Annotated in this window: 59 protein-coding genes and 1 tRNA gene (2 of these 60 running past the window's edge); 29 read left to right on the top strand and 31 right to left on the bottom strand. The window is 58.2% G+C overall.

What is annotated here, in order from left to right; genetic code table 11:
* The 3 genes from GS611_RS01720 to GS611_RS01710 all read left to right on the top strand — a co-directional run.
* Positions 1–175: the final stretch of a glutamine synthetase family protein gene (locus GS611_RS01720; RefSeq protein WP_171631301.1), read on the top strand. Its footprint begins 1,184 nt before the window's first position; only the last 175 of its 1,359 coding nucleotides appear in the window; the start codon falls outside the window, past its left edge; the stop codon is at positions 173–175.
* An 8-nt stretch (positions 176–183) separates the two neighbouring features.
* Positions 184–1,488 (top strand): FAD-dependent oxidoreductase, encoded by a 1,305-nt coding sequence (locus tag GS611_RS01715; RefSeq protein ID WP_171631299.1) that lies wholly within the window; start codon positions 184–186, stop codon positions 1,486–1,488.
* A 113-nt stretch (positions 1,489–1,601) separates the two neighbouring features.
* Positions 1,602–2,816, top strand: a complete 1,215-nt coding sequence (locus GS611_RS01710) for a DegT/DnrJ/EryC1/StrS aminotransferase family protein (protein WP_171631296.1) — start codon at positions 1,602–1,604, stop codon at positions 2,814–2,816.
* Positions 2,817–2,880: 64 nt separating this feature from the next.
* Here GS611_RS01710 and phaR read toward each other — a convergent pair whose 3' ends face one another.
* From phaR to GS611_RS01695, 3 genes are all read right to left on the bottom strand, one after another.
* Positions 2,881–3,432, bottom strand: a complete 552-nt coding sequence (gene phaR, locus GS611_RS01705) for a polyhydroxyalkanoate synthesis repressor PhaR (protein ID WP_171631294.1) — start codon at positions 3,430–3,432, stop codon at positions 2,881–2,883.
* 135 nt (positions 3,433–3,567) lie between these two features.
* Complete coding sequence (locus GS611_RS01700) at positions 3,568–4,014, bottom strand: phasin family protein (protein WP_171228035.1); 447 nt, start codon at positions 4,012–4,014, stop codon at positions 3,568–3,570.
* Between the two features lie 130 nt (positions 4,015–4,144).
* Positions 4,145–5,947 (bottom strand): alpha/beta hydrolase, encoded by a 1,803-nt coding sequence (locus tag GS611_RS01695; protein WP_171631291.1) that lies wholly within the window; start codon positions 5,945–5,947, stop codon positions 4,145–4,147.
* Between the two features lie 111 nt (positions 5,948–6,058).
* Here GS611_RS01695 and phaZ point away from each other — a divergent pair, with 111 nt between their 5' ends.
* Both phaZ and GS611_RS01685 read left to right on the top strand, forming a co-directional pair.
* Positions 6,059–7,330 (top strand): polyhydroxyalkanoate depolymerase, encoded by a 1,272-nt coding sequence (gene phaZ / locus GS611_RS01690; RefSeq protein ID WP_171631288.1) that lies wholly within the window; start codon positions 6,059–6,061, stop codon positions 7,328–7,330.
* 5 nt (positions 7,331–7,335) lie between these two features.
* Positions 7,336–7,923 (top strand): DUF6151 family protein, encoded by a 588-nt coding sequence (locus GS611_RS01685; RefSeq protein WP_171631286.1) that lies wholly within the window; start codon positions 7,336–7,338, stop codon positions 7,921–7,923.
* Here the strand turns inward: GS611_RS01685 and GS611_RS01680 are convergent.
* The 4 genes from GS611_RS01680 to GS611_RS01665 all read right to left on the bottom strand — a co-directional run bounded on the left by GS611_RS01680 (position 7,920) and on the right by GS611_RS01665 (position 11,116).
* On the bottom strand, positions 7,920–8,630 hold the full coding sequence (locus tag GS611_RS01680; protein WP_171631284.1) for an alpha/beta fold hydrolase: 711 nt from the start codon (positions 8,628–8,630) through the stop codon (positions 7,920–7,922). The two genes, GS611_RS01685 and GS611_RS01680, sit on opposite strands and share 4 nt — an antisense overlap.
* Positions 8,631–8,715: 85 nt before the next feature.
* Positions 8,716–9,330, bottom strand: coding sequence for a hypothetical protein (locus tag GS611_RS01675; RefSeq protein ID WP_171633777.1), 615 nt, complete (start codon positions 9,328–9,330; stop codon positions 8,716–8,718).
* 44 nt (positions 9,331–9,374) lie between these two features.
* Complete coding sequence (locus GS611_RS01670) at positions 9,375–10,367, bottom strand: carboxylesterase (protein ID WP_171631282.1); 993 nt, start codon at positions 10,365–10,367, stop codon at positions 9,375–9,377.
* Positions 10,367–11,116, bottom strand: a complete 750-nt coding sequence (locus GS611_RS01665) for an alpha/beta fold hydrolase (protein ID WP_171631279.1) — start codon at positions 11,114–11,116, stop codon at positions 10,367–10,369. The genes GS611_RS01670 and GS611_RS01665 overlap by 1 nt, the downstream gene beginning before the upstream one ends.
* A gap of 210 nt (positions 11,117–11,326) precedes the next feature.
* Between GS611_RS01665 and thrS the strand changes: the two genes are divergently transcribed.
* The 5 genes from thrS (at position 11,327) to GS611_RS01640 (ending at position 16,011) form a co-directional block, all read left to right on the top strand.
* Positions 11,327–13,285, top strand: a complete 1,959-nt coding sequence (thrS, locus tag GS611_RS01660; RefSeq protein WP_171631277.1) for a threonine--tRNA ligase — start codon at positions 11,327–11,329, stop codon at positions 13,283–13,285.
* A gap of 221 nt (positions 13,286–13,506) precedes the next feature.
* Complete coding sequence (locus GS611_RS01655; protein WP_171631275.1) at positions 13,507–13,809, top strand: DUF2282 domain-containing protein; 303 nt, start codon at positions 13,507–13,509, stop codon at positions 13,807–13,809.
* A gap of 71 nt (positions 13,810–13,880) precedes the next feature.
* Positions 13,881–14,738, top strand: coding sequence for a DUF692 family multinuclear iron-containing protein (locus GS611_RS01650; RefSeq protein ID WP_171631273.1), 858 nt, complete (start codon positions 13,881–13,883; stop codon positions 14,736–14,738).
* Positions 14,735–15,496, top strand: a complete 762-nt coding sequence (locus tag GS611_RS01645) for a DNA-binding domain-containing protein (protein ID WP_171631271.1) — start codon at positions 14,735–14,737, stop codon at positions 15,494–15,496. Before GS611_RS01650 ends, GS611_RS01645 begins: the two co-directional genes overlap by 4 nt.
* The gene (locus GS611_RS01640; protein ID WP_171631268.1) at positions 15,493–16,011 is read left to right on the top strand and encodes a DoxX family protein; all 519 of its coding nucleotides are present in this window, start codon (positions 15,493–15,495) and stop codon (positions 16,009–16,011) included. Before GS611_RS01645 ends, GS611_RS01640 begins: the two co-directional genes overlap by 4 nt.
* Position 16,012: 1 nt before the next feature.
* On the opposite strand, the gene GS611_RS01635 is transcribed toward GS611_RS01640, so the two are convergent.
* Both GS611_RS01635 and GS611_RS01630 read right to left on the bottom strand, forming a co-directional pair.
* Positions 16,013–16,381: a hypothetical protein gene (locus GS611_RS01635; RefSeq protein WP_171631266.1), complete on the bottom strand. Its 369-nt coding sequence runs from the start codon at positions 16,379–16,381 to the stop codon at positions 16,013–16,015.
* Positions 16,382–16,421: 40 nt separating this feature from the next.
* Entirely contained in the window at positions 16,422–16,739 is a 318-nt protein-coding gene (locus tag GS611_RS01630; protein ID WP_171631264.1) for an ArsC/Spx/MgsR family protein, read from the bottom strand.
* Between the two features lie 215 nt (positions 16,740–16,954).
* Here GS611_RS01630 and GS611_RS01625 point away from each other — a divergent pair, with 215 nt between their 5' ends.
* Positions 16,955–17,161: a cold-shock protein gene (locus GS611_RS01625; protein ID WP_152458488.1), complete on the top strand. Its 207-nt coding sequence runs from the start codon at positions 16,955–16,957 to the stop codon at positions 17,159–17,161.
* A gap of 365 nt (positions 17,162–17,526) precedes the next feature.
* Here GS611_RS01625 and thyX read toward each other — a convergent pair whose 3' ends face one another.
* Complete coding sequence (thyX, locus tag GS611_RS01620; protein WP_152458489.1) at positions 17,527–18,435, bottom strand: FAD-dependent thymidylate synthase; 909 nt, start codon at positions 18,433–18,435, stop codon at positions 17,527–17,529.
* Between the two features lie 175 nt (positions 18,436–18,610).
* Between thyX and GS611_RS01615 the strand changes: the two genes are divergently transcribed.
* Entirely contained in the window at positions 18,611–19,039 is a 429-nt protein-coding gene (locus tag GS611_RS01615) for a VOC family protein (RefSeq protein WP_171631261.1), read from the top strand.
* Positions 19,036–19,737, top strand: a complete 702-nt coding sequence (locus GS611_RS01610) for a DUF1194 domain-containing protein (RefSeq protein ID WP_171631259.1) — start codon at positions 19,036–19,038, stop codon at positions 19,735–19,737. Before GS611_RS01615 ends, GS611_RS01610 begins: the two co-directional genes overlap by 4 nt.
* Positions 19,738–19,854: 117 nt before the next feature.
* Here GS611_RS01610 and GS611_RS01605 read toward each other — a convergent pair whose 3' ends face one another.
* The 3 genes from GS611_RS01605 to GS611_RS01595 form a co-directional block, all read right to left on the bottom strand.
* Entirely contained in the window at positions 19,855–20,352 is a 498-nt protein-coding gene (locus GS611_RS01605) for a MarR family winged helix-turn-helix transcriptional regulator (RefSeq protein ID WP_171231368.1), read from the bottom strand.
* A 77-nt stretch (positions 20,353–20,429) separates the two neighbouring features.
* Complete coding sequence (locus GS611_RS01600; protein ID WP_170344713.1) at positions 20,430–20,654, bottom strand: succinate dehydrogenase assembly factor 2; 225 nt, start codon at positions 20,652–20,654, stop codon at positions 20,430–20,432.
* Positions 20,655–20,683: 29 nt separating this feature from the next.
* Positions 20,684–21,076, bottom strand: coding sequence for a helix-turn-helix domain-containing protein (locus GS611_RS01595; protein ID WP_171631257.1), 393 nt, complete (start codon positions 21,074–21,076; stop codon positions 20,684–20,686).
* A gap of 92 nt (positions 21,077–21,168) precedes the next feature.
* On the opposite strand from GS611_RS01595, the gene GS611_RS01590 reads away from it, so the two are divergent.
* Both GS611_RS01590 and GS611_RS01585 read left to right on the top strand, forming a co-directional pair.
* A complete protein-coding gene (locus tag GS611_RS01590) occupies positions 21,169–22,371 on the top strand; it encodes a pyridoxal phosphate-dependent aminotransferase (RefSeq protein WP_171631255.1) in 1,203 nt (400 codons plus the stop codon).
* Positions 22,372–22,373: 2 nt separating this feature from the next.
* A complete protein-coding gene (locus GS611_RS01585; RefSeq protein ID WP_171631253.1) occupies positions 22,374–22,775 on the top strand; it encodes a hypothetical protein in 402 nt (133 codons plus the stop codon).
* Here GS611_RS01585 and GS611_RS01580 read toward each other — a convergent pair.
* From GS611_RS01580 to GS611_RS01560, 5 genes are all read right to left on the bottom strand, one after another.
* Complete coding sequence (locus GS611_RS01580) at positions 22,772–24,130, bottom strand: MATE family efflux transporter (protein ID WP_371732210.1); 1,359 nt, start codon at positions 24,128–24,130, stop codon at positions 22,772–22,774. The two genes, GS611_RS01585 and GS611_RS01580, sit on opposite strands and share 4 nt — an antisense overlap.
* 119 nt (positions 24,131–24,249) lie before the next feature.
* Positions 24,250–25,173: a polyphosphate kinase 2 gene (ppk2, locus tag GS611_RS01575; RefSeq protein WP_171631251.1), complete on the bottom strand. Its 924-nt coding sequence runs from the start codon at positions 25,171–25,173 to the stop codon at positions 24,250–24,252.
* 261 nt (positions 25,174–25,434) lie between these two features.
* Positions 25,435–26,043 (bottom strand): carboxymuconolactone decarboxylase family protein, encoded by a 609-nt coding sequence (locus GS611_RS01570; RefSeq protein ID WP_171631249.1) that lies wholly within the window; start codon positions 26,041–26,043, stop codon positions 25,435–25,437.
* Positions 26,044–26,265: 222 nt separating this feature from the next.
* A complete protein-coding gene (locus GS611_RS01565; RefSeq protein WP_171631246.1) occupies positions 26,266–27,237 on the bottom strand; it encodes a LysR family transcriptional regulator in 972 nt (323 codons plus the stop codon).
* Between the two features lie 90 nt (positions 27,238–27,327).
* Positions 27,328–29,763 (bottom strand): FAD-dependent oxidoreductase, encoded by a 2,436-nt coding sequence (locus GS611_RS01560; RefSeq protein ID WP_171631244.1) that lies wholly within the window; start codon positions 29,761–29,763, stop codon positions 27,328–27,330.
* A gap of 181 nt (positions 29,764–29,944) precedes the next feature.
* On the opposite strand from GS611_RS01560, the gene GS611_RS01555 reads away from it, so the two are divergent.
* Together GS611_RS01555 and GS611_RS01550 are read left to right on the top strand one after the other, a co-directional pair.
* Positions 29,945–31,465: a trimethylamine methyltransferase family protein gene (locus GS611_RS01555; RefSeq protein WP_171631242.1), complete on the top strand. Its 1,521-nt coding sequence runs from the start codon at positions 29,945–29,947 to the stop codon at positions 31,463–31,465.
* Positions 31,466–31,538: 73 nt separating this feature from the next.
* The gene (locus GS611_RS01550; RefSeq protein WP_171631240.1) at positions 31,539–32,507 is read left to right on the top strand and encodes an agmatinase; all 969 of its coding nucleotides are present in this window, start codon (positions 31,539–31,541) and stop codon (positions 32,505–32,507) included.
* Here the strand turns inward: GS611_RS01550 and GS611_RS01545 are convergent.
* From GS611_RS01545 to GS611_RS01530, 4 genes are all read right to left on the bottom strand, one after another.
* Positions 32,504–33,484 carry an arginase family protein gene (locus tag GS611_RS01545; protein WP_171631238.1) on the bottom strand — a complete coding sequence of 327 codons (981 nt, stop codon included), beginning with the start codon at positions 33,482–33,484 and terminating at the stop codon, positions 32,504–32,506. The genes GS611_RS01550 and GS611_RS01545 overlap by 4 nt on opposite strands.
* Before the next feature lie 54 nt (positions 33,485–33,538).
* Positions 33,539–35,128: a proline/glycine betaine ABC transporter permease gene (locus GS611_RS01540; RefSeq protein ID WP_171631236.1), complete on the bottom strand. Its 1,590-nt coding sequence runs from the start codon at positions 35,126–35,128 to the stop codon at positions 33,539–33,541.
* Positions 35,121–36,158, bottom strand: a complete 1,038-nt coding sequence (locus GS611_RS01535) for a glycine betaine/L-proline ABC transporter ATP-binding protein (RefSeq protein ID WP_171631234.1) — start codon at positions 36,156–36,158, stop codon at positions 35,121–35,123. The genes GS611_RS01540 and GS611_RS01535 overlap by 8 nt, the downstream gene beginning before the upstream one ends.
* A gap of 78 nt (positions 36,159–36,236) precedes the next feature.
* Complete coding sequence (locus tag GS611_RS01530) at positions 36,237–37,187, bottom strand: glycine betaine ABC transporter substrate-binding protein (protein ID WP_253283232.1); 951 nt, start codon at positions 37,185–37,187, stop codon at positions 36,237–36,239.
* Positions 37,188–37,787: 600 nt separating this feature from the next.
* Between GS611_RS01530 and GS611_RS01525 the strand changes: the two genes are divergently transcribed.
* The 3 genes from GS611_RS01525 (at position 37,788) to GS611_RS01515 (ending at position 40,181) form a co-directional block, all read left to right on the top strand.
* The gene (locus tag GS611_RS01525) at positions 37,788–38,456 is read left to right on the top strand and encodes a cupin domain-containing protein (RefSeq protein WP_171631232.1); all 669 of its coding nucleotides are present in this window, start codon (positions 37,788–37,790) and stop codon (positions 38,454–38,456) included.
* A 91-nt stretch (positions 38,457–38,547) separates the two neighbouring features.
* Positions 38,548–39,624, top strand: a complete 1,077-nt coding sequence (locus tag GS611_RS01520) for an NAD(P)/FAD-dependent oxidoreductase (RefSeq protein ID WP_171631230.1) — start codon at positions 38,548–38,550, stop codon at positions 39,622–39,624.
* Positions 39,615–40,181, top strand: a complete 567-nt coding sequence (locus GS611_RS01515) for a TetR/AcrR family transcriptional regulator (RefSeq protein WP_171631227.1) — start codon at positions 39,615–39,617, stop codon at positions 40,179–40,181. Before GS611_RS01520 ends, GS611_RS01515 begins: the two co-directional genes overlap by 10 nt.
* Before the next feature lie 375 nt (positions 40,182–40,556).
* Here the strand turns inward: GS611_RS01515 and GS611_RS01510 are convergent.
* A tRNA-Ser gene (locus GS611_RS01510) sits at positions 40,557–40,646 on the bottom strand.
* Positions 40,647–40,848: 202 nt separating this feature from the next.
* On the opposite strand from GS611_RS01510, the gene GS611_RS21280 reads away from it, so the two are divergent.
* The 8 genes from GS611_RS21280 (at position 40,849) to GS611_RS01470 (ending at position 48,422) form a co-directional block, all read left to right on the top strand.
* The gene (locus GS611_RS21280) at positions 40,849–42,147 is read left to right on the top strand and encodes an SPOR domain-containing protein (protein WP_171631224.1); all 1,299 of its coding nucleotides are present in this window, start codon (positions 40,849–40,851) and stop codon (positions 42,145–42,147) included.
* 16 nt (positions 42,148–42,163) lie between these two features.
* Positions 42,164–43,330 (top strand): D-alanyl-D-alanine carboxypeptidase family protein, encoded by a 1,167-nt coding sequence (locus GS611_RS01500; protein WP_171631222.1) that lies wholly within the window; start codon positions 42,164–42,166, stop codon positions 43,328–43,330.
* Positions 43,327–43,953 carry a dTMP kinase gene (gene tmk, locus GS611_RS01495; protein WP_171631219.1) on the top strand — a complete coding sequence of 209 codons (627 nt, stop codon included), beginning with the start codon at positions 43,327–43,329 and terminating at the stop codon, positions 43,951–43,953. The genes GS611_RS01500 and tmk overlap by 4 nt, the downstream gene beginning before the upstream one ends.
* 3 nt (positions 43,954–43,956) lie before the next feature.
* Positions 43,957–45,078, top strand: a complete 1,122-nt coding sequence (locus GS611_RS01490; protein ID WP_171631217.1) for a DNA polymerase III subunit delta' — start codon at positions 43,957–43,959, stop codon at positions 45,076–45,078.
* Positions 45,075–45,881, top strand: coding sequence for a TatD family hydrolase (locus GS611_RS01485; RefSeq protein ID WP_171631215.1), 807 nt, complete (start codon positions 45,075–45,077; stop codon positions 45,879–45,881). Before GS611_RS01490 ends, GS611_RS01485 begins: the two co-directional genes overlap by 4 nt.
* On the top strand, positions 45,878–46,675 hold the full coding sequence (locus GS611_RS01480; RefSeq protein ID WP_171631213.1) for an MBL fold metallo-hydrolase: 798 nt from the start codon (positions 45,878–45,880) through the stop codon (positions 46,673–46,675). Before GS611_RS01485 ends, GS611_RS01480 begins: the two co-directional genes overlap by 4 nt.
* Before the next feature lie 54 nt (positions 46,676–46,729).
* On the top strand, positions 46,730–47,662 hold the full coding sequence (locus GS611_RS01475) for an AEC family transporter (RefSeq protein WP_171631211.1): 933 nt from the start codon (positions 46,730–46,732) through the stop codon (positions 47,660–47,662).
* A gap of 61 nt (positions 47,663–47,723) precedes the next feature.
* Complete coding sequence (locus tag GS611_RS01470) at positions 47,724–48,422, top strand: CbiX/SirB N-terminal domain-containing protein (protein ID WP_171631209.1); 699 nt, start codon at positions 47,724–47,726, stop codon at positions 48,420–48,422.
* Between the two features lie 37 nt (positions 48,423–48,459).
* On the opposite strand, the gene GS611_RS01465 is transcribed toward GS611_RS01470, so the two are convergent.
* From GS611_RS01465 to GS611_RS01445, 5 genes are all read right to left on the bottom strand, one after another.
* Positions 48,460–49,452 (bottom strand): GGDEF domain-containing protein, encoded by a 993-nt coding sequence (locus GS611_RS01465; protein WP_171631206.1) that lies wholly within the window; start codon positions 49,450–49,452, stop codon positions 48,460–48,462.
* Positions 49,449–50,036, bottom strand: coding sequence for a heme NO-binding domain-containing protein (locus GS611_RS01460; RefSeq protein WP_171631195.1), 588 nt, complete (start codon positions 50,034–50,036; stop codon positions 49,449–49,451). Before GS611_RS01460 ends, GS611_RS01465 begins: the two co-directional genes overlap by 4 nt.
* A gap of 118 nt (positions 50,037–50,154) precedes the next feature.
* On the bottom strand, positions 50,155–51,714 hold the full coding sequence (locus tag GS611_RS01455) for a trimethylamine methyltransferase family protein (RefSeq protein ID WP_171631193.1): 1,560 nt from the start codon (positions 51,712–51,714) through the stop codon (positions 50,155–50,157).
* Between the two features lie 118 nt (positions 51,715–51,832).
* Complete coding sequence (locus tag GS611_RS01450) at positions 51,833–52,525, bottom strand: HAD family hydrolase (protein ID WP_171631191.1); 693 nt, start codon at positions 52,523–52,525, stop codon at positions 51,833–51,835.
* Positions 52,526–52,549: 24 nt separating this feature from the next.
* Entirely contained in the window at positions 52,550–52,834 is a 285-nt protein-coding gene (locus GS611_RS01445) for a DUF3572 domain-containing protein (protein WP_171631188.1), read from the bottom strand.
* An 88-nt stretch (positions 52,835–52,922) separates the two neighbouring features.
* On the opposite strand from GS611_RS01445, the gene GS611_RS01440 reads away from it, so the two are divergent.
* On the top strand, positions 52,923–54,323 hold the full coding sequence (locus GS611_RS01440) for a diguanylate cyclase (protein ID WP_171631186.1): 1,401 nt from the start codon (positions 52,923–52,925) through the stop codon (positions 54,321–54,323).
* A 5-nt stretch (positions 54,324–54,328) separates the two neighbouring features.
* On the opposite strand, the gene GS611_RS01435 is transcribed toward GS611_RS01440, so the two are convergent.
* The 3 genes in view from GS611_RS01435 to GS611_RS01425 are tightly spaced (each overlapping or abutting the next) and all read right to left on the bottom strand, a layout consistent with a single transcriptional unit that may run on beyond the window.
* Positions 54,329–54,802 carry a periplasmic heavy metal sensor gene (locus tag GS611_RS01435; RefSeq protein ID WP_171631184.1) on the bottom strand — a complete coding sequence of 158 codons (474 nt, stop codon included), beginning with the start codon at positions 54,800–54,802 and terminating at the stop codon, positions 54,329–54,331.
* Positions 54,799–55,152, bottom strand: coding sequence for a hypothetical protein (locus GS611_RS01430; RefSeq protein WP_171631181.1), 354 nt, complete (start codon positions 55,150–55,152; stop codon positions 54,799–54,801). The genes GS611_RS01435 and GS611_RS01430 overlap by 4 nt, the downstream gene beginning before the upstream one ends.
* On the bottom strand, positions 55,142–55,664 hold the 3' portion of the coding sequence (locus tag GS611_RS01425; protein ID WP_171631179.1) for an RNA polymerase sigma factor. It continues 95 nt past the right edge of the window; 523 of the gene's 618 nt are visible here — the last part of the coding sequence; the start codon falls outside the window, past its right edge; it ends in the stop codon at positions 55,142–55,144. Before GS611_RS01425 ends, GS611_RS01430 begins: the two co-directional genes overlap by 11 nt.

Below are 55,664 nucleotides of genomic sequence, written 5' to 3'. Positions count from 1 at the left end.
TATCCCGCAGGTCATGGGCGAAGCGCTGGATCTGTTCGACGAAGCCACCGCCCTGCACGAGGTTCTGGGCCCCGAATTCGCCCGCGTTTACGGCATCGTCAAACGGGCCGAGTATGAGGAGTTCCTACAGGTCATCTCTCCGTGGGAACGTGAACATCTGCTGATCAACGTCTGAGACCTTCCGTGAACCTGCTCTATTCCAATGACCGCAAGGGCGAGTACCCTGACAGCTGGTATGCCGCGACGGCACATCCGATGGATCGCTTTCCCGCGTTGTCAGAAGACACCAGGGCGGATGTATGCGTTGTCGGTGGCGGCTATACGGGGCTGTCCGCGGCCCTTCATCTGGCCGAAGCCGGGTTCGACGTCGTGCTGCTTGAAGCGCACCGCGTCGGCTTTGGCGCGTCGGGCCGAAACGGCGGGCAGTTGGGCAGCGCGCAGCGGGTGGACCAGGAAGACCTCGAGCGTCTTGTAGGCGATGCCGACGCCGCCAGGCTTTGGGAACTGGCTGAAGACGCCAAGGATCTGGTCAAATCCCTGATTGCAAAACACCAGATCGCCTGTGACCTGAAACCCGGTGTCGCCGTTCTGGGCCTGAGCAAATCCGAGCAAAAAGAACTGCATGACCACGCCGGTTATCTTTCCGAGCGGTACGGATACGACCAGATCGAGCTGTTGGACGAAAACGCGGGTCATTCGCTGTGCCCGTCACCAGCCTATCAAGGGGGGTATCTGGATATGGGTGCGGCGCATCTGCACCCTCTGAACTTTGCGTTGGGATTGGCGCAAGCCGCGGCCAAAGCGGGCGTTCGCGTCCATGAAAGCACCGAAGTGACCGGGATTGACGAGGGCCAGACGGCTGTGATCCGAACTGCACACGGCAACGTTCGGGCCAAGCACGTCATTCTGGCCTGCAACGGGTATCTGGGCGATCTCAATCGTTCCGTCGCCGCCAGGGTCATGCCCATCAACAATTTCATTGCGGCCACCGAACCCCTTGGAGAGGACACCGCCCAGGTTTTGACCCGGGATGTTGCGGTGGCGGACACGAAATTCGTGGTGAACTATTTTCGCCTCAGCGCCGATGGTCGCCTCTTGTTCGGAGGCGGCGAAAGCTATGGCTATCGCTTTCCATCAGATGTCGCCGCCAAGGTCCGCAAACCCATGACCGAGATTTTCCCGCATTTGCGGGATGTGAAGATCGACTATGCCTGGGGCGGAACGCTGGCCATCACCATGCGGCGGATGCCGTATCTGGCCCGTGTCGCACCCAATATTCTTTCGGCTTCGGGATATTCCGGTCACGGTGTCGGCACTGCGACCCATGCCGGACAACTCATGGCGATGGCGATTCAGGGTCAGGCCGAAGGGTTTGACACGATGGCACGGGTGCCCGCGCTGTCTTTTCCAGGCGGCCCTGCCCTGCGCAGCCCGCTTCTGATGCTGGCCATGACATGGTTCGCACTGCGCGACCGGCTTGGGGTCTGATCCACGTAAATTGCGACAGATTGGTGAATTTTCGCCTGCCCGGCGATTGGGGGCTTGGATTGCCTCCCGATTATCTTTATCTTTCCCAAAGATAGAATTCGGGAATTCCAAATATGACGCTGCCCCCCAACGTTCACGACGCCGAACCCATCCCTGCCGCCGCCAAGGACGCGATCGAGGCCCTGATGCAATCAGGTGACCTGTTCCGCTATACCGCACCGCAGGATGCCCCGGTGGCCCTGCTGGAAGTCGAGTTCGCGGAACTGTTGGGCACGAAATACGCTTTGGCGGTGTCGTCCTGCTCGGCCGCGCTGTTTCTGTCGCTCAAAGCACTGGGCCTGCCCCGCGATGCGCGTGTTCTGATCCCCGGCTTCACCTTCGCGGCCGTGCCGTCATCGGTCGTCCACGCCGACTGCATTCCGGTTCTGTGCGAAGTGGGTGAAAACTATCGCATCGACATGGCCGATTTCGAGGCCAAGCTGGACAACGTTCAGGCAGTCATCATCAGCCACATGCGCGGGCATACATCCGACATGGATGCGATCATGGCCTTGTGCGACGCACGTAACATTCCGGTGATCGAGGATGCCGCGCATTCGCTGGGCACCACATGGCATGGCCGCAATATCGGTACGATCGGAAAGGTCGGATGTTTCTCGTTCCAATCCTACAAGATGATCAATGCCGGCGAAGGTGGCATCCTGATCACGAATGATGCAGATCTTGTCGCGCGTGCCGTCATCATGTCGGGCGCGTATGAACACAATTGGAAGAAGCACAAAGGTCCGCAGGGCGACAACTCACCCGAACTGGAAGAGGCCTTTGCCCGCTGGCAGAACAAGCTGCCGCTGTACAACCTTCGCCTAAGCAACCTCAGCGCCGCCGTGATCCGCCCTCAACTTCCGGAACTGGCACGCCGTGTCCGCGATGGCCTGGCAAACCACGATTACGTGGCCGGTCGCCTGAACACCTCGTCTCATATCGAGGTCCCCGCCCCGCTGCCCCCCGAGCAGCGTGCGCCGGATTCGATCCAGTTCAATCTTGTCGGAATGCAGGAACATGAGATCCGCGCCTTTGCCGCAGCGTCCGAAGCACGCGGCGTCAAGGTTCAGGTTTTTGGTCTGAGCGAAGACAACGCCCGCGCTTTCTGGAACTGGCAATTCCTTCCGGAAACTTTCGACCTGCCCAAGACGCGCGACATGCTGATGAAGGCCTGCGACGTGCGCCTGCCAGTCCGCCTGACCCGCGAAGAGCTGGACGTGATTGCAGACATCCTGCTGGCATCGGTTGGCGAAGTGACAGGCCCGATGCCGGTTTATGGCACTTAAGACAGCGGCACTTTGAACAAGAAAGGCCCGCACGATGCGGGCCTGATTCTTTGTTCGGAACGGATCAGTTCAGCTTGGACAGTTTTTGCTGCAACTCGGCCAGCTGTTTCTTGATGTCGTCCAGATCCTCTTTCGGTTCGGACTTGTCCTCTTCCTTTTCCGGGCTGGACCATCCGCTGGACAGCCCGCTGGTCATCGCCTTCAGGAAAGCCTGTTGCTGCGCCTGCAACGCGTCAAAACCCGGCATCTGAGACATCGGATTCATCGCGCTCATGTTTTCCATCATCTTGTTTTGGCTTTCGCGCAGCATCTCGAACGAGCTTTGCAGAAACTGGGGCATCACCCCCCCGCCCGGCAGCATGTAACTGCGCACCAGATCATTCAGTACATTCACCGGCAGCACATTTTCACCCCGGCTTTCATGTTCGGCAATGATTTGCAGAAGATACTGGCGAGTCAGGTCATCGCCGGTTTTCAGATCAATGATCTGCACTTCTCGCCCGTCGCGGATGAAGCCCGCGATATCTTCGAGCGTCACGTAATCGCTGGTCTCGGTATTGTATAGTCGACGGCTGGCATAGCGCTTGATAAGCAGCGGTTTTTCTTGGTCCGACACCGGGTTCCCTCCCCAAGGATGATGCGTTGCAGCACAGGTTATGCGAGTGCAGCACAAAAAGAAAGGGCAGGTCAATGGACCTGCCCAACGCGATTGCACCTAATGGGAGGGTTGGGTGCGCTTCGCGGACGTTTCTTACTTTGCAGTTGCAGCTTTCTTGGCTGCGGTGGTGACCTCGTTGGTCGCCTTTTTGACGGCAGCGGTTGCTTCTTCCGCGGCGTCTTTGCCGGCAGCCATCAGCAGCTCGACGGTTTCGGTCTGAACTTTTTTCGCGATTTCAGCGAAAGCGGCCAGGTTTTCGGCTGCAACTTCAGCCGACGCGCTTGCGAAGTCGGTTGCGGCTTTTGCGTAGTCAGCAGGCTCTGCCTTGGCTTTCGACATCTCGCTCAGCTTGGCCAGGGTGTCCTTGGTCCATTTGTTCGAGATCTCGGCCGATTTCTCAGCAGCGTCCAGAGCAACGCCCGACAGCTTCTCGTTCAGCGAAGCGGTCGATTTGAATGCGCCTTCCATCGCGGTGGTGTCCACCGGAAATGCACCCATCATGTCTTTCATGATCGCGGTAAAGTCTTGGGTCTTTGCCATTGTCCTAATCCTTTTAGCCGGTCCGGGCCCACCCCGGGTTTCATCAGCTTGAGGACAATATGATTGCTGCACCGCAGCATTGCAAGTTTTTTCTTGCTGCGGCGCAGAATTTTTAAGTTTCAAAATGAAATCAGTCGTTTGGTTTCGCCACAACGTAAGTCCCGGGTGCGGATGCAAGGCTCGGGTGCTTCGAATCACCCGGCTCACGGGCCGGAACCTGCTTGCCAGACCGCTTCTTCAACCACGCGTCCCACATGGGCCACCAGGATCCTTCGTGAAAATCAGCTTCTTTCAGCCAGGTGCTGGCATCCGACTTCATATCCGGGTTGGTGTAGTGGCCATATTTCTTCTTGCTGGGCGGGTTCACGATACCCGCAATATGACCCGATTCTGAAACCACGAAGGTTTTGGACCGCGAGCCCATTTTCTGCACGCCGCGGTAACAGTCTTTCCATGCCGCGATGTGATCGGTTTCGCAGGTTATGGCCATCAGCGGCACATCCACGTCTTCGAGTTTCAACTTGTGCCCCATCAACTCGAAACCGTCGGTCGCGAACTCGTTGCGCTGGCAGAGGCCTCGCAGATATTCCACGGCCATTTTTGCTGGCAGGTTTGCACCATCGCCGTTCCAGTAGAGCAGATCAAAGGCCGGAGGCACTTCCCCCATCATATAGCTGCGAATGGCCGGACCATAAATCAGGTCGCGTGATCGCAGAAACGACATGGTGCGCGCCATGATCCACGATCGCAGAACGCCTTCCTTTTTTACTTCCTCTTCGATTCCGTCGATGAAGTCGTTTTGCAGGAATGGCGTAAACTCACCCTGATCGGAAAAATCCGTCAGTGCCGTGAACAGCGTTGCGGATTTGACCGATTTGTCGCCACGCTGTTTCAGCAAGGACAGGGTCAGGCTCAGCGTCGTGCCCGCGATGCAATAACCCACAGCGTTGACCTGTTTGACCTTGCAGATCTTCTTGGCCGTTTCGATTGCGGTCAGGAAACCGTCCTGAATATAGTCTTCCATGCCGGTTTCGGCATAGCTTTCATCCGGGTTCACCCAGCTTACGACAAACAGGGTATAGCCCTGTTCGGTGATCCATTTGATCATGCTGTTCTGGGCTTTCAGATCCAGAATATAGAACTTGTTGATCCAGGGCGGGAACAGAACGATGGGCGTCTCATAAACCGTTTCAGTCACCGGCTTGTATTGGATCAGCTCCATCATCCGGTTGCGATATATGACCTCGCCCGGCGTTGTCGCCAGGTTTCCACCAACCTCGAACGCGCTTTCATCCGCCAGTTTGACGACCAACTCGCCATCATTGGCTTCGAGGTCTGAAACAAGGTTCTCCAACCCTTTTATCAGCGACTGACCTTCGGTCTCGACCGCCTTTTGCAGGGCATCCGGGTTAGTCGCCAGAAAATTCGTGGGCGCCATCATGTCGATGATCTGCTGCGAGAAATACTGTAGGCGTCGTTTGTCTTTGGCATCCAGATCATCAACCGACGAGACAGCCTGCGCAATCGCTTCCGCGTTCGTCAGGTATTGCTGCCGGATCAGTCGGAAATAAGGGTTTGTCTCCCAAAGGGGATTGGAAAAACGCTTGTCACCGGGCTTGGTGTCCTCGGTTTCCACCTCTCCGGTCGTCAGCGCTTTCTGCGCTTCGGCAAAGTTGAGAACCGACTTGCCCCAGAATTCTATCTGTTGCTCCAACAACTTGGCGGGATTTTGCCATGCCTCGGCCCAATAGGCTGTTGCTGCTCGTGCAAAAAGCTCTTGATTCGGGCCGTCCAGCGCGGGCGTGTGCGACTTTTTTGACGCCATGATCTCGACCAGGCGCTTCGCGAGCTGCTCGACCCTTTCCATATTTTCTTTAATGCGTTCAATATGTTCTTCGGACACGTCCGGCATTTGGTCTTCACTTGTTGTCATTTTAACAATTCCACCCTAACCTCGCTGCCATGCAGAATAACGTCGTGGGTGCTGGGGGGCAAAGCGGCGAATGGTCCGAACTCTCAGGCTGACACTCAGGAGGCCCCATTTATGCGCTACATGATGACCTACGACCTTATGGAGTCCATGCGTAACACCAACCAATGGCTTGGTGCAACCGCAAGCGCGATGGCGTCCTACCCCCTGTTTTCCATGACACCTAACCCGGCGTTCAGCTGGATGGCCGCATGGGGTGAAGTCACCGAACGGACCTTCCAGCGAATGGTCGTCAAACCTGACTGGGGCATTCGAACCTTCACCTGCGAGGACGGCAAAGACCATCTGGTCGAGATTACGACCGTTCTGGAACGCCCCTTCGGCGATCTGGTTCATTTCCGTGTCAACGGCCGGGAAGAACAACCGCGCAAGGTCCTGCTGGTTGCGCCCATGTCCGGCCATTACGCCACGCTGCTGCGTTCGACTGTCAAAAGCCTGCTGGTCAATTGCGAAGTTTACATCACCGATTGGCATAATGCGCGCGATATTCCTGTGTCTGCCGGCAAGTTCGATGTCGAAGACTACACGCTCTACCTTGTAGATTTCATGAAGGAACTGGGGCCCGACACGCACGTCGTGGCGGTTTGTCAGCCTGCCCCGCTGACATTGGCAGCGACCGCCTATCTGGCCGAAGTCGAACCCAAGGCTCAACCCAGCACTCTGACACTGATTGGCGGGCCGGTGGACCCGGACGCGACTCCGACCGACGTCACCGACTTTGGACGACGTGTTACGATGGGTCAGCTGGAAGAAACCATGATTCAACGGGTCGGATTCAAGTACAAAGGTGTCGGGCGTATGGTCTATCCCGGCCTGCTGCAACTGGCGTCGTTCATGTCGATGAACGCCGATCGCCACTCCAAGGCGTTTTCCGATCAGATTCAGCGTGTTATCCGCAACGAAGCCTCGGACCTGGATGCCCATAACCGTTTCTATGACGAATATCTTGCGGTGATGGACATGACGGCCGAGTTCTATCTGTCGACGGTCGAACGCGTGTTCAAGAACCGCGAGATCGCACGCAACGAATTTGTTGTCGCCGGCCACAAGGTGGATATCGGCAAAATCACCGATGTTGCCGTGAAATCGGTCGAAGGTGCGAATGACGATATCTCGGCGCCCGGACAATGTATTGCTGCACTGGACCTGTGCACCGGTTTGCCAGACAGCAAAAAGGCCAGCCACGTAGAACCCGGCGCGGGCCACTATGGCATTTTCGCGGGCCGCAGCTGGCGCGATAACATTCGCCCGCTTGTGATTGATTTCATGAACGAAAACAGCCGCAAGAAACGTCGCCGCGCTGCGAACACCAACAAGGTAGCCTGATAAACATGGGCGGGCCATTACATGGTGGCCTCGCCTTTTCCTGCTGTTGCGGCCAGTTGAAGGGTCAAATCTCGGACCGGGGCGTTCGGCTTGGAACCCATGTCGAGTGTTTTTGTCATGACTGCCGTGCGGCGCAACTGTATTTCGGGCAGCCCGACCCGGCGCCCGGCCCGGTGGACATTTTCCAGATGGCACCGGATGAAATCGAAATCACCGCCGGGAGCCAATTCCTTTCGGCCATGAAACTCAGCCCAAATGGTATGCTGCGATGGTATGCCAGCTGCTGCAACGCCCCGCTGGCGACAACGCCACAGACTGCACGTTTGCCCTTTGCAGGGTTTATCGTCGGCAGGATTACCGGTGATGTTTCCGCATTGGGGCCGGTGACGACCCGTGGGTTTGTCCCTCGACCCGATGGAAAACAAAAACACGAAAAGGTCAGGTTTGCGGCGTTTGGCCTTTTGCGCCGCGCCCTGCAATCGCGCCTGTCAGGACGCTGGAAGAATACGCCGTTTTTCGACCCCGAGACCGGCGATCCTGCGGTCGTACCGAATGTCATTTCGAAAGACGCGCGGGCGGCGCTTTACCCCTAGACAAACTTTTGCGGGGTATTCAGCCAGGTTTCCAAGGCTTTGTTGACGGCATCGGGCGCTTCAAGCGGCAGCAGATGTCCGGCATTTTCGACGACCTCCAACGCTGCCTCTGGTATCAGGTCAGACATGAAAGAGTGCCGTTTGACCGGGGTAAGCGTGTCATGGGCACCGCCCATGATCAAAGTTGGGACTTTGATGCGGCGCAACGAACCCTGTTGGTCTGGGCGGCGCTGCAAGGCACGCATTTGACGCACGAATGTCTCGGCGCCCAGATCATTCGCCATTGTCAAAAGATCATTCAGAATTGGGATTCGCCTGGGCCCCGGTGCCAATGTATCGGTGCCGACCAGTTGGCGCATGACCTCTTCCAGCCGCCCACCCAGGGCACCAATGATCAGGTCCTCGCGACTGGCCGCGATTTGAGGTGTATCCGCCAGTGCGTCCGTCGACATCAGACACAGGCGCGTCACCCGTTCCGGTGCCCGCCGGGTCAGTTCCAACCCCACCACACCGCCCATGCTCAGGCCCGCCAATGCAAACCGATGTGGCAGCTGATCCAACAGCCCCGAGGCGATCTCTTCAATGCGCTCGCCTCCGGAAACAGGTGCAACAGTGACAGGCCGTGACCGTGACAACACCTCGATCTGAGGTCGAAACAGCCGGGCATCACACATCAACCCAGGCAACAAAACCAGCGGTTCCTTCACGCGGGGGTCTCCATCTGCTCGGTTTTCCGAGTCCTTCCAGTTGTTGTCAGGATGAGAGTTTTGCCAAAGCCGGGCAAGGAAAACTTCACGGGTAGGCGATGGCCCGAAACGCCGGGAAATCGGCGTAACGGGATTGCCGGGCCGCAAGGTCTTCACCGGGCTCAGCGCCGGGCCTCAACAGACACCCACGCGGAGCAATATAGCTGTCGATCCGGCGTTGCGGCCTGGGCCGCCACACAAGGTTGAACGCACAGAGCTTGGGAAAGAACCAGATTTCGGAATACTCCAGATAATCGTGCATCCACCACGCCAGATCCCGCCAGTCCCTGCCCTGCGCATATTGATCCGCGAACCACGGGATGACGATGGATGCCCCGGCGATCCGCGCATCCCCTTCCCCGCGATCCCAGATGTGGCATTCCAGCGGGTGATCGTTTCGGGCGCAGTTCAGCTTGTTTTCATTGCCAAACCGGTTCAAGGACGATGAACGATAACCCGACCTGACCGCGACCCGGCCAAATGTCTCCTCCAAAGGGTCAAGAAGAGTTTCGCAAAAGGCGCGGCCTGTTTCGATCGCCAGATCCGGGTTGTCCGGAATATTCTGCTTTTGGTGGAAGTTGCCGATTTCCGAATACAGAAAATCGCGCATGAAGAAGTGCCGGGACAAGCGGACACGACCCAAGGTCTCAAGGCTCCACATACTGCCCGGCTTACGCATCTTGCATCCTTTTTTCCGATCAGGGTTTATTCCACCCCCAAGCCCTTGAGCCACTCCAGAATACCAGCAACGGTGGCATCGGTTTGACCCGGCGACATCAACCGCCCCGCGATAACATGTGAAGACGGATCGTCACCCGGCCCCATCGTCACCAGCCTGACTGTTGCCGGAGCGCCCCAGGCCTCGGCAACCTTGTGCGTCCGGTCCGGCCGCACAACCTGATCATCATCCGAAAACCAGAACAAGGCGGGTATTAGGGCGTCAGAGAAATCCAGCGCATAGACCGTATCCACCAGCACGGACATCGGCACGACGGCTTCCCACGGGTAGACCGACGTCCAGTACCTGTTCTTCTCGGGGTCCGGCCCTGACACATCGCGTTCTTGCCCCATGAGAACGGGCAACCAACTTCTGGCCCAAGGCAACGAAGGCACCCACGCCGCGACGGTATTCACACCAAAGTTCGGCGAGACAAAAACCATGCCGACCACATCCTGGCTGAGGTCGGGATCCAACGCAGCGGCCGCCGCCAGCGTTCCTCCGGTCGAGGTGGAAATGACGATCACCTTTTCCCCGACCGCACGCGCCGCTGCCAGCCCTTCGGCGGTGTCCTGCATCCAGCCCGAGGCCGTACCCTCGGCCATCGCCGGCCCATCCCGACCGTGACCTTGCAACCGCGTGTAGACCAGATTGGCGCCCAAAGCGTCAGCCACCAGATCAGGAACAGGGCGGATTTCCTCGGAACTTGCTGAAAAACCGTGGATGTACAGAACAGAATACGGCGTGCGCTGTTCCTTGAACCCGTCCTGCCAGATCACGCGCTTTTCGACACCCGGAACGATGTCATCATAGGCAGACTCGGTGCTTTCAAAAAAAACCTGAACACCTTCACCAAATTTCCGAGGGTCAAAGGTCGGGTGCAGGTTCACTTCCTCGCGCGGGCCGAACCAGTAGACCAGGCCGCCAAGAACAACCAGCGCCAGAAGAGCGCGCCCCAGAAACCAACCAAAGCGCCGCATCAGGCTTCTCCCAACACATCAAGAACCGCGGTCTCGATCAAACCCAGGCACATCTCGTCCGAGAAGCGATGATCAGCCCCCTTGACCAACAACAGCCGCATGTCAGGACCCGCAGCATGTTCCAGCAGCCGCACGGCTGTTTCGGTCGAAACCGCCGTGTCTTCGGTACCTTTCAGGAAACGAACCGGGAACGGCAGATCCAGAGCGTCCCGCAGAACCAAATTCTGGCGTCCGTCTTCGATCATGCGCTTGGTGATGATATAGGGTTCCATATAGTCGGACGGCAGCTCGACATGGCCGACAGAGTCCAGCGCAGCTTTTTGTTCGTCGCTGAACGAAGCCCAGTACCCGTCCTCGGTGAAATCCGGCGCGGCGGCGATTGTGACCATGCCCGCAATTCGCTCGGGCATGACCTTGGCCAGCAGCAATGCCTGCCATCCTCCCATTGATGAGCCAACCACGATCAAAGGTCCGTCCGTCAATGCCTTTACCGCAGCCAATGTGTCCTGATGCCAGTCACCGATACAGCCCTCGGTGAACGCGCCCGAGCTTTCGCCGTGGCCGGAATAATCGAACCGCAAGAACGATTGCCCCCGCGCCTGTGCCCAGGCTTCCAGATGCACGGCCTTGGTGCCTTCCATGTCCGATTTGAGCCCGCCCAGAAAAACGATGGTCGGTCCTGCCCCTTCGGTCTTGTGATAAGCCAATCGCCGCCCCTGCGGCGTCTCCAGAAAATCCGTCGCTGCCATGAAACCCTCTTTCCTTTTCCAGCATCATGCACGCCCCACCCCCGAGTGCAATTCCGCCCACTTCATCTTTTTCCAATTACTCCGGGGAGCGCGAGGGGCCGGCCCCTCGCCCCACTCTTGACACAGGCCCATCCACCTGCCACATGGGCCGAACACACATAACCCGCAACCGGGCGTTCAGTGGGCGCCAAACCGACGAGGAGAGCCGATATGGCCCTGGATTCTCAATCCGTCTCTCTTACCTTTCCCGATGGCAATGCACGCACCTTCGCCGCAGGCGTCACGCCCGCGCAGGTGGCTGCCGACATCTCAACCTCGCTGGCCAAAAAGGCCATCTCGGCCACCGTTGACGGCCAGCACTGGGACCTGCAATGGCCCATCGAATCCGACGCACAGATAGCCATCCACACTATGAAGGATGAGGCCCAGGCCAATGAGCTGATCCGCCACGATCTGGCCCATATCATGGCGCGCGCGGTTCAGGAGATCTGGCCCGCCACCAAGGTCACCATCGGCCCCGTCATCGAAAACGGCTGGTATTATGACTTCGACCGCGAAGAGCCGTTCACGCCCGAAGATCTCGGCCTCATCGAGAAAAAGATGAAAGAGATCATAAACAAGCGTGATCCCGTCACCACCGAGGTCTGGGACCGCGAGCGCGCGATCGAGTTCTACAAGGCCAATAACGAGCCCTACAAGGTCGAGCTGATCGAGGCTATTCCCGGCGACGAGCCGCTGCGCATGTACTGGCACGGCCATTGGCAGGATCTTTGCCGAGGTCCGCACCTGCAACATACCGGGCAGGTTCCGGGGGATGCGTTCAAGCTGATGTCCATCGCGGGTGCCTATTGGCGCGGCGACAGCGATCGCGCGATGTTGCAGCGCATCTACGGCGTGGCCTTTACCGGCAAGGAAAAGTTGAAAGCCTACCTGCATATGCTGGAAGAAGCCGCCAAACGCGACCACCGCAAGCTGGGCCGCGAGATGGACCTGTTCCACATGCAGGAGGAAGCGCCCGGTCAGATCTTCTGGCATCCCAACGGCTGGACCATCTACACCCTGCTGCAGGACTACATGCGCCGACAGCAGCGCAAGGGCGGTTATGTCGAGGTGAACACGCCGCAGGTCGTTGACCGCAAGCTGTGGGAACGGTCCGGCCACTGGGACAAGTATCAGGAGAATATGTTCATCGTCGAAGTGGACGAAGAACATGCCCGCGAGAAAGCCGTTAACGCGCTCAAGCCGATGAACTGCCCCTGCCATGTTGAAATCTTCAAACAGGGCCTGAAATCCTACCGCGATCTGCCGTTGCGTATGGCCGAATTCGGGTCGTGCAACCGGTACGAACCCTCGGGCGCATTGCACGGCATCATGCGCGTGCGCGGTTTTACGCAAGACGACGCCCACATCTTTTCGACCGAGGAACAGATCGAGGCCGAAACCGCCGAGTTCATCCGTTTCCTCAGCGTGATCTACAAGGATCTGGGATTCGAAAAGTTTGCGGTGAAATTCTCGGACCGTCCTGAAACGCGGGCTGGTTCAGATGAGGTCTGGGACAAGGCAGAATCCGCCCTGCTCTCTGCAACCCGAGCAGCCGGGATCGAACCCGAACTGAACCCGGGTGAAGGCGCCTTCTACGGTCCAAAGCTGGAGTTCGTCCTGACAGATGCCATCGGTCGCGACTGGCAGTGCGGCACCTTCCAGGTGGACTTCGTTCTGCCTGAACGCCTGGACGCCACCTATATTGGCGCCGACGGCGGCAAACACCGCCCCGTCATGCTGCACCGCGCGACGCTGGGATCCTTCGAACGGTTCATCGGTATCCTGATCGAAGAACACGCGGGCAAACTGCCGTTCTGGCTGGCCCCGCGTCAGGTCGTCGTGGCCTCGATCACCTCCGAAGCGGATGAGTATGTTCTGGAAGTGGTTGAAACGCTCAAAGCTGCGGGTGTCCGCGCCGAGGCGGATATCCGCAACGAGAAGATCAACTACAAGGTCCGCGAGCATTCGGTCGGCAAGGTGCCGGTCATTCTGGCCGTCGGCCACCGCGAGGTTGAAGAGCGCACCGTCAGCGTCCGACGTCTGGGTGAAAAACAGACGCAGGTTCAACCGCTTGACGTTGTAACAAACGAGCTGTCGCAGGCAGCCACCCCACCGGATTTGCTGTAACAATCGGCAGCATATTGCTGGGAATCTGGCCCCCGAATTGGGGCCAGATTGAAACAATTCACTCTTTCTTCATCAAAAACAATGCTTTACGCTGCAAGAGGGCACGCCGCCCTTTGACGTGCTTGTGAGACACGGGCTCGTGAATTCAACTCTGTCTACCAAGCTACTACCTTTGTCATTGTCACAAGCAGACATACCCAGTCATCAAGAGGATTACCGAGATGTCGAACACAGCCAAGTCCCTGGTTATCGCAACCGCAGTCGCAGCCGCCGTATCGGGCGCCGCAACCACTGCATCCGCTCAGGCAAAGGAAAAATGCTATGGCGTATCGCTGGCCGGTCAGAACGACTGCGCCGCGGGCCCCGGCACCACCTGCGCGGGCACCTCGACCGTTGATTATCAGGGCAATGCATGGACCCTGGTTGACGCAGGCACCTGCGCGGATATCGAACTGCCCGCGCAGGCAGACGGCAGCCCGCGCAAAGGCTCGCTGGAAGCTCTGGATCGCGATCTGCCCGCATAAGAACGGCCTGACGAATTCAGGGGCGGGCACCATCGCCCGCCCCTTCCCTTTCGTGATCAAGGAACTGACCCATGCTGGATGATGCCCACCGGTCGAACCGTCTGCCCGCAGCGCCGGGCGTTGGTTACAAGCCGCAACACTTCGCTCAGATACTTGAACACGCACAGCCCGTCGCATGGTTGGAAATCCATGCCGAGAACTACATGGGCGACGGCGGGCGGCCTCTGGCGCAGCTGCGCCACCTTTCCGAACAATTTCCGATCTCGGTCCATGGCGTTGGCCTGTCCATCGGCGGCGAAGGCGCGCTGGACCCTGATCACCTGGCCCGGCTGAAACATCTGGTGGGCTGGCTGAATCCCGCCAGCTTTTCCGAGCACCTGGCCTGGTCCACACATGACACCCATTTCTACAACGACCTGCTGCCCTTGCCCTATACCGACGCAACACTGGCGCGCGTTTGCGATCATATCGATCAGGTTCAGGACACCGTCGGACGGCAGATGCTGTTGGAAAATCCCTCAAGCTATTTGGCTTTTGAAGAAAGCACCTGGTCCGAGCCGGACTTTCTGCGCGAAATTGCACGTCGCACCGGAAGTGGCTTGTTGCTGGATGTCAATAACGTCTTTGTCTCTGCCACCAATCTGGATTTCTCTCCTCAGGGTTACATCGATGCCTATCCACTTGAAAAAGTTGGAGAAATTCACCTTGGAGGCCATGACGAGGATGAAGACGATCACGGCCACCCGCTGCTGATCGACAGCCACGGGCGTGAAGTCGTCGATTCGGTCTGGGCGCTGTTGGATTACGTGCTGGAACGTACGGGGCCGAAACCCGTCCTGATCGAGTGGGATACCGACGTACCGGACTGGTCCATTTTGCGGGAAGAAGCCGTTCGCGCGCAGACCGCCCTGGAACGGATCCCGGCATGAGCGTTTCGCAATCCGTATTTCGCGCGGCCATGATGGATGCGTCAGCCCCTGTCCCCGAAGGTTTGCTGGACGCTCAGGCGCAGCCAGCCGGTCGTCGGTTCAGCGTCTATCGCAACAATGTCGCCGTGTCCTTGACCGAAGCGATGCATCAGGCGTTCCCAGTCATCACCAAGTTGCTGGGGCCACAGAACATGGACGGGCTGGCCGGGATATTTCTGCGCCAGCACCCACCATCATCACCGCTGATGATGTTCTACGGTGAAGCCTTTCCCGAATTTCTGGCCGAAATGCAGCAGCTTTCCCATCTTGGTTACCTGCCGGATGTGGCGCGGCTGGAACTTGCGTTGCGCAAGTCGTACCACGCCGCCGACAGCCAACCCGCCCCGGCAGACGCGCTGGCCGTAGACCCCGAACAGGTCATGCGAGCCCGGCTGCGTTTTGCCCCGGCCATGCGGGTGGTACGCTCGGACTGGCCCATTCACGCGATCTGGCGTTTCAACACCGAAACCAACGCGCCGAAACCAGATGCGCGAGCTGAGGATGTTTTGATCACACGCCCGGAATTCGACCCGGTTGCCCAGTTGCTGCCAGCCGGCGGCGCCGATTGGATCGCCCATATGCAAGGCGGCGACATGATCGGCGAAGCGTTTGAAAAAACCGCTGCGGCGCAACCTGAATTTGACCTTGGAACCACTCTGGCACTGCTTTTGCAGGGCGGTGCAATAACTTCTGTGACTATCGAAAGGCTGGAGACATGACTGCCCTGATCTCACTTCACAACAACGTTCTGGGAAAAGTGGACCTGGCGTCCAACTGGCTTACACCCACGCTGGCGCGACTGGTCTTTGTCGCAGTTCTTCTGGTCTATTACTGGAACTCGGCGATGCTGAAGATCGACGGCTCGATCTTTTCACCTTCGGCCGGTGCCTTCGGTCAGATTTTCCCCAAAGCAGCCGAAGCCGTCCTTTACGACGTATCCCAAATGACGCTCTTTCAACGGGTCGTCATTTTCTTTGGCACGGTTGCAGAATTCGTCCTTCCCGCGCTGCTGCTGGTCGGTCTGTTCACCCGCCTGGCGGCCTTGGGTATGATCGGTTTCATCTGGGTGCAGACCCTGGTCGATGTCACCGGCCATGGCGTGAAACTGGGCAGCCTGTTCGACGCGGCGCCATCCATTATGGATCAGCGCACGATGTGGACGTTCCTGATGCTGGTGATCGTGATCAACGGCGCGGGGCCCATCTCACTTGATCGGATCCTGCGCCTGAAGTGACCTAGAAATGCGCTTTGGGCTGGTCCGGTTTACCTGCTGCCAGCCCAAGCACCCCGGCAACCCCGGCAAACGCGATCGGGAACATGGTGAACACACCGAATCCAAATGCATAATACATCGCCCCCGCCGAAATCAGCAGCAGGATCCCCGCAACAAGAGCGCGCGCGGGCGCCATCGCGCCCCCGGCAATGGCCAACAAAGGCGCGATGATCGACACAGCCTGAATCAGATCAGGGTTGTCTACCTGCCTCAGAACGCCGTCTATCTCGCCGACGTGATCGATGACGACCACCTTTGCATACCCGAAAAACCCGACGATCATCCCGATCAGCCCGGCAATCACGCCCAAGATCATGGCGGCATTACGCATTGAACGTCCTCACTTTTGCTTGCAGGCACATAAGCATTCCTTAAGAAATACCAAGCTGCGTGCGAGTTTCCGCGGTCCAGCCAAGAAACAGCTCTCCGTCTTTCTCGATCAACGGGCGCTTCATCAGGGTGGGATGCTGTTTCAAAAGCTCTAAAGGTGCTTTCGCGCGCTGGTTGTCATCCAATCCGCGCCATGTCGTTGACCTGGTGTTGAGCAAAGCCTCGCCGAAGCCAGCAAGAGCCTGCGACAGCACAGCATCCGGCACGCCATCACTGCGGACATCCACAAATTCTGCATCTGGTAACGTTTTCAATGCTTTGCGACAGGTGTCACAGGTTTTCAATCCATAAAGGCGCATGTTTTTACTGCTCCTGCATTTGATTGCATTTTAGGCAAACTTGCCAGTTTCCGGCGGTTATTCTTGATTTTTTACTTCACCGTGCAATGTTGAAAAAGGCGAAACACACGAAACGGACTGTTCAGAAAGTGCCAAACAGTCTTTTTTTGTGGCGACGCTGACCACAGCCCCCACCAATTTGTGGGACAATGCGCAAGTAGAAGGAGACACGGGACATGCCAACCGGCACCGTGAAATGGTTCAATACCACTAAAGGTTATGGTTTTATTGCCCCTGATGAAGGGGGCAAAGATGTGTTTGTACATATCTCGGCCGTAGAACGGTCCGGCCTCACCGGACTCGCAGACAATCAGAAAGTCTCGTACGAGTTGCAGGACGGGCGCGACGGCCGACAAATGGCTGCGGAATTGAAGCCGTTGTAACGACATCCCCGCTGATTGCGGGATGAATCCATTAAGGTTGGCGGCCAATTTCCGGCCGTCAACCACCCCCTACCGGGCCTGTTCCATTACCCGCGCGCGGATTGTTCATTTGCGCGGCGTCAATGGTGTATATCCGTTGCAGTGGTGTCGGATACCCCGGTTTCCCGCAACCAGATCCCAGCCCCGCCCGCAAACCGGATTTCCCAGGCTTTCATTGTGCGCTCGGGGCGACGCTGGCACGTTGCGACGCCCTTCGTTCCGGTTTCAGGTCATCGTGCATGCGTCGCAAAAGCCCACACTCTGCTTAGGCGATGGATCGCTTGGCATGACAATCCGAAAAAAATAGACGCCCGGTAATTCGAATTCTATTTGCGAATGATCTCTTCGAACTCACGCCACTCCCGAGCCGTCATGCCCGAGCTTTCCTGCGTGACGTCCTCACCCGCCAGCATGCGGCGCAGGCTTTCAACCATCTGAGCCGACAGGTTGACGGCCCCAAGACGGTAGTCCTCGAAGGCTTTATAGGCAAAGGGCACCCAGTCGGCAACGATCTTGCACATCGTATCAGCGTAGACGCGGATCTCATATTGAGCATGAGGGTCAGCGCGCAGCCGCAGAAAATGGAACAGGTTGTGCAGGTCGACCTTCCAATACCACTGCGTATAGATGTTTGCGGGCAGGTTCATCCGGGCCAATTCTCGTGCCAGCCCCTGTTGCCCGTCCTGGCTGATCATCGACTCGTAATTGTCATAGCACCGGGCGCTGTCAGCCTTGAGGATGTCCAGAACACGCGCGGCCTCTTCACCTTCCAGAGCAGAGCCACGGCCTTGATTGTTCACCTCTGATTGGGCGGCCACATGTTCGGGTGCGGGAATATAGAATTCACGATCCAGAATCGAATATCGCGCCGAGTATTCATTCACATTGGCCGTACGGTGCCGAATCCACTGCCGCGCCACGAAGACCGGCAGCTTTACATGCAGTTTGACCTCGCACATTTCGAAAGGGGTCGAATGCCAGTGCCGCATCAGGTACCGGATCAGACCTTCGTCATTCTGAACCGATTTGGTTCCTTTGCCGTAGGACACACGCGCGGCCTGACAGATGGCCGCATCATCGCCCATGTAATCAATCACGCGGACAAAGCCGTGATCCAGAACCTGATGCGCGGTGTACAGGTGATCTTCCATTCCCGCTGAAACGACGCGACGAGTGGGATGCGATTGCGCACGTTGCGCTTCGATCTCGGCCTGTTGGTCAGCGGACAGCGGCATCAGGTTTTCCTTTCTGGCAATGAGTCGCCCCCTACTATATCTCGCCAGCCGCAACATCGAAACCGCGATATATGCCGCAACCCACGCAAATTTCAATTCGCCAGACCCGGCGGTCTCGACACATTAGGTCGGCGCGCTAAGCTCAATGCAAACTGAGTCGAAAAGGATGGCCAAAATGGCGCTGACATATCTTCACACCATGGTCCGCGTGAAGGATCTGGAAAAATCCATGGCGTTTTACAAGCTTCTGGGACTGAAGGAAACACGCCGCTATGACAGCGACGCCGGGCGGTTTTCACTGATTTTCATGGCCCCTCCGGGGCAGGAGGATGCGCCGATCGAGCTGACCTACAACTGGGACGGTGATGACGGCCTTCCCAGCGACAGCCGCCATTTCGGTCACCTCGCATACGGCGTCGACAACATCTACGAGGTTTGCCAGCACCTTCAGGACAATGGCGTCACGATCAATCGCCCTCCGCGTGACGGTCGCATGGCATTTGTACGCTCACCCGACAATATCTCGATCGAGCTTTTGCAAAACGGCGATGCTCTGGAGCCGAAGGAACCCTGGGCCAGCATGGAAAGCGTTGGCCACTGGTGATCCGGTGGGTCATAACGCTTGGGCTGGCCGCGCTGGCCAGCCCGATCAAGGCCGAAACGTGTCGTTTGGCCCTTGCATTGGCCATGGACATTTCAGTGTCGGTCGATGAGGCCGAGGACGTGCTGCAACGGCAGGGTTTGGCGGCTGCGCTGATCGCACCCGAAGTGCAGGAGGCTTTTTTCTCCTCTCCTATGCCGGTTGCTCTGGCTGTTTACGAATGGAGCGGTCGTTCCACCCAGCACGTCATTTTGAATTGGTTGCTGATAGAAGATATTGCCGACCTGCTTTTCGCGTCCGGTCAGATAAGTGCCTCTGTGAGATCAGATACCGGATCAGCGACCGCCATGGGCTATGCCCTGGCTTACGGGTCAACCTTGATGAACCAGGCACCCGACTGCTTGTTTCAAACCATTGACCTGTCCGGAGATGGTTCCAACAATGATGGCTACGGACCACGGATAGCCTATCGGCACTTCGCTTTTCAGAATGTGGTGGTCAATGGCCTCGTAATCAACGCGGCGGATTTTGAAGGCGAACTTTTTCTGATCCCGTTTTTTGAAAACAACGTCCTGCATGGTCCCGGTGCCTTTTTGGAGGTCGCTCAGGGGTTCGAAGATTTCGAACGGGCCATGCGGAAAAAGCTGAAACGGGAATTGAGCGGTTTGCAGATTGGTGCGCTTGATGAAGACCCGCAATAAATCCGCGCCTGAGTGCTGCTTTTGCGGGCCTGCTCTCTGGACCCGCATTTGAACAAGGCCGCCAGGCCTGTGCATCAGTGCAGGACGGATTTGGTTCTGCGCGACGCACAGCTGCGGTCAGTAGATGTATCGGATCTGGTCGGTCCAATATCGCTCCACCCGGCGCAGCGACGTGGTGATGTCTTCGATACCTTCCAACTCCAACACGCCTCTGCTTTGCAATCCTTCGGCGTGACGCGCAAACAGGTCGGACACGATATTGCGGATTTCCCTGCCTCGTGGAGTCAGACGCACGCGGACAGAGCGGCGGTCAATCTCGCATCTCTGGTGGTGCATATACCCCATCTCAACCAGCTTCTTGAGGTTGTAGCTGACATTGCTGCCCTGATAGTAGCCGCGGCTTTTCAGCTCACCCGCCGTCACTTCGTGATCGCCGATATTGAACAGCAGCAACGCCTGAACCGCGTTGATTTCCAGCACGCCGACGCGCTCGAATTCATCCTTGATGACGTCCAGCAGCAACCGGTGCAGCCGCTCCACCAGGGCCAGCGCCTCAAGATAGCTGGTCATGAACCCCTTGGCTCCCAGCCCGGAGACCTGCATTTCGATACTCATCCGACCCTCCGATTCAGTCGTGCTGTTTGAGACACGATGACCTGAAAGTCCGAAAAATCGGTTAAGCCGGTATTGTCTTATTTCTGAAAGGTCTGCGCGATGTTTGAAATCAAACTGGCAAACTGCGCCGGCGGCTGCACCTGACCTGTGACCCATTGATACAGGTCCTGATCGTTTTCGTGCAGCAGCGCGTCAAAGACATCCAGCCCGGCGGCATCCATATCGGCCAGGTTGCGATCGGCATAAGCGGAAAGGATGATGTCCATCTCTTTGATCCCGCGCCGCATGGATCGCATTTTCATTCGCTTGATGCGTACGTCCCGGGGTTCACTCAATTTTTCTGCTCCAGCATCAGACGCATTTTCTTTTCCAGTCGCGCCGCACGTTCAGCGCAAACCCGCATCTCTCCTCGGATGGCGCGCAATTCGGCCACCGCGGTCGACAGTTCCATTCCACCTTCGCCCTCTTCCACCGGGGCATCCATGCCTTCGCCCTCACCGGTCAGCAGCCACATGATCGAGACATTGACCAGCCCCGCCATCATCGACAACCGGTTCGCACGCGGCTCGGACAGATCGTTTTCCCAATCGACAATCGTCGTCTTCTTGACGCCAAGGCGGCGCGCCAGCTCTGCCTGGGTCATTCCGGCCGCTTCGCGCGCGCCTGCCAAACGGTCCCCGAATGTCGCAGACTCAGGTCCATACCAGTCATTTTCATCATTCATCGGGGTCTCCAATTCACTTTGTCCATACGGCTTGATCGTCATTCCGGCGCACCCTATGACAGTCGGGTTGAACATACAAACCGAGGCCATCCATGAGTTTCCTGTCTGCGACACTGTCACGCGTCAAACCATCGCCCACGATCGCCATGACAGCCAAGGCCGCCGAGTTGAAAGTTGCCGGGCGCGACGTGATCGGCCTGAGCGCGGGTGAGCCGGATTTCGACACCCCCCAAAACATCAAGGACGCCGCTGTTGCAGCGATTGCAGCCGGAAAAACCAAGTACACCGCACCGGACGGCATTCCGGAACTGAAGCAGGCGGTTTGCGCCAAGATGAAGCGCGATCATGGGCTTGACTACACGCCCGCGCAGATCTCGGTTGGAACGGGCGGCAAGCAGACGCTGTACAACGCCTTGATGGCAACAATGAATGATGGTGATGAGGTGATCATCCCCGCGCCATATTGGGTAAGCTACCCCGACATGGTTTTGCTGGCAGGTGGAAAGCCTGTTGTTGTTGAAACGACGCTGGCCAACAGCTTCAAGCTGACGGCAGAACAACTGGAAGCCGCCATCACCCCAAGGACAAAGTGGTTCATCTTCAACTCGCCCTCGAACCCGACAGGCGCAGGGTACAGCCGGGATGAGCTCAAGGCCCTCACCGATGTTCTGATGCGCCATCCGCATGTCTGGATCATGTCGGACGACATGTATGAACACCTGGCTTATGACGGGTTTGAATTCTGCACGCCTGCCGAGGTGGAGCCCGGCCTGTATGACAGGACGCTCACCTGCAACGGTGTTTCGAAAGCCTACGCCATGACCGGCTGGCGCATCGGTTATGCGGCCGGACCGGTCGAACTCATCTCGGCGATGCGCAAGATCCAGTCGCAATCCACCTCGAACCCCTGCTCGATCAGCCAGTGGGCGGCGGTGGAAGCGCTGAACGGAACACAAGATTTTCTGGCCCCGAACAATGAAACGTTCAAACGCCGCCGTGATCTGGTGGTGCGCATGTTGGACGAGATTGACGGCATAACCTGCCCGACACCCGAGGGCGCGTTTTATGTCTACCCCTCGATCGCCGGGCTGATTGGCAAAACGACACCCGCGGGAACCGTCATCGAAAACGATGAAGCCTTTGCCACGGCCCTGCTGGAAGAGGCGGATGTCGCCGTCGTGTTTGGCGCGGCCTTCGGCCTGTCACCCAACTTCCGGGTCAGCTATGCGACGTCCGATGCAGCCCTGACCGAAGCCTGCGCTCGTGTACAGCGCTTTTGTGCGTCTCTGAGGTAAACATGTCTGCCGACCTGCCCGAATACTATTTTCGCATCCGTGAAAACGGGGCCGCGGTGTTTCGGATCGATACGGAAAACCGCCAGCGCCGGATCGAGATGGACCAGATCGCCGTCATCAACATCCGCAACGGTGAGGTCAAGCCGCACGGGCAACGGGTTTTGTCCGAACGGGATCAGGCAGAGATCGCCCAATGGATGGACGAGCGCCGGGCCATACTGGCCCAGCGCGACATCGACGACATTCACCGCGCTGTCGACTATCTGAATCTGACAACGCAATGGGCGCAGTCCAAGGCAAGCGATGAACAGCTTGAGGATGTAACCGACAGGTTACTGATGGCGATGCACGATCTGCGCACGGTTCTGGTTCGGAAAAAGGCCGACCGGTTGAGCAAAGACTAGGCAGGTTCTGCCGGCGCCTGCATCTGCCGCACCGAATGCATCCAGAACCGGGCCATCAGCAGCACTGCCGCGAAAGCCAGGCCAAGCACCAGCCCCAGCCAGACGCCGATGCCGTCCATCTGACGGACGAAGCCGAAATAGTAGGACGCCGGAATTCCCACCACCCAATAGCTGAGCGCCGCCATAACCATCGGTATCTTGGCATCCTGCAAACCACGCAGCAGTCCCAGCGCAATCACCTGCGCCCCGTCGACCAGTTGGAACAGCGCAGCCATGGCCAGCAATCCTGTCCCGATAGCCAGAATTTGTCCGCGCTGCGGATCATCGGCCTCCATGAACAGGGAAATCAGCGGCTCGGCATATGTCAGGAACAGGATGACGGTCACGACGGACATGACCAGCGACATGCCCGTCACGGCAATCGCACCTTTTTCCAGATGCGCCTTGTCCCGGCGGCCCAACGCGTTGCCGGCCCGGATGGTGGCCGCATTTGACAGCCCCAGGTGCACCATGAATGTGGCCGACGCCAGATTCAGGGCGATCCCGTGCGCGGCCAGCGGGACCTGACCCAGCCAGCCCATCATCACGGCGGATGTTGCAAACAGCGACACCTCGGCCAGGGTAGTCAGGCCAATGGGCACGCCCAGTTTCCACACGCTGATGAACATTTCCCAATCCGGACGCCAGAAGCGCTGGAACAGGCTGTGTTCCGGCAAGGTCCGGACCACATAGACGACAACCGCGACCAGTGAAACGACCTGCGTCGCGATCGAAGCGATCGCAGCGCCCATCACACCCAGTTCCGGCGCGCCCCAGTTGCCAAAAATCAGCGCATAGTTGGTAAGCCCGTTCACTACCGCCGCCGTAACCGTGATCCACAGCACGATCTGGGTTCGCTCCAGGGCCGCAAGGTAGGACTTCAACACCATCACGATGAGCGCCGGAAACAACCCCCAACCGGCAACGCGCAAATATTCCGATGCGGTTTCAGCGATATGCGGCTCTTGTTTCATGGCGATCAGGATCGGATAGGACCACCACAACAACGGCATGACCACCGCAGCGTATAGCAGTGACAACCACAGCCCCATGCGGGTCGAGCGGCGAATGCTGGTTTCGTCCCCTTCTGCCGCTGCGGTGGCAACCATCGGCATGACGGCCCAGCCAAACCCCGCACCAAACAAAAACAGAACGAAATAATAGCTGCTGGCCAGGGTAACCGCCGCCAGCGCCTCGACCCCGTACCAGCCCAGCATGACGGTATCGGTCAGGCCGATGGCAAACTGCGCCAGGTGGCCACCGATCAACGGCAGGCCAAGCACGGCAATTGCCCGAAAGTGGGCCGGATATGTCATCACTTTTGTCATCGCACCAGCCATATGCGCGGGCTTGGCGCGAGACAAGAGATGATCGCTAAAATGTCAACATGATACTTCGGTGCCCGCTTGCACGGTCCAGGCGGGCACCGGCGTGATTAACGAGCGTCCGGATGCAGTGCTGTACCCAGAATATGCTCGGAGCGGTGAATCACGTGATGCGCCTGCCCCACGATCAACGGATCGGGCTCACCCACAGTGTCGTGATCCTTGCCCGGATAGTCCAGCGTCGACAGGAAATGGCGCATACAATTCAGCCGCGCGCGTTTCTTGTCATTCGACTTGATGATCGTCCACGGCGCGTCCGCGGTATCGGTGTAAAAGAACATGGCCTCTTTTGCTTCGGTATAATCGTCCCACTTGCTGAGGCTGGCCTTGTCAATCGGTGACAATTTCCACTGTTTCAGAGGATCCGTCTCGCGACTTTTGAAACGACGCTGCTGTTCTTCCTGCGTGACTGAGAACCAGTATTTGTAAAGCTGGATGCCCGAACGTACCAGCATCCGCTCCAACTCTGGCGTCTGCCGCATGAATTCCAGATATTCATTGGGAGAGCAGAAGCCCATCACCCGCTCGACACCGGCGCGGTTGTACCAGGACCGGTCGTAGAACACCATTTCGCCAACTGTTGGCAGTTCCTGAATATAGCGCTGGTAATACCACTGCCCCTTTTCTTCCCAAGTGGGTTTATTCAAGGCCACGACTCGGGCCTGACGTGGATTGAGGTGCTCCATGAAGCGCTTTATCGTACCGCCCTTGCCGGCAGCATCGCGCCCTTCGAACAGCAGAACGAAACGCTGCCCGGTTTCCTGCGCCCACAACTGAACCTTCAGCAACTCTGCCTGAAGCTTGGCCTTCTGTTCTTCGTACACCGACCGCGCCATCTTGCGGCCATAGGGGTACTTGCCGCTTTCAAACGCCTGCCGGATCTTTTCAGGGCTGGGCTCTGCGACGTCTGCAACCGGCGTCGGCCCGGTCTTGACCTGAGTTGAATTTGTTTCGACCCGAGCAATGGCTTCCATGAAATCTTTCCTTTTCTGTTGTCCCGGAAAGGAGCTAGCAGAGAGGCCATGGATGCGCTTTGATTGGGGTCAAATTGATGCCTCAAAAACCCACAAATTCCGCACTGGATACAAGGGTCCGATACAAACGTCGTTTTTCAAGCTATGCCCGAGCGGCCCTTGCCTGAATCCTCAATAGGATCGTCTAATCGACCTCGGCCAACATGGCCAAAGCTGGCGCCCGTTTGGCGCACCGGATCGCTGATCCCCTTGTTTCAGGTTTCATCTATGCCCCCAATCGTCAGGGTTGTCAGAGTTGTTGGGCGACAGACCCAATTCGTCGCCTTCCGTCGAGCATCCCAGCCCCAGAACCGTGCGGTTCGCATAAGAGAAGTAGGAACAGACCTGATTGATCTCGAGGATTTCTCCATCATCCCACCCTGCCGTGCGCAGCGCGATCACATCCGCTTCGACCAGATCGCCCGGATCCTCGGTCAGTTTGCGCGCATAGGTCATGGCCGCCACCTGCGCTGCATCCAATGGCGCGGCCGCCGGATCGCGGGCTTCGATCGCCGCCCGGATCGCGTTTCCCCGTTCTTCGTTGGCCAGCAACCGCTGCAACCCTGCGAAATGGTGTTCGACGCAATATCCGCATCGGTTCAGAGAGCTGACCCACACGCCCAGCACCTCAAGAAACCATTTCGGTGTCTTGTTGCCCGAGTGATGCAGCACCGCCTTGTAGATCGCCATGTGCCCTTCCATCGAATGCGGGCGCAACGAATGCGCCATCATGATATTGTCCACATTGTTGCCCGGGCCCGTGACGCGGTCATAGAGTTTCTTCAGCCTGCCTGTGGCTTGCTCGAAGGGGATGGTTCTGATCCAGCTCATTTGGCTTCCTGTTGACGTGATTGCCTGTCGTTCAGAGACTAAAAGCGCTTTGAGCCCGAGGCGAGACGAATTCGACACCCCGTCAGAAAGAACCCGAACCAGCGCAGACCGCAATTTGAACATCGGCCCGGTTTTCCGAAACACCTGCACGGCCTGCCCAGTCAAAGCCCTGCGAGCATTCGTCCTCAACCACCAGCTGTTCGGCAACCCGGTCAGATTGGGCTAGACGCCCTCTATCTCCATGGTGCGGAACTCATTCTTCAGCCAATTGTGCCGGGCACACATCGGTCTTGTGAAATGCTGACGTATCAATTTGCTCATGGCCTTCTGGATCAGCTCCGACGTCGTTGCCGGGTATACTTCGGTTGTAAACAGCGACACTGTGCGAACGAAGTTGCTGCCGGGAAAGGGCATGGCCTTTACGCTGTTGTGAAACCTCTGCGTTCGGTGAAAGCACGCCGCGGTCGTGATTGCCCAGCCACTGCCCTGCGCGACCAGGCCGATGATGGATTGGTTGCACTCCAGTTCAAACCGGTTGGGCAGGCTGAACTTGCTTCGGGCCAGTTGAGTTTCAATCTGCTTGCCGATCACATAGTCACGCGAATACCTCAACAATGGCAAATCGGCATCCGGGTTGAACAGCTCGTCCGGGGATCCTTCGAACTTGTTGGGAACCACGACGATGAAGGGGTCTCTCATCAACGGGTATTCGATCAGCCCCTCGGTACGACCCAGCGGTCGTGTGGCGACGCCCACGTCAAGCTTGTGTTCCTGAAGTTTGGCAAGAATTTCGTGGCTTGGGCGCGTGAAATGGCGGAAATTGCACCGCGGCAGAGCCTGCGCCAGAAAACGAACAAGGTCGGGCGCGATCTGGTTGTCGAAGTCATCGATCAAAGCCAGCCGCAGATCCGTCGCATGCTGCCAGTTTCCCGTTCGTATCTCAGCCTCACCGCGCTTCAGCACAGTCAGACCCTCACGCACATAGCGGGCAAACACCTCGCCCGCCGGCGTCAGGCCCATCGGGCGACGCCCATGGTCGACCAATTCAATCCCCAACGCGCGTTCAAGGCTGCGCAGGTGGTTCGAAACCGTGCTGATCGACAAGTCTGTTTCTGATGCGACTTGCTGAATCGATCCGGATTTGGCGATCAACTGAAACACTTCCAGCCATCGAAGACTCAGAGATTTGGACACGGCAACCGACCATTGTTTCGATTTGTTCGAAACTAGCGAAGCAAAGTTTTGCCCATGCGGCAATGAAGAAGTTGATCGAAACGGTCGATTCTAGGCTTTCATCCGCATAAAATCCGGGTCGTACGGGCTTGGGCTGATAACCGTCGCACCAATTCGTTTCCCGCAGCTGTCCAGCTCCATTTCGCGGCCAAGCTGCGCCAGGGACGGATGAATGAAAGCGTGCGCCAGATTCAGCTCCGTGCGATACCCCCATTCGCCCGACGTGATGGTGCCAACGACAGTGTCATCCTGCATCAGTGATGCGCCGGGATGCGCCGGGCCAAGGGTTGAATCGATGCGCAAGGGGACCAGCTTGCGTCGTTGTCCTTCGGACTTCCGTCTCAACAGGGCATCACGCCCCACGAAGACGCCCTTGTCCAGTCGGACAAACCGATCCAGCCCGGTTTCAAAAGGATCAAATTCGGTGATCAGATCGGCTTTCCAGTGCAAAAAGCTCTTCTCCATGCGCATGGATTCAACGGCCCTGGCACCGAACAGTTTCAACCCGTACGTTTCGCCGACCTCGCGCAAGGCAAGATAGGCCGCATAGAGCGAGGCATTTGGAACATGGATTTCATAGGCCAGCTCGCCCGAGTAACTCAGGTTCATGACCGTCGCCGGAGCAATACCGACAAAGCACTCGCGCACGCTGAGCCACGGGAACGCATCTGCCGACCAATCTCCTCTGGCGCAGGCTGACAAGACAGAACGCGACTTCGGGCCAGCCAGAACCAGAATGGTTTGATCATTTGTCAGACTGCGCAACTGAACGTCCTCATCGCTGCGCAGATGCAGGCGCAACCAATCCATGTCGTGAAACTCGCTTGCCGCCGCGGAACCATACCAAACGCGGGCCGGACCCCTGTGGCTGGCGGGCAGATTGGCAATCGTCGCTTCTGCCTTGATCATACCCTGGTCGTTCAACAGGTATCCCAACCCGACACGCCCCTCACGCCGAGGAACAAGCCCGCAAAACAACCGATCCAGGAATGCGTGCCTGTCCAGTCCCGTGATCTCGATACGGTTGAACCCGTTTACCTCTGCAAGCCCGACGCCGGTTCGAATGCTTTCGACTTCGGCGGCCACCAAATCGAAGGTTTCGTCAAAATCGAAACTGAGCGTTGGCGAGAAATCGGGATCGGGTTTGAAATAGTCCACCCTTTCCCATCCGTTGACCACAGTGAACTCGGCCCCTTCGGATGCCAGAACAGGCGTCAGAGGGGTCGTTTTGGCGGGTCGGCCCGCGGGGCGATGTTCATGCGGAAAGTGGAACCTGAATTCGTTCTGATAATCTTCAATCGCCTTGAGCGCGGTGAGTTCCACATTGGCATGACCCGAAAACCTCCGCGGGTCGAGGCACCACGTGTCATAACATGCCTCGCCATGCACGATTTGCTGTGCCAGCAACCACCCGTGACCGCCACCTTCACCCAGCCCGGCCCGCAGTCCAATGATGCAGTACGCGTTGCGCTTGCCCGGAATCGGACCGACCAATGGGGCACCATCAATGGTATAGGTGATCGGTCCGTTGACCACGGTGTGAATACCAACTTCCATCAAGGCGGGCATGCGCGCAAAGGCCCCTTCCAGCACATCGGTCACGCGGTCCAGATCATCCGGGCACAATGCGTTCACGAAGTTCGGATCAATCCCGTCCATACCCCAGGTTTTGCACCCCTGCTCGTAGAACCCTAGCAACAGGCCGTTCTTTTCCTGCCGGCAATAGTAATCGCTGATCGGGCAGCGCAGCAGCGGCATCCGGTGTCCGGCATCCCGGATGGCCTCGATTTCTTCGGTCAGGAAATACTGATGTTCCATGGACGACACGGGATGATGAACACCCATCATGGCGCCGACCTCGTTGACCCTGTAGCCGCAGGCGTTGACGACGACATCACAGTCGATATCCCCGTGCTCGGTATGCACGGTCCAGGTGTCATCGCTGTGCTGTGTCAGCGCGGTCACCGGCGTATTTCGATACACCTCGGCGCCCGCCTTGCGTGCCCGGCGCGCAAGGGACTGGCACAATTGCGCCGGATCGATGTCGCCGTCCAGCGGATCCCAAAGCCCACCGATGAGATTGTCGGTCGAAATCAACGGGTGTCTCCGGGCACATTCATCCGCGTCTATCACCTCGAAATGTACGTCCATCCCCCGCGCCATGGACGCAAAGTGACGATAGCCCTGCATCTGCCCTTCGGTGTTGGCCAGACGGATCCCACCGTCTGCGTGATGATAGTTGATCGGGTAATCCGGATCGTCAGCCAGCTCCTTGTACAGACGGATCGAATGCGATTTCAGGCCGACGATCGTCTGGTTCATGCCGAAATTGGTGACCTGCGCCGCCGAATGCCAAGTCGTGCCCGAGGTCAGTTCATTCCGTTCGACCAAAACCACGTCGGTCCACCCTTCCCGGGTCAGGTGGTAGAGCGTCGAACATCCGGCGATCCCGCCCCCTATCACAACGGCTCTGGTACGCGACTTCATGGCATTGCTCCTTCAACTTCGGCACCAGTCTTGCTGAATAACGGGATGCGCAGACAACAGGGCAGATACGGGTGCCGGAAAATCGAAACCGCGATTTCGGATTCTGAAAACGGCACTTCTTCTTTGATACCGGGACAACTTGGGTCCTACGGTGCAGGAAAACACTAGGTGACGAAAACACATGCCATCCGACAGCATCAAACGAAGCGGACGCAAAGCACGGCATGCTCAGCGTGCGGCCAAACCCGTCATTGATCCTTGCCCCCCCGGTCAGAAAGGCGGGGCATTCAAGCCCTTGAGCCTTTTGGAAATCGAGAAGATCTATGACACGGCGCTGCGTTTGCTGGAAAAGCTGGGGATGGGAGACGTGCCGGACAGGCTGGCGATCGACCTCAGAGCGGCGGGTGCCCAGGATCGGGAACAGAACCGGCTGGTTTTTCCCCGTTCAATGGTGAAACAGGCCATCGCCTCGGCCGCGAAGAGCTTTACCTTTCATGGCCGGGATGAAAAACGATCCATCGAGGTGGGTGGCGACCGCGTGTATTTTGGCACCGGCGGTGCTGCGGTTCAGACCCTTGATATCAACAGTGGGCTTTATCGCCCCTCCACCCTGGCCGATCTGCATGACTTCACCCGGCTACAGGACACGCTGGCCAATGTCAGTTGGTTCACCCGATGCTGCGTGGCAACCGATGTCTCGGATGTGTTCGATCTGGACGTCAACACCGTTTACGCTTTGGTACGCAACACAACCAAGCCAATGGCGACGTCTTTCACGTTGGCGGAACATGTCGGCCCGATCGTCGAGATGCTGGACATCGTCGCCGGAGGGGTCGGGGAATTCGCCAAACGCCCCTTCCTGAAAGCGCATATAAGTCCGATCATTTCACCAATGCGATACGGCGAGGATGCAGTGGATGTGGTTTATGAATGCATCGCCCATAACATGCCGATGTCCTGCATCACGGCCGCGCAGGCGGGCGCAACCGCCCCGGCAACTCTGGCCGGATTTCTGGCGCAGTCACTGGCCGAAACGCTGGCCAGTCTCGTGATGGTCAATGCGATCAAACCCGGCTTTCCGATGATCTTTTCCAACTGGCCCTTCATCGTGGATCTCAGGACCGGCTCTTTCGCAGGGGGCAGCGGTGAGACCGCAATCCTGAATGCGGCGTCGGCGCAAATCACGAACTGGCTGGGTTTGCCGTCGGGTGTGGCCGCCTCGATGGCGGATGCCAAGGCCATCGACGCCCAGCATGGGGCAGAAAAAGGCATCACATCGCTGGCGGCAGCGCTTGCAGGAGGCAATCTGATCTATGAAAGCTCGGGCATGACGGCATCTCTGCTCGGGGTCAGCTTCGAGGCCTTCGTTCTCGACAACGAAATGCACTCGCACACGTATCGCGTCTTGCGCGGGATCGAGGTCACCGAAGCCAATCTTGGCTTTGACGCCATATGCCATTCGGTTTTGGGCGATGGGCATTTTCTGGGCAGCGAGCAAACCTATGAAGCCATGGAACGAGACTATTTCTATCCGAAACTCGCCGATCGTCAGGAGCCCCGCACCTGGCAAACCGATGGCGCGATGGATGCGTGGTCATCCGCACGGCGCGCCGCTCAAGAGGTGTTGCGCACGCATTACCCCGAATATCTCACCCCGGAACAAGACGCCGAAATCCGCCGGCGTTTTCATATCCTGTCTTGAAGAGCCGCGGGCATTTCCTGCCTGGTCCTGAACCGTTAGGGTCGCTGAGGAAACTTGCAGAGGATGGGGCATCATGGCCGATTCATTTTTTCAACCGGTATCCGCCATGGAACTGGCCCGATTTGCCGGCATACCCGCATTCATGCGCCTGCCCATGTTGGATCTGGCGCACGAACGTATCTCGGAAGTCGAACTGGGCATCGTCGGTATCCCTTGGGACGGCGGAACCACCAATCGCCCCGGCGCCCGGCATGGTCCGCGGCAATTAAGAGATTATTCCACGATGATCAGGGCGATGAACCCGGTTACGGGTGTGGCACCGTTTTCAATGGTGAACTGCGCAGATCTAGGAGACGTCGCCCCCAATCCCGTCGACATAGAAGACACGCTGGATCGGGTCACGCGTTTCTACACTGATCTTCGAACCCGCAACATCACACCATTGACCGCCGGAGGAGATCACCTGACCACCCTGCCCGTCCTGCGAGCCCTGGCCGCTTCGGGTCCGGTTGGTCTGATCCAGTTCGACAGTCACACCGACTTGTTCGACACTTATTTCGGAGGTCACAAATTCACCCACGGCACCCCGTTCCGCCGTGCGGTCGAGGAAGGGATGGTGGACCCGAAGCGTTTTGTACAAGTCGGAATCCGTGGCACGGCCTACAACACTGAAGATATCGAATGGGGCGAGGCGCAGGGCATCCGCATCATTCGCGTCGAAGAGCTGTTCGACCGGGGCATAGACGACGTCATGAACGAGGTACGCGATATCGTCGGCATGCAGCCGACCTATTGCACCTATGACATCGACTTTGTCGATCCAACTTACGCCCCCGGCACGGGAACACCTGAAATCGGCGGGCCCAACAGCTTTCGGGCCCAGCAGGTCATTCGCAGGATGTCCGGCCTGAACCTTGTTGGCGCCGATCTTGTCGAAGTGTCGCCGCCATTCGACCCCCAAGGTGGAACGGCGTGGCTTGGCATCTCGCTGATGTTCGAGCTGCTTTGCGTTCTGGCACAGGCGATCGACGCGCGGCGCTAGGCCCGCGCGACGTTCTCGGCAATCATCGAAATCATCTCGAACATCACGGCCGCCGCCGTCAGCGCGGTGATGTTGTTGGGGTTGTCCTTGGTGGGCATCATGCAGACGACATCGCCGCCGATGATGTTCAAACCGCGCGCCGCACGCAGGATGCCGACCGCCTCATCGATGTCAAACCCCTTCTCACCCGGTTCCAGATTTGACACGGCCGGCGCGACGGTTGGGTCAAGACAATCCAGATCGAAGGTGATGTAAACCGGGCGGTCACCCAAAACCTCTTTGGTCTGCGCCACGACGTCCTGCAATCCGCGCTGTCGGAACTCTCGCATGGTGACGATATTGTACCCGTAATCGTAAGACGGTTGCAGCCAGTCCAGACTGCGTGGATGGCCGCGCAGACCGATCTGCATCGACCGGGTTGGATCCACCTGCCCCTGATCAGCCAGATAGGCCCCCCAGTGAGCCGCGGATTTCTTGGCCCCCAGAAAGTGATCAACCTTGGTGAAGACGTCCGTATGCGCGTCCAGATGCAGAAAGCTGACCGGCTGCCCGCCTGCAAGCTTGCCGCCACCCAGGGCCTGAACAATGCCACCGGTGATGGAATGGTCGCCTCCGACGGAAACGGGGCGCGCTCCGGCCGTGTCTATGGTCTTGTAGAATTCAGTGATGCGTTCGATGCAATCTTCGTTGTCGTTGGCCTTTGGAAAAGGCACATCACCAACATCCGCGATCCGCGCACTCTGCCAGGGATCAATTTCAAAGACCGAATGCACCCTGCGTTGTACTGCCGAGACATGCCGCAACGCGCGTGGTCCCAGGTGCTGGTCCCTTTCGGTCGTGCCGTTGCCCGTCGAATGCGGCACGCCCGCCAGTGCGATATCCTGCCCTTCGGGCCCGACATTGGGACACCGGAACAGTGTGGGCACGCCCCACCAATACAGGTTGTCCATCATCGATTGTTCATACGGATCTGTCATGGTTTCCTCGGATCAAAGAAAAGCGCCCTCGATCAGAACCGGGGGCGTTTGCGTTCAGAGTTTTTCGTCTTCTCGTCGGAACGCGCCCTGCACGATCCGGTCCATGACCATGGCAAGGAACAGGATCGCAAAGCCCCCCAGCAGGCCCGGCCCCTTGGCCGCGTATTGCAGCGCCTCGAGGATTTCCTTGCCCAAACCGCCCCCGCCAATCAGTGAGATGATCACGACCATGGACAGGCACATCAGGATCGTCTGGTTCACACCGGTCATGATCGATGGCAGCGCCAGCGGGATTTCAACATCCTTCAACAGTTGCCATTTCGACGCGCCAAAGGCGACGGCAGCTTCTTTGATGCTTTCAGGCACGCCCCGCATTCCCAGTGCCGTCAGGCGGATCACCGGCGGCATGCCAAAGATGATGGTGGCCAGAATCCCCGGCGGGTTGCCGGTGCCGAAGAAGGCGATGATCGGGATCAGGTAGACGAAGGCGGGAAGCGTCTGCATCAGGTCCAGGACCGGTTCCGCCGCGCGATACGCGCGCTGCGATTTGCCGAACCAGATACCCAGTGGAATGCCGAAGACGACGCACAGCAGCACCGCCGCACCGACCAGAGCCACCGTTTCCATCGCCACGTCCCAATACCCCAGCAATGCGATATAAGCCAGAGAAGACGCGGTGAAGATGGCAACCCTTGGTCCTGCCGCACGCCAGGCCGTCACACAGATGACCAGCATGACCACCGGCCAGGGCGACCCGATCAGTGCAATCGTCAACGCATCAAGCACCGATCGCACGCCCGCCACGATCCCATCAAAGATGTCGCCGCCTGCCGCCGCCGCGGCATCAATCCTGGCCTCCATCCAGTTTGCCAGGCTCGAAAACAGCGTGCCGTTGCCTTCGCCAAGAAATATCGCAGACACTTGCTGTTCCGGGAACGCGTCCAACAATGGAAGGGATGCGTTCACGGTGAACTTGTACACAATCAAAGGTCCGATTGCTGCGACAAGGATCGCACCCATGACAATATTACGGGTCGAACGCCCGCTTTCCGTGCTGTCCGGATCGATACGCCAGTTCGAGTACTGTTTTTCATAGACGCGGTCGGCATAGAACCCTTGAACCAATTTGAATACCAGCAACATCAACAACCCGGTAATCAGGATTCCTGCCGCCTCGGACTGAGCAGCGGCGGCCCTTTCCAGACTTGTGGCCGCTGCTTTTTGTATGTTCTCGGCCAGTTTGGTGAAACGATCGATATCGGCCTGTTCCGTGGCATCCGCTGCGCGCGCCAACAGTTCGGCCGCACGTTCCTGCTGACGCGCAGCGCGCTCGGCGAAATCCGCGCCGGGATTGCCCCACGCGCCCCTGCCGATCTGGACCCACGCGATGATCTCAAGGATCAGAAAGGTCCAGAACATGCCCCAAATGGCGCGTGACGCAGACCAGAATGGCCCCAGCACCGCGGCCCACGTGTTGAACGTGTTGGGAATCGCGCTGGTCGCATCATGAATCTTGTGGAACGCATTGACATAGTAGTCACCGTTCGGACCCGCGAACTCTTTGATGGAAAGGTCCAAGGCCTCGCGATCGACCTCGATATCAGAGGCGGCCGTTACTTTCATCTCTGTTGCTGCATCAGTCATTTTTGCCCCCCTGGATACCGCGCAACAGGCGCGGCTTGGTCACGACACCCACATCGATACCCGCATCCGTGATGACGACCGGCAGATCAGAATTCACGGCCAGGTCGATCAGTTGATCCAGATCCGCGCCCTCGTCGGCTCGGGGCGCACCGTCAAGTGACCCTGAATAACTGTCCAACGGCTCCATGATGGAATGCGCCTTAACCAGTTTGAGCTTTGAGATGCCCTGAACGAATTCGCGCACGTAATCGTCGGACGGGTTCATGACGATGTCTTCGGGGGTTCCGATCTGTACGATGACGCCATCCTTCATGATCGCAATCCGGTGGCCGATCCGAATGGCCTCGTCCAGATCGTGGGTGATGAACAGCGTGGTCTTTTTGAGCTGCGCCACAAGTGCTTTGAACTGGTCCTGCAATTGCAGGCGGATCAGCGGATCCAGAGCAGAGAAAGGTTCATCCATCAACAGGATTTCCGGGTCCGAAGCCAGCGCCCGCGCGATCCCCACGCGTTGCTGCATCCCGCCCGAAAGCTCTTTGGGCAGGCGGTCCTCGTAACCTGTCAGATTCACCAGGCTCAGCGCGTGATCCGAGACGGCCCAGCGCTTTGACTTGGACACCTTTCGGATCTCCAATGGATAGGCCACGTTATCGCGCACGGAACGATGCGGCATCAGCGCCATATGCTGAAAGACCATCCCGATTTGCTGGGCGCGAATGCGGCGCAACTCGGATTCCGACAGTTTCGAAACATCGTGACCCAGAATCTCGATCCGACCCGCCGTGGGTTCGATCAATCGATTCACATGTCGCACCAATGTGGACTTGCCCGAGCCGGACAGCCCCATGATACAGAAAATCTCACCCCTCGGCACTTCGAACGTGGCGCCCTGAACGCCGACAACACAGTTGAACCGCTCCAGAACCTCCGGCTTGCCTATGCCTTCGTTTCTGACCGCTTCCATTGCCTCTTCGGCACGCGAGCCGAAGATCTTCCAAACGTTTTCTAATTTTACGACAGGTTCGTCCATTTATCTCCCACAGGGCGATGCCCTGCCCGACAGAAAAAGGCCGCCGCGGTTTTGCGCGACGGCCCAAAGAGTGGTGATTTAGTTGGTCAGCCAGCCGATGACGGTGTCTTCATTCGCAGCCACCCATTCCTTGGCGAAATCCGCAGCTTCGATGTTGTCGACGGCCAGCGCCTTACCCATCGCGCTCAGATCGTCGCCTGTCATCTGGTAGTTGCTGAACAGGGCGGCCACTTCGGGATAGCTCTCTTCCAGTTCCTTGGCGTAGTGCAAGTGAAGCGTTGCTCCGTTCCAGGCCGAGGACGCCTCGGACTTGGACAACCAATCTGGATCATCCGTGGGCTGAACGATTGTCCAGGTGGCCGGATCATGAGGCGGTTCTTCCAGAACCGTCAAATCCTGTGTCACGAAGATATAGTGGGGGCTGTAGCAAAACCCGATCCACGGGTCGCCCGCTTTGGTCGCATTTGCCAGATTGGCATAGGCGATGGTTTCCTCGTATTCCGTCAAATCGAAGATCTGGTCATAGCCATAGGACTTGGCCCGGATCTTCTCGACAACGGTCGACGCCCAACCCGGCGCACCGATCCATACCTCGGGTGTTCCGTTGCCATCGGTATCGAAAATCGCAACCTTGTCGGGGTCGCTCAGGTCATCGATCGATTTGATGTCGTACTGTTCCGCGATATAGGTCGGCACGCACATGCCCTGTTCCGCCTGAACCGGGTTTTGGTTCATGACGACGGTGCCGTTTTCCTTGACATAGGTATCGTGAAGGTTTTGCTGATTGGGCATCCACACTTCCGGATGGACATGCATCGAACCGCTGTCCATGGCCTCGAAGACAATCGGGTTGGTGCCGTTTTGCAATTCCACGTCCAGGCCGAGGTTCTCTTCGATCACGACCTCAAGAATATGTGCCGTGGCGTTCACCGAGGCCCAGTTGGGCACACCGATCACGATATCCGCGGCCATGACCGGCCCGGCAATCGCGAAAGACGCGCTTCCAAGTAGCGTTGCAGTTTTTTTCATCTGATATCTCCGTGTTGGGTCGTTTCCGCGCTTGTTTTTCTCACCCTCTCGGGTAGTGGTGCGCTAAGTTTTTTTTGTGTGGAAAGGCCGTGCCTTTCGGGTTTTTTTGGGCCAGCAAAATCACAGGCTTACATGGCTCCAAAAGTGAAGCATGCGGATGCGCTGCCCTTCAAGGAATACGTTTTTATACCTCTTGAATGCGGTATTTTCGCAAGTTTGTTTCGACTTCCTGCAATTCAACATTGCCCCTCCGAAACCTCAGAATCCGAAAATACCCGCTGGTTTCTTGAGCACCGAAATGCCCCGTGCAGAAGGCACAACCAGTTTCGAAACGGGTGGTGAAGCTGTCCTTTCGCACGAAGCAATTAATATCATTCAGATACTTAATGCGCCTGATCTTGCGTATCGCACCCGCCCCCAAAAAAGGCGTGGCACTTCTTCCCGGCAATTGCGTCACCTAACCGTGGAACCAAGCCACACTGACAAGAAACCGTTCAACACTCTGTGTAAGGTGTCGCCTATACCAACATTTCAGTTGGCATTTGCCTACCTACTGGTAGATAGTCATCCTTGCTGCAATCAAGGAAGAGAACTGACCCCATGGAAATCAACTCGGACTTCTCTGACCGCGTTGTCGTTCACTCGGACCAGCTGGAATGGCAGGCCTCACCCATGAAGGGTGTGGATCGCAGGATGCTGGACAGGATCGGAGGCGAGGTCGCACGGGCCACCACTATCGTACGTTATGCGCCGGGCAGTCATTTCTCTGCCCATACCCATACGGGTGGCGAGGAGTTCATTGTCCTTGACGGTATATTTCAGGATGAACATGGTGACTATCCGGCGGGGACCTATGTGCGCAACCCGCCAACCTCGCAACACACACCGGGGTCGGAACCGGGATGCACGATCTTCGTCAAGCTTTGGCAGTTCGACCTGAACGACCGAACCCAGTTTCGCAAAAACATGGTGGATGAGCTGCGCGCACCCGCAAACGGTATCGCCACCGCAGTCCTGCATGAGGATGCGCGCGAGATCGTGACCTACGCCCATCTGGACGCGGGCGCGACGCTGCGCTCGGACGCCCCCGGCGGGATCGAGGTTCTGATCATCGACGGGTCGGTCACCGAAGGCGGGGACGAACTGGTCAAAAACGATTGGCTGCGCCTGCCTGAAGGCCACAGCCTGACGGCCGTTGCTGGGGCGGACGGAGCCAAGATCTGGATGAAGACAGGCCACCTGCCTTACGCCCAACCGCCGGCGGCGTAACCGATGTCTGAACAAAACCCTGGCGCAACAACCCCGGTCGAGTTGGGCCCAAAATCTGGACCTGCGTCCTTCAACTGAGGGGGTTTGACCCATGCGCACTGATACGCTCATCATCGGTGGCGGACTTTCAGGGCTTGGCCTGGCGACACAGCTTGTGGATCAGGGTCAGGAGGTGCTGGTTGCTGAGGCGCGCAGCCGTCTGGGCGGGCGCATTCTGACCGAGGTTCAGGGGCGCGCCCATCTGGACATGGGTCCGGCTTGGATCTGGCCCGGGCAGCCACGTATCGCAGCGCTGACAGACCGACTGGGCCTGCACCGGTTTGACCAATTCAGCTCCGGCGCGCTGAGCTTCGAAGATGAACGGGGCCGTGTTGTGCGGGGCCGCGGGTTTTCATCCATGGAAGGGTCTTATCGCCTGGTCGGGGGGCTCGCTGCTTTGACGGATGCGCTGTCGGCACGGTTGCCGGATGGAGCAATTCACCTGTCCACGCAGATCACCGCCTTGGCCCGCACCAAAGGCGGAGTTCGGGTCACCTCGCAATCTGGACAGCATATTTGGGCAAGCCGTGTGGTACTTGCCATGCCCCCACGTATCGCGGCCGAGTTGACCTATGAGCCCGCCCTGCCCGATGGCACGTTGTCAGCCATGCGGCACATCGCGACCTGGATGGCCGGTCAGGCCAAAGCAGTTGCGGTCTATGACACTCCGTTCTGGCGCAAAGACGGATTGTCAGGGGATGCTATGAGCCGGCGCGGTCCCATGGTGGAAATCCACGACGCGTCGCCTGCCAGCGGTGGTCCCTTCGCGCTGTTCGGTTTCATCGGCATCCCTGCGCAAGCTCGCCGGGATGAAGGGGCGTTGCGGCAGCAGGTTCTGGCTCAGCTGGGGCGATTGTTCGGGCGCAAGGCGACCAGCCCCAATGCGCTTTTGTTAAAAGACTGGGCGTTTGATCGCTTCACAGCAACCAACCTGGATCTTCAGCCCGTACATGCCCATCCGCAATACGGCATGCCCAAGGCCATGACGCGGATCTGGGAAGACCGGATCATCTTCAGTGGCACCGAAACAGCCGCGCAATTTGGGGGATATCTGGAAGGTGCATTGGAAGCGGCAGAAAACACCGCGGCATTGTTGAGCGCAAATAGGATGAACGTGGCATGGAAATAGATACAAAAACCGCTTTGCTGAATTCTGCCGAATTTGCCGTACGCAGCAAAGGCTTCGACGGCTTCAGCTATGCCGACCTTGCCAATGATGTGGGCATCCGCAAGGCATCGATCCACTATCACTTCCCGACCAAAGCCGCGCTTTCTGCAGCTTTGATGACACGCTACCATACCGAGCTTACCGGACGCTGCGTCGAGATCGAGGAAACTTGCGAAACGGCGGGCGCGCGCATGCGTGCACTGATCGCGCTGTATCGCGCGGCTTTGAACGACGGAAAAACCCTATGCTTATGTGTGTCGCTGATCATCAGCCGGGAAAGCTTGTCAAATGAGGTCACCGACAAAATCCGCGAGTTCCGGCGCATGTTGACCCGGTGGATCGAGAATGTCTTTGCGCTTGGCAAAACAGATCATTCGATTACGGGCGTTGAGGATCCGAAAGCAGAAGCACGCGCGGCATTGGCCTTGCTGGAAGGCGCTCATCTGACGGCTCGGGTCGAGAAGAGCACCCAAACCTTTGACGACGCCGTGGAGGTTCTAACTGCGCGATGTTTGTGACACGGCCCAAGCTTGCGCATACAGAATGGCCGCGTCGATTGTTGAGGCGCCTGCCCGCCTCCCCTGCCCCAGTCCCATTTCGGGTGATCATTCGGGGCGGTCTTTGTAGATGTCGATATTGCCTGCGATACAGCGCAGCAAGCGAATTGGCCGAGGCTGGATGTACTGACCACCAGATTGCGTCCACCACAGGTCACAAAAAAATTTCTCCATGGCTCAAGAACACTCGAAAGGTGCCAGCGAAAAGCGACTCGCAAAGCATGCTCAGACCAAGCGGGGACTAGAACACGAACCAGACATGGGAATTTTCTGAAGAAACCGTAGGTTCGTAAAATACGGGACGTGGTCAGCGTGTGGTCGGATTTGCCATTTTTATGGCGGGGAGACAGGGATTCGAACCCTGGGGACGCTCTCACGCCCAACGGTTTTCAAGACCGCCGCATTCGACCACTCTGCCACCTCCCCGTCGAAAGCAGGGTCTAAGGCGAAGTTCGACCAGAGGCAAGTCGAAATCGGGAAATCTTGCCGAAGCCTGTGCAGCGGTCTTTCCATGACACTTCAGCCACGTTATGATCCGCAGGAAAGACCGCAACAGGCTGGCATCCAGAACCAGCAGACCGGCAGTGGGGTTCGGAAAACGAAACCCCTTCAGGCAAGGGAAAAGCAGATGAAGCGAGCGATCGAGACACGCCCGGGGCCTAAACGGCTGGCGTATCTGGCGTTGACTTTGACGATACTGGCCGGATGCGAAGAGGTTTTGTCAACTTCTGACTCGGCTGAAAAACCGGAAGACAATTCGGGCAAGACGGAACTCCTGCCCGAGGTGGCCACCGGCTCTCAGCGTGATGTCGAGGCCCCTGAGGTTTTTCAGACAACCGAAGCAGGGCTTTGGGATGGCCGGCCGTCTCTTGGCGGGATATGGGTTGCGCACCCGGATGCGTCCCAACCTGAACGTGTCGTGATCAAAAACACGTCCAACAACAAATCGGTGACCGGCGCCCTGTTCCGGCGCGAGCGCAACCTGCCCGGGCCTGCGCTTCAGGTCTCGTCCGCTGCCGCGAAAGAGCTGGGAATGCTTGCGGGGGCGCCGACAAAAGTCAGTGTCGTCGCACTGCGCCGGGAAAAGCTGGAAGAACCGTCGTCGGAAGATGCGCCAGAAGCAGAAGAATCGGCCGCCGAAACCACGGCTGCGGTTGCTGATGGAGCTTCCGACACGCAAGCGTCCGCAGAGCCGGAAAAACCGGTCAAACGGAAGTGGTGGCAGAAAAAGGAACCAGCCGCCGCCGCGGCTGGTACGACTGCGGTTGCAGCCGGTGCAGCCAGTTCATCCGATGAAACGGCTGAGGACGTCGAGCCCGCAAGCGAAGATGCCGAGACGCCTACATCAGCCGACGATCAGGTCGAAGCACCTGCCGATAAACCCGCCAAGCGGAAATGGTGGCAGAAGAAAGCCCCCACAGCTGCGGCTGCGGGAACTGCCGTGGCCGCGGCAGATACAGCGACCGACAGCGCAGACGTAGCCGCCGAAGCCGCTGCGGCCGTGGCGTCGCCCTCTTTGTCGGATGCACCGGTCACGCCCCCTGCCGAAAAACCTGCCAAGCGGAAATGGTGGCAAAAGAAAGACCCTGCCGCGATCACCGAAACACCGCTGGACCCGGTAGAAGGGGCCGCTGCCGCAATAGATGCGTCAGACGCCACGCCTGTTGCCGCCGCCGCGACATCGACGACGTCTTTGAGCAAGCCGTATGTACAGATTGGAACCTTCAGCGTTGAGGCAAACGCCAAGTCAGCAGCCCAAAAGGCGCGTCGCAACGGAATGCCTACGGTTGTTCGGGAACTGAAAACAGCGAATAGTACAGTGTGGCGCGTGCTGGTAGGCCCCGCCGCAACAAGGGCCGAGCGCAAAGCCTTTCAAAAGGACGTGAAAGACCTTGGCTTCAAAGATGCGTTCACGGTAACCGACTAATTCAGGGAGGCTTAACATGCTGTCCTCAATACGAACATCTGTTCTGGCTCTTGGGCTTGCCGTTCTGGCGATACCGGCCCAGGCTTTTGATACATCCGCCCGCGCGGCTTACGTGATCGACCAAACCACCGGTACCGTGCTGCTGTCGAAAGAAGCCGACCAACCGTTGCCGCCTGCGTCGATGTCCAAGCTCATGACGCTTTATGTTGCGTTCGAAGCATTGCGGGACGGGCGCTTGACGCTGGACGAAACTCTGCCTGTTTCGGAACACGCGATGAGCTATGGCGGCTCGACGATGTTCCTGAATACGCAGGATCGCGTACGTGTCGAAGATCTGCTGCGCGGCATTATCGTTTTGTCGGGCAATGACGCCTGCGTCGTCATTGCCGAAGCGCTCAGCCCGGATGGCACCGAAGCAGGGTTTGCGCGATACATGACCCAGCGGGCCAAGCAGATGGGCATGAACAATTCGAACTTCGCAAATTCAAACGGCTGGCCCGCCGCCGGGCACATGATGTCAGTTCATGATCTGGCCGTTCTTGCAGACCGGCTGATCACTGATTTTCCGGAATACTATCCCCTTTTCGCCGAAGAAGTTTTCGAATTCGATGGCCGCGCGCCTTCGAACGCCCGCAACCGCAACCCGTTGCTGCGGCTGGATATCGGCGCAGATGGCCTGAAAACCGGCCACACGCAAGAAGCGGGCTATGGCCTTGTCGGGTCCGCCAAACAAGGCGACAGGCGTGTGATCTTTGTGCTGACGGGGCTCGACAGCACCGGCCAACGGGCAGAGGAGGCTGAGGCCGTGGTTAACTGGTCGTTTCGAAATTTTGTCGAGAGGACAGTTGCCACCGCGGAAACGCCGATAGCCGAAGCCAAACTGTGGATGGGCGAGAAAAAGACCGTGGGCCTTGTTCCCGAAGGTGATCTGAATGTGCTGTTCCCGGTTCTGGGCACTCAGAATGTCGAGGCCGAAGTGGTCTATGAGGGCCCGATCAACGCGCCCGTCAAAAAAGGTCAGCAGCTGGCCGAACTGGTTATCAAACCCGAAGGGCTGCCGGAAATCCGGCGCCCGCTGGTGGCAGCCGAAGATGTTGCGATTGGCGGGTTTGTGGTGCGCATGCTGACCGTCGGCGGTATCGTATTGAAAGACGTGATCAACAACCCGCTGGAGTCGATGTGACGAAAGCGGGGTTATTTCTGACCTTCGAAGGCATTGACGGTTCAGGCAAGTCAACACAGGCACGGATGCTGGCGGAACATCTGCGCGCGCAGGGTCACGAGGTGGTACTGACGCGCGAACCCGGCGGTTCCGCGGGGGCCGAGGAAATTCGCAGTTTGGTTTTGGAGGGCGACCCGGATCGCTGGTCGGCCGAGACCGAGATTCTGCTGTTCACAGCAGCCCGCCGCGACCATTTGGAGCGTACAATCGAGCCGGCTCTGGCGGCAGGGAAGGTTGTGATCTGCGACCGCTTTGCTGACAGCACACGTATGTATCAGGGCTTGTCCCGGGGTGACCTGCGAAATCTGGTGGATCAGTTGCACAGCCTGATGATCGGGCGCGAACCGGACATGACGCTGCTGATCGACATGGACCCCGAAACGGGCCTGGCACGCGCCAAGGGGCGACAAGGCACCGAAGAACGTTTCGAGGACTTTGGCCCGGATTTACAAAAGAAAATGCGTGCCGGTTTTCTGGCGCTGGCCGATGAGTTCCCCGACAGGTTTCACATCGTGGATGGCAACAGGGACATGGACAGCGTTGCGCAGGATGTGACAGAAATCGTCCAGGCAGCACTGCGGTAGACGATGAGCGACGATATCCCTTCTCCGGATCAGGTGCAGGGCGCACCACATCCGCGCGAAACCGTTCGGCTTTTTGGCCAGGACGCGGCTGAACAGGCATTCCTGACCGCCTACACCTCGGACCGTTTGCATCACGGTTGGCTGCTGACTGGGCCACGCGGTGTCGGCAAGGCGACCCTCGCCTGGCGAATTGCAAGGTTTCTGCTTTCCACTCCGCCGACCGAGGATGGCGGGTTGTTCGGCGCGCCGCCTCCGCCCGAGACGCTCGATATCGATCCCGATCACCCGGTGGCCCATCGCATTCAGGCCGGGGCGGAACCGGGTTTGGCGGCAATAACCCGGTCACTGAACGATCAGGGACGGCTGCGCGGTGAGATCGTCGTGGATGACATCCGCAAGCTTGGAAAGTTTTTTGGCCTGTCCTCTGCGGACGGCGGCCGCCGCGTCGTGATCGTGGATTCAGCAGACGACATGAACGTCAGCGCCGCCAACGCGTTGCTGAAAATGCTGGAAGAGCCGCCTGCCCGCACCACCCTTTTGCTGGTATCGCATCAACCCTCGCGCCTGTTGCCAACCATCCGTTCACGCTGTCGCACGCTGCGCCTCGGCCCGCTGAACGCGCAAGACATGCAAGCCGCCCTGTCACAAACGGAAACCGAAATTCCCGCGCAGACAGAACACCTTGCCGCGCTTGCAGCGGGTTCAGTCGGAGACGCCGTGCGTTTGATCAATCTGGGTGGTCTGGACATCTATGCCGAACTGATCGCCATTCTGGGAACCCTGCCCCGCATGGACCGCCAGCGCGCGCTGGCCCTGGCCGAAGCGGCAGCACAGCGCGGTGCGGCGGACCGGTTCGAACTTTTGCTTACCCTGATCGACATCGCTCTGTCACGGCTGGCACTGACCGGGGCAACGGGCACGCCCCCGCTGCCTGAAGCCGCCCCCAACGAGGGTGAAACACTGGCGCGTCTGTCAGCATCGCCAAATCAAGCCCGTCGCTGGGCCGAGGTCGCCGCAACGATCACAGCCCGAGCGCGACATGGTCAGGCAGTCAACCTTGACCCTGCCGCTCTGGTCCTAGATACGGTGTTCAAGATACAGGAAACTGCCGGTCAGAACAGATGAGCGACACCCCCCAGATTACCGACAGCCATTGCCATCTGGACTTCCCGGATTTCGAAGGCCAGTTGGACGACATCATCGCGCGTGCTGCCCAGGCTGGCGTGACCCGGATGGTGACGATCTGCACCAAACTGCGCAACGAACCCGCCGTCCGTGCGATTGCCGAAGCCCACGCGCCGGTCTTCTATGCCGCCGGCACACATCCGATGAGCGCCGCGGACGAGCCATTGGCCTCGGTCGATGATCTGGTCGCCCTGACACGGCATCCCAAATTCGTCGGTATCGGTGAAACCGGCTTGGACTACCACTATACCGCCGACAGTGCCGAAGTGCAGAAACAGTCACTGCGCATCCATATCGAAGCGGCCCAGCGCACCGGGCTGCCCCTGATCATTCACGCCCGCGCAGCTGATGAAGATATGGCCCGCATTCTGGCTGAAGAATATCGCAACGCACCCTATTCCTGCGTCATGCACTGCTTCTCATCGTCTGCTCAATTGGCCAAGGCCGCGCTGGAGCTGGGGTTTTATCTGTCCATGTCCGGCATCGCAGCCTTTCCCAAAAGCCAGGAGTTGCGCGATATCTTCGCAAACGCCCCGGTGGACCGCATTCTGGTGGAAACTGACGCGCCCTATCTGGCCCCGCCGCCCTATCGCGGCAAACGAAACGAGCCGGCCTATACTGTGCACACGGCCCAAAAGGGGGCTGAAATCTTTGGCATGGACTATGCCGCCTTTGCTGACCAGACACAGGCGAACTTCGACCGGCTGTTTACCAAAGCGGCATCAGACAAGGCCGCCGCATGACCGGCTTCCGATTTACAATTCTGGGCTGCGGGTCCTCTGGCGGCGTGCCGCGGCTGGGCGGTCAGTGGGGCGATTGTGACCCTGCGAACCCCAAGAACATCCGGCGCCGCTGTTCGATGCTGGTCGAACGCGACGGGCCAGATGGGACAACCTCGGTTCTGATCGACACAACGCCAGATATGCGCAGCCAGTTGCTGGATACAGGTACAGGGCGGTTGGACGGGGTCGTCTATACGCACTCTCACGCAGACCATGTGCATGGAATCGATGACTTGCGCATGATCGTGTTCAACATGAAAACCCGCGTTCCCGTTTGGGCGGATGGCGACACCCAGAACGCCTTGTTGGGGCGGTTTGGATACGCGTTCATTCAGCCGGAAGGCTCCCCTTATCCTCCAATACTGGAGCTCAAGTCTATCGACGGTCCATTTGAAATCGACGGCCCCGGCGGCCCGATTCCGTTGCGTCCTTTCAAAGTGAATCACGGTTCGATCGATTCCCTTGGATTCCGCATAGGGCAACTCGCCTATCTTCCGGATGTCGCCGAGATCTACGACGACGCCTGGCCCGAAATGAAAGGGCTGGACTGCCTTGTCATCGATGCCCTGCGCCGCTCGCCTCATCCAACGCATGCGCATCTGGAAAAGACGCTTGGGTGGATCGAAGAACTCCAACCGAAGCGCGCGGTTCTGACCAACATGCATATCGATCTCGATTATGCCACCGTCGATGCTGAAACCCCCGACCACATCACCCCCGCCTTCGACGGGATGGTGATCCATCAGTCGCAGTAGGCCGCTGCCCGTCGCCCGCATGATATCGCAGCAGGCCCGTCGCACGGGGGCCACATGCTGCAAAGCCTGATCGACGTCATTCTTCCGGTTTTCCTTGTAATCGGGGCCGGGTATACGGCAACACGCACGGGGTACTTCAAAGAAGCTCATGTCGATGGGCTGATGAAGTTCACCCAAGGCTTTGCGATTCCCTGCCTTTTGTTCCTGGCCATCGCGCATCTGGACCTCAGCGCCAGTTTCGACCCCCGGCTTTTGGCCAGTTTCTATTCCGCTGCCGCCCTGTGTTTCACAACAGGTCTGTTCGGCGCACGCATCATTTTCGGGCGCGATTGGGAAGATTGCGTTGCCATCGGGTTTTGTTGCCTGTTCTCAAACTCTGTCCTGTTGGGTTTGCCGATAACCGAACGCGCATATGGGCCCGAGAACCTGACCGGCAACTACGCGATCATCGCCTTCCATTCTCCGTTTTGTTACGGCGTCGGGATCACGGTGATGGAGGTCGTGCGAAATCGCGGTCATGGTGGCATGCGCATGGCACGGTCTGTATTGTCTGCAATGTTCAAGAACGCGCTGATCCTTGGTATCACCCTTGGGTTTCTAGTCAACCTGTCCGGCCTGGCAATCCCTGCGGTGGTCGACGAAGCACTGGGGTTGATCACCCGTGCTGCCCTGCCCGGGGCGTTGTTTGCCTTGGGCGGTGTGCTGGTCAAATACAAGCCCGAGGGCGACCTGCGCACCATTGCTTATGTTTGCTGTATCTCTTTGATGCTGCATCCCAGCCTGGTGTGGGTGTTCGGCAAATCCACGAGCCTGCCGCAGGATCTGTTTCGGTCGGGGGTTTTGAATGCCGCCATGGCTCCGGGTTTCAACGCCTATATCTTCGCCAACATGTATGGTCGCGCAAAACGGGTCGCAGCGTCGGCGGTACTTATCGGAACGGCCTCGTCCATTCTGACCGTCTGGCTATGGCTGACACTTCTGGGCTAACTGAGGTGTTGACTTCAGGTTGATGTGAAACACCTATCGCGCAACGCAGCAGGAGATCCGCATGTCACATGCCATAATTGTCGCTCATGGCCAACCGTCAGACCCGGAACCGGCCGAAGCTGCACTTGCGGCATTCGCCGCCAAGGTCAACGCGCTTACCGGGCATATAGCGGTGGATTCGGCCACCCTGGCAGCGCCGGGTGCGTTGGAGTCGAAGCTTGACCGCGCGCCCGAAAACTCGGTCATCTATCCACTTTTCATGGCAAAAGGGTGGTTTGTCACCAGCGCTCTACCCAAACGGCTTGGGCACCATCCGGCACGGATTTTGGACCCGCTTGGAATTGACCCGGACCTGCCGGCCCTGACCGCAGAGGCCCTGCGATCGGAATTGTCCGACAAACACTGGGCTGCTCGGTCCACCGATCTGGTCATTGCCGCGCATGGTTCCGGGCGCAGCCGGAACCCGTCGACCGTGGCGTTGCAGTTTGCGAAACAGCTTGCGGGACTGGTGGCGTTCAAATCCGTTCGCGTCGGTTTCGTCGAAGAGCCACCTTCCATATCTGACGCTGCAAACGGTACCGAAGATCAGGCGCTGTGCCTTCCGTTCTTTGCTTGTGCCGGAGGGCATGTGCAGGAAGACGTCCCGCAAGAGCTGGATCGCGCGGGGTTTTCAGGCGTGGTCCTGCCGGTGGTGGGAGAGTTGCCTCCGATCCGGCAACAGATTGCGAAAAAGATAAATGCGGCATTCGATTCAGCCTGAAGCCCCGATACGTGCCCATCGTGTTTTCTGAACGAATTCAGGTTTGCGCCTTGCTCAACGCTGAATACATGCGATGGCAAGACCGGCCGTCGCGCTTGGCCTGATAAAGGGCCAAGTCTGCTGCGTGAAGAATGTCGGCGGCGTTGGGGCAGTCGAACTGCGTGGACAAGGCAGTGCCAATACTGGCCGAGATCGAACAACTCTGATTCTGAAACGTCATCGGTTCACTCAACCTTGATATCAGACGCCCAGCAATGCAGGCCAGAGTATCTTCCCGAGTCAGATCCTTGAAAACAATGACGAATTCATCCCCGCCGACCCGGGCCACAGTGTCGTTGCTTCGTGTCTCCTGCTGCATGATGCGGGCGGCCTGCTGCAAGACGAAATCACCCGCGGCATGGCCCAGCTTGTCATTTACAGATTTGAAAAAATCCAGATCCAGATGCATGAGCGCGAAGGTGGAAATTCCCGAAATCAAATGCTCGAGCAAGTGATCCATCGCCCTGCGGTTCTTCAGTCCGGTCAATGTGTCGGTAAAGGCCTGCTCTTCGGCTGCAAGCATCGCACCCTGCAGCCGAAGGTTGAGAGAGCGGGATGCCTCCATCGCGGCGGATTTGGCTTCGACCAGATACAATAGCTCAATCGCCAGATCCGTGCCCGAGAAATCAGCACTTGTCAGCGCATAGTCCCGCACCGCATCCAAAATCGAGATACCAAATGACAGATTGATGACCGCACCACCGGAATGCGGCAAAGGAGCGACCAAGCCTTTCAGGGTTGTGCGGGGTTCATCATGAAACCTCAGATGCAGCTTCGCCCCCGCCATTGACATCAGGGCGGGAATGGTGGTGATCGTTCTGGGGCGGATCAGTTCAAACACATCCAGAAATCCCTGCCCCACCAGCGGCAGTTCAGGTCGCAACTTTTGCAGGGTCGGACCTGCCTGCCGAATATGCCCATTTTGGTCCACCAACAGGAACATCGGGCAAAGCGTTTCCAGTAGACCAGCCAGTTCTTGGGTGTCTGTCATCCGTTCCGAGCCCCCAGATCAAAATGCCGCCCCTCAGCAAAAGCGCTTTCAACCAACATGATGGAAATGACATCACTGCCTTGCTGCTGCCCCTCGTGTGACAGCATCACCAGCGCACCATAGTCATCCGCCATTGCGCGCAGGACCCCAACCATGACATTGGAATAACCGGGCAGGCCCGGAGAGCAACTCAGCTGAAATTCCGTGGCTGACAGCTCTCTCAATTCCAAGGCCGGCAGGGTCAAATCAGACACGGCCAGCCGCACGCGGTCCGCCAGATCGTCGAGCGAATGAAGAAATTCCACGTAGCTGACACCGCCGAACCTGAGAAGGCGGCGCAGCCCTTCCATATTCGGATGAGATACGAGGTACGTTCCCAGGTCCTCAAAGACTTCGGCTGGCGGTCGATCAAGGTCGGCGCTCAGCGCCTCCATTACCTTGGACGTCATGTCATCGTCATAGACGAGCATGGCCTCGAACTCGACAAACCCCAGCCGCGCGGCTTCGGTCACGCGCAACCAGCAGGATCGCCCGTAGGTCGCACAGACAAAGGACTGTATCGCCCGATTGATCAGACCATGCATCAGATGCCCCAGTTTGGTGTCCTGTGCACTGTGGCCGGAAAAACCTTAACAAATAGCCAAAATCCACCCTGAGTTGTAGCGAATTCAACAGAGTATCAGCTCGAGACCACCTGTCCGATCAAAAATCCGTGGGCGCGCCGCCTTCCGCTTTGCGGCGTTCGACAAAAGCGGCCAGTTCCTCGCGAATGCCTTCATCGATCGGGGGGGCGTCAAAGCTCGAGATAATCTCCTTGAACATGTGATGCGCGCGTTCTGCTGTCCAGATGCCGCCGGCGACCTCCCATCCTTCATAGTTTTTCCAATCACTCAGGAAGGGTTGATAGAAGGCCGTGGTATAGCGATCCTGCGTATGCTGAATGCCAAAGAAATGACCGTCATTGCCGACTGCCCGGATCGCATCCAGTGCAATCTCGTCCGGTCCTGTGGCGGTCAACTCGGGGTTCATATAGCGTTGAATTTGCTGTAGGATTTCGCAATCCATGATAAACTTTTCCGGGCTGGCGATCAGACCGCCCTCAAGCCAACCGGCTGCGTGGTAGACCATATTGGTGCCCGATTGCACGGCGGCCCAAAGCGAGTTCGAAGTCTCCCACACAGACTGCCCGTCCGGCACATTTGCCGCACAAACACCCGAAGACCGCATGGGCAAACCATAGAACCGCGACATCTGGCCGGTCATCTGGGTCGAACGCATGTATTCCGGTGTTCCAAAGGCGGGCGCGCCGGATTTCATATCCACATTCGACGTGAATGTACCGATCACACAGGGAATACCGGGGCGCACGTATTGGAACAGCGCAATGGCGCACAGCGCCTCGGCCAAGGATTGCGCCACGGCGCCTGCCATGGTTACGGGGGCCATCGCACCCGCCAGCGTAAAGGGCGTGACAACAATCGCTTGACCGCGCCGCGCCAGGCGCAGACACCCGTCGATCATCGGGTGATCGTGTTTCAGCGGCGAGGTAGAGTTGATATTGGTATACATGCGCGGCGCGGCCTCGAACTCCTCATGGCTCAACCCTCCTGCGATGCGCACCATTTCCATGACATCTTCGACGCGTTCCTTGCCCAGTGAATAGGCGTGCATGGCCTTGTCGGTCAGGGTCAGCTTGTCGTACAGCACATCCAGATGGCGAACGCTGGCGTGGATATCGACCGGCTCGACCGGGTATCCGCCCGCGAAATGGATGCAGTTGAAGTATTGCGTCAGCTTCAGAAGGTTCCGACACATCTCGCGATTGCCCGGTACTTTTTTCCCGATCTCCATGTCCCAGTAATTCGGCGGGGAAGAGACGTTGCCGAACAGGATGTTCTTCCCGCCGATTTCGATCTTGCGATCCGGATTGCGAGGGGTGATCGAAAACCGGCTGGGAGCCTTGGCGATCATCTCCATGACAAAGTCCCGCCCCATGCGGACATTGTCGCCGTTGATGGTGCAACCGGCTTCGCGCAGGATGCCTATTGCCTCTTCGTTGTAAAACTCGATCCCGATCTCTTCGAGGATGCGCATCGCCCCTTCATGGATCGCTTCGATGCCGGCCTGATCCAAAGGTTCTGTGGGTCGATCGATGTTGACCGGCGGATCCCAGGGCATCTGGTCAATCGCTGCACTGCCCCTGCGCGCAGCCGCCCCTGCGCGCCCTCCTCCGCGGCGCTTGCGTGTTTTAGTCTCGGCCATCGGTGCCTCCTGTTCTTGCTTTCGTCAAGCAAGCCCCGAAGGGACGCCTATGGCCGCTCCGTATGCGACAGAATATGTCGGTTTTTCATTCCGTTTTGTCGAATCCCGGATTTGAAAATCAGATTTTGGCCAACCATTCGGGAATATGACCGATATCCGGCAAAATCACATCCGCCATCGGAGCCAAAGCATCGGCCTCGGCCAAACCGGTCAAAACACCGATCGTGGTCATCCCCGCCGCGCGCCCGGCCTGCAAGTCATGAAGACTGTCACCCACCATCGCGATACGAGATGGCTCGACCCCGATATGGGCGGCAAAGGCCAGCAACTGGCCCGGTCCCGGCTTGAACCCGTGACCACTGTCATACCCGGCGACGAAATCGAAATGCCCCCTTACCCCGACAGATTCGAGATGCTGCAAAGCGGGATGTTCACTGTCATTCGTCGCAACGCCCAGCTTGATTCCGGAATTTTGCAGACCTTCCAGGAACGGAACCAATGGAACAGCGGGCACCTGCGGGGCCGAGGCGGCCTCGGAGTTCATCAAATCGATGATCTCATGTAAGGTCGCGCCATCGACATGGGCAATCAAGACTTCTGCGATTTCCTCGACCGTGGCGGCGATTACAATGCTGTCTTCGGTATATCTCCCTTGCTCGAAATCATATCCGATGACACGGCCAAGCTCGGTGGCGCGATCTTCGTCCCCGTTGGACAGGCGCAACAGCATGGAGCGCCCGAACCTTCCCCACGTATTTGCAAAGTCAAACAGCGTGCCATCTTTGTCAAAGATGATCGCATCTATCGGCATCCGGTGCTCCTGCGGAAAATATGGTTATGTCCAGTGTATCTCTGCGCCGCCAGACAATACCGCCCTTGCCTGGGCGGGAAGATCATAGGCGAGTGAATTGGCGTCACAAAACGCCATGACCCACGAATCGTCAAGCACCAGAAAATCAAGAACCGACGCCAGAAACTCGGGATCGCTTGCCCGATCGCGGACATCCTCGATCGATGCGCCCGTAGAGCCCAGAAAAACAGGCAAAAGCTCGTCATTGCTGACCAGCCAGGCCAGGGCCGTCAGCGCAAGAGTTTGGGCGGAATCAGAGGATATCGGCATAAACTTGGGTCAGATCCGGTCTTGGAAAGGGTTTGTTAACCAGAGTCATAAACACTTTGTTCACGCATGCAATCAACGGTGAACAACTATGTCTGTGCAGGGAACCATCCTTGTCCTCGACGGGGTATCGACCAATCGCATCATGCTGAAGGTACAGCTGACGGCGGCCTGGTATCACGTGGTGCAGGGCGAAAAGCTTGAAGGGTTGCCCGCGCTCGTGCGGCGTACGCAACCGGATCTGGTTCTGACGGCTCAGACGTTGCCGGATGGAACGGCTGCGGATGTGAAGAAGGCGATTGTGAAGGAACCCGGCCTTGACGACGTTCCGGTCGTGGCGATTGCCGCGCAAAATGACCGGGACGCCCGGCTGCGGGCGTTAAAGGACGGGCTGGATGATGTTCTGACGCACCCGTTCAAAGACACCTTATTATTGGCGCGCATTCGCAGCCTTTTGCGTGCTCGTGCGGCCACTCAGGATTTGCAGGTCAGCAACGGATCGCAATCGATTGGCTTCGCAGAGCCGGTCCAACCCATAATCAGACCGTCCAAAGCGGCGCGGGTTGATATCCTGACCCACACGGCCCGAAACGGCACGCTTTGGCAAAAGGCTCTGGAAGATCAACGTCAATTTGATTTGAACTGGCATCTTCAGTCGAACCTGCGGGGTGTTTTGTCCGGCTCTGTTCCCGATGCGATCGTGGTTGAACTGGGCTCGAACCCGGCCGGCCTCAATATCCTTGCCGACCTCAGATCACGCGGCGTGACCCGGCACACGGTTTTGATCGGGGTGCTGAAAGACGAAGACGCCGGACAGGCTTCGGAAGCTCTGGACCGAGGGGCCGATGCTGTCTGTCTGGGCGGGTTCTGCGCGCAGGAGATCCTGCTGCGGCTTGAAAACCAGATCGCCCGCAAAGCGCGACTGGATCAGATGCGGGTCTCTCTCAAAAGAGGCATCGCGGAATCCTGGATCGACCCGTTGACCGGGCTGCACAATCGCCGCTACGCCATGCGCGCGCTGGATCAGATCGCGCGCCAATCCGCCAGAACGGGGCGCAGTTTTGCGATCATGCTGGCCGATCTGGATCACTTCAAGGCAATCAATGATGGCCATGGCCATGCAAGCGGCGATTACGTTTTGACGCAAGCGGCGGAACGTATGCAACATGCCTTGGGATCCCGTGGATTTGTCGCCCGCATCGGGGGGGAAGAGTTCATGATCGGCGTGCCCGATGTATCGCCCAAACAGGCGTTGAACCTGGCCGAAACCGTTTGTGACAGCATCTGTCAGTCCCCGTTCCTGTTACCGGACCATGGGGCACAAGTTGATGTGACGGTCAGTATCGGGTTGAAGTTGTCTCAGGTCGGTTTCGCCCGGCAAGACTATGCGGCTGAAAGCGTGGAAAACCTGATCAAATCCGCGGATAAAGCGCTGTATGCTGCGAAGAAGGCAGGGCGCAATCAGGTGAGTATCAGGCAAAGTGCGGCCTGATCTGTTCAGTCTCTTTTCTTGTGCCCATGCGGCCCGCGTTTGACGACTTCCTGCAATCGGTCTGCATAAGCCTGCCGTTCATCATTGCTCATGGCGGTCACACGTGCCAGCCATTGCGTTTGCAAGGCCTGCTGCAAATCGGCGGTGGCCTGTGCTTGTTGTTGCAACAGAACCTGAACGGCGACCGGGTCGAAGGGCGTTGCGCGCAATGCCTGACTGAGCGCTTCAAAATCCTGAGCACGACCCTTGGATCCTTTTTTGTGCAGGCCCGTCAGCTCGCCCCGCATCGCCTTTCGATCATCCTTGGGCAGGGCCCGGTACAACGCGGGGCCGAAGCCGGGCGGTGATTTGGCATGATCCCCTCCTCTCAGGCGCAATACGGTGCCCACAGCGACACCGACAACCAGCAGGTTCAGCGCCAGTGACAGGGCCAGGACGACAGGCACCCACCTGCGTTTGGGCTTGGGATCAGCGTTCATTCCGTGCTCTCCAGAAAACTCGAGTCAAATCCAAGGTCGGCCACGAGGAAGGATGTCTCCTCTGACGTCAACAGGCTGGCCGGGTCCGGCAGAAAGGCCGGTGCGGAAAACCCGATCCAGACCCCGGCAGCGCTTGCGGCGACAAGCCCGCCAAGGCCCTGCCATCCTCCTACATTGCTTATCAACCTGTTCCATATCGAAGGCATCGGCTGCGGTGCAGGCGCAAGACGACCGAGGCGAACAGTTTCAGCATCCGTCTGGATGCGCACGGCAAGATCGTCCGGCAGTGCCGGTCGCTGCCGCTGTGCCTGTGCAAACAAATGATCAAGTTCCAGGTCTTCATCCGCCATTGTCATACCCCAGTTCTTCGCGTCGTCCAGCCAAGATCGCGGTCAGGCTGCGCTTGCCTCTTGCGGTCAGGCTTTCAACTGCTTCTACCGAAATGCCCATTATCCCGGCAATCTCGGGGTTGGGCAGCTCTTCAATATGGCGCAGCACGACCGCTTGTCGCTGCCGCTCGGGCAGCTCAGCCAAAGCCAACTGCAAGGCATCCTTGCGCGCCTCGTCCTGCATGCGGTCAACAACGCTGGCCTTGCCATCTTCGGGTTCGGGAACGTCCGACAACCTGTCGGGTGTCTTCTTGCGCCTGATGTCCACGCACAGGTTCAGCGTCACCCGATACAGCCAGGTCGATACCTTGGCCTGACCCGAAACCCAATTCGGCGCCATCTGCCACAACCGCATCATCGCATCCTGCGTCACGTCTTCCGCCTCGGCCCGATTGCCCAACATGCGCAAAGCAACCGAGTAACAGCGTGGCCCCAAACGATCGGTCAGGATCCGTGCCGCCCCCGCCTCACCA

Origin of the sequence: Ruegeria sp. HKCCD6119, assembly GCF_013110585.1 — a bacterium.
GTDB lineage: Bacteria > Pseudomonadota > Alphaproteobacteria > Rhodobacterales > Rhodobacteraceae > Ruegeria.
The sequence above is the reverse complement of the archived record's forward strand: the minus strand, read 5'-3'. Positions and strand labels throughout refer to the sequence as shown.

Excerpts from the sequence above, each read along its gene's own strand:
- GS611_RS01710 (WP_171631296.1), top strand. The coding sequence starts at position 1,602 with ATGACGCTGCCCCCCAACGTTCACGACGCCGAACCCATCCCTGCCGCC.
- GS611_RS01700 (WP_171228035.1), bottom strand. The coding sequence starts at position 4,014 with ATGGCAAAGACCCAAGACTTTACCGCGATCATGAAAGACATGATGGGT.
- GS611_RS01695 (WP_171631291.1), bottom strand. The coding sequence starts at position 5,947 with ATGACAACAAGTGAAGACCAAATGCCGGACGTGTCCGAAGAACATATT.
- phaZ (WP_171631288.1), top strand. The coding sequence starts at position 6,059 with ATGCGCTACATGATGACCTACGACCTTATGGAGTCCATGCGTAACACC.
- GS611_RS01685 (WP_171631286.1), top strand. The coding sequence starts at position 7,336 with ATGGGCGGGCCATTACATGGTGGCCTCGCCTTTTCCTGCTGTTGCGGC.
- GS611_RS01675 (WP_171633777.1), bottom strand. The coding sequence starts at position 9,330 with ATGTGGAGCCTTGAGACCTTGGGTCGTGTCCGCTTGTCCCGGCACTTC.
- GS611_RS01670 (WP_171631282.1), bottom strand. The coding sequence starts at position 10,367 with ATGCGGCGCTTTGGTTGGTTTCTGGGGCGCGCTCTTCTGGCGCTGGTT.
- GS611_RS01665 (WP_171631279.1), bottom strand. The coding sequence starts at position 11,116 with ATGGCAGCGACGGATTTTCTGGAGACGCCGCAGGGGCGGCGATTGGCT.
- thrS (WP_171631277.1), top strand. The coding sequence starts at position 11,327 with ATGGCCCTGGATTCTCAATCCGTCTCTCTTACCTTTCCCGATGGCAAT.
- GS611_RS01655 (WP_171631275.1), top strand. The coding sequence starts at position 13,507 with ATGTCGAACACAGCCAAGTCCCTGGTTATCGCAACCGCAGTCGCAGCC.
- GS611_RS01650 (WP_171631273.1), top strand. The coding sequence starts at position 13,881 with ATGCTGGATGATGCCCACCGGTCGAACCGTCTGCCCGCAGCGCCGGGC.
- GS611_RS01645 (WP_171631271.1), top strand. The coding sequence starts at position 14,735 with ATGAGCGTTTCGCAATCCGTATTTCGCGCGGCCATGATGGATGCGTCA.
- GS611_RS01640 (WP_171631268.1), top strand. The coding sequence starts at position 15,493 with ATGACTGCCCTGATCTCACTTCACAACAACGTTCTGGGAAAAGTGGAC.
- GS611_RS01635 (WP_171631266.1), bottom strand. The coding sequence starts at position 16,381 with ATGCGTAATGCCGCCATGATCTTGGGCGTGATTGCCGGGCTGATCGGG.
- GS611_RS01630 (WP_171631264.1), bottom strand. The coding sequence starts at position 16,739 with ATGCGCCTTTATGGATTGAAAACCTGTGACACCTGTCGCAAAGCATTG.
- GS611_RS01625 (WP_152458488.1), top strand. The coding sequence starts at position 16,955 with ATGCCAACCGGCACCGTGAAATGGTTCAATACCACTAAAGGTTATGGT.
- thyX (WP_152458489.1), bottom strand. The coding sequence starts at position 18,435 with ATGCCGCTGTCCGCTGACCAACAGGCCGAGATCGAAGCGCAACGTGCG.
- GS611_RS01615 (WP_171631261.1), top strand. The coding sequence starts at position 18,611 with ATGGCGCTGACATATCTTCACACCATGGTCCGCGTGAAGGATCTGGAA.
- GS611_RS01605 (WP_171231368.1), bottom strand. The coding sequence starts at position 20,352 with ATGAGTATCGAAATGCAGGTCTCCGGGCTGGGAGCCAAGGGGTTCATG.
- GS611_RS01600 (WP_170344713.1), bottom strand. The coding sequence starts at position 20,654 with ATGAAAATGCGATCCATGCGGCGCGGGATCAAAGAGATGGACATCATC.
- GS611_RS01595 (WP_171631257.1), bottom strand. The coding sequence starts at position 21,076 with ATGAATGATGAAAATGACTGGTATGGACCTGAGTCTGCGACATTCGGG.
- GS611_RS01590 (WP_171631255.1), top strand. The coding sequence starts at position 21,169 with ATGAGTTTCCTGTCTGCGACACTGTCACGCGTCAAACCATCGCCCACG.
- GS611_RS01585 (WP_171631253.1), top strand. The coding sequence starts at position 22,374 with ATGTCTGCCGACCTGCCCGAATACTATTTTCGCATCCGTGAAAACGGG.
- GS611_RS01580 (WP_371732210.1), bottom strand. The coding sequence starts at position 24,130 with ATGACATATCCGGCCCACTTTCGGGCAATTGCCGTGCTTGGCCTGCCG.
- ppk2 (WP_171631251.1), bottom strand. The coding sequence starts at position 25,173 with ATGGAAGCCATTGCTCGGGTCGAAACAAATTCAACTCAGGTCAAGACC.
- GS611_RS01570 (WP_171631249.1), bottom strand. The coding sequence starts at position 26,043 with ATGAGCTGGATCAGAACCATCCCCTTCGAGCAAGCCACAGGCAGGCTG.
- GS611_RS01560 (WP_171631244.1), bottom strand. The coding sequence starts at position 29,763 with ATGAAGTCGCGTACCAGAGCCGTTGTGATAGGGGGCGGGATCGCCGGA.
- GS611_RS01555 (WP_171631242.1), top strand. The coding sequence starts at position 29,945 with ATGCCATCCGACAGCATCAAACGAAGCGGACGCAAAGCACGGCATGCT.
- GS611_RS01550 (WP_171631240.1), top strand. The coding sequence starts at position 31,539 with ATGGCCGATTCATTTTTTCAACCGGTATCCGCCATGGAACTGGCCCGA.
- GS611_RS01545 (WP_171631238.1), bottom strand. The coding sequence starts at position 33,484 with ATGACAGATCCGTATGAACAATCGATGATGGACAACCTGTATTGGTGG.
- GS611_RS01540 (WP_171631236.1), bottom strand. The coding sequence starts at position 35,128 with ATGACTGATGCAGCAACAGAGATGAAAGTAACGGCCGCCTCTGATATC.
- GS611_RS01535 (WP_171631234.1), bottom strand. The coding sequence starts at position 36,158 with ATGGACGAACCTGTCGTAAAATTAGAAAACGTTTGGAAGATCTTCGGC.
- GS611_RS01530 (WP_253283232.1), bottom strand. The coding sequence starts at position 37,187 with ATGAAAAAAACTGCAACGCTACTTGGAAGCGCGTCTTTCGCGATTGCC.
- GS611_RS01525 (WP_171631232.1), top strand. The coding sequence starts at position 37,788 with ATGGAAATCAACTCGGACTTCTCTGACCGCGTTGTCGTTCACTCGGAC.
- GS611_RS01520 (WP_171631230.1), top strand. The coding sequence starts at position 38,548 with ATGCGCACTGATACGCTCATCATCGGTGGCGGACTTTCAGGGCTTGGC.
- GS611_RS01515 (WP_171631227.1), top strand. The coding sequence starts at position 39,615 with ATGGAAATAGATACAAAAACCGCTTTGCTGAATTCTGCCGAATTTGCC.
- GS611_RS21280 (WP_171631224.1), top strand. The coding sequence starts at position 40,849 with ATGAAGCGAGCGATCGAGACACGCCCGGGGCCTAAACGGCTGGCGTAT.
- GS611_RS01500 (WP_171631222.1), top strand. The coding sequence starts at position 42,164 with ATGCTGTCCTCAATACGAACATCTGTTCTGGCTCTTGGGCTTGCCGTT.
- GS611_RS01490 (WP_171631217.1), top strand. The coding sequence starts at position 43,957 with ATGAGCGACGATATCCCTTCTCCGGATCAGGTGCAGGGCGCACCACAT.
- GS611_RS01485 (WP_171631215.1), top strand. The coding sequence starts at position 45,075 with ATGAGCGACACCCCCCAGATTACCGACAGCCATTGCCATCTGGACTTC.
- GS611_RS01480 (WP_171631213.1), top strand. The coding sequence starts at position 45,878 with ATGACCGGCTTCCGATTTACAATTCTGGGCTGCGGGTCCTCTGGCGGC.
- GS611_RS01475 (WP_171631211.1), top strand. The coding sequence starts at position 46,730 with ATGCTGCAAAGCCTGATCGACGTCATTCTTCCGGTTTTCCTTGTAATC.
- GS611_RS01470 (WP_171631209.1), top strand. The coding sequence starts at position 47,724 with ATGTCACATGCCATAATTGTCGCTCATGGCCAACCGTCAGACCCGGAA.
- GS611_RS01465 (WP_171631206.1), bottom strand. The coding sequence starts at position 49,452 with ATGACAGACACCCAAGAACTGGCTGGTCTACTGGAAACGCTTTGCCCG.
- GS611_RS01460 (WP_171631195.1), bottom strand. The coding sequence starts at position 50,036 with ATGCATGGTCTGATCAATCGGGCGATACAGTCCTTTGTCTGTGCGACC.
- GS611_RS01455 (WP_171631193.1), bottom strand. The coding sequence starts at position 51,714 with ATGGCCGAGACTAAAACACGCAAGCGCCGCGGAGGAGGGCGCGCAGGG.
- GS611_RS01450 (WP_171631191.1), bottom strand. The coding sequence starts at position 52,525 with ATGCCGATAGATGCGATCATCTTTGACAAAGATGGCACGCTGTTTGAC.
- GS611_RS01445 (WP_171631188.1), bottom strand. The coding sequence starts at position 52,834 with ATGCCGATATCCTCTGATTCCGCCCAAACTCTTGCGCTGACGGCCCTG.
- GS611_RS01440 (WP_171631186.1), top strand. The coding sequence starts at position 52,923 with ATGTCTGTGCAGGGAACCATCCTTGTCCTCGACGGGGTATCGACCAAT.
- GS611_RS01435 (WP_171631184.1), bottom strand. The coding sequence starts at position 54,802 with ATGAACGCTGATCCCAAGCCCAAACGCAGGTGGGTGCCTGTCGTCCTG.
- GS611_RS01430 (WP_171631181.1), bottom strand. The coding sequence starts at position 55,152 with ATGGCGGATGAAGACCTGGAACTTGATCATTTGTTTGCACAGGCACAG.